48 protein-coding genes, 1 tRNA gene and 2 pseudogenes (1 of these 51 only partly in view) are annotated in these 56,952 nt (G+C 64.5%); 22 read left to right on the top strand and 29 right to left on the bottom strand.

Translation table 11 applies throughout. The features are described from left to right. Together XI03_RS13540 and putA are read right to left on the bottom strand one after the other, a co-directional pair. Positions 1-411, bottom strand: the beginning of a protein-coding gene (locus XI03_RS13540; protein ID WP_271592399.1) for a CaiB/BaiF CoA transferase family protein. 795 nt of this gene lie to the left of the window's left edge; only the first 411 of its 1,206 coding nucleotides appear in the window; it begins with the start codon at positions 409-411; the stop codon falls past the left edge of the window. 116 nt (positions 412-527) lie between these two features. Beyond that, complete coding sequence (gene putA / locus XI03_RS13535) at positions 528-3,539, bottom strand: bifunctional proline dehydrogenase/L-glutamate gamma-semialdehyde dehydrogenase PutA (RefSeq protein ID WP_271592398.1); 3,012 nt, start codon at positions 3,537-3,539, stop codon at positions 528-530. 114 nt (positions 3,540-3,653) lie between these two features. On the opposite strand from putA, the gene XI03_RS13530 reads away from it, so the two are divergent. Further along, on the top strand, positions 3,654-4,115 hold the full coding sequence (locus XI03_RS13530) for an Lrp/AsnC ligand binding domain-containing protein (protein ID WP_018317238.1): 462 nt from the start codon (positions 3,654-3,656) through the stop codon (positions 4,113-4,115). Between the two features lie 170 nt (positions 4,116-4,285). Here XI03_RS13530 and XI03_RS13525 read toward each other — a convergent pair whose 3' ends face one another. From XI03_RS13525 to XI03_RS13510, 4 genes are all read right to left on the bottom strand, one after another. Beyond that, a complete protein-coding gene (locus XI03_RS13525) occupies positions 4,286-4,486 on the bottom strand; it encodes a cold-shock protein (protein WP_008134691.1) in 201 nt (66 codons plus the stop codon). Between the two features lie 208 nt (positions 4,487-4,694). Continuing rightward, positions 4,695-5,003, bottom strand: coding sequence for a SorB family sulfite dehydrogenase c-type cytochrome subunit (sorB, locus tag XI03_RS13520; RefSeq protein WP_271592397.1), 309 nt, complete (start codon positions 5,001-5,003; stop codon positions 4,695-4,697). A gap of 13 nt (positions 5,004-5,016) precedes the next feature. Further along, positions 5,017-6,216: a SorA family sulfite dehydrogenase catalytic subunit gene (sorA, locus tag XI03_RS13515; protein WP_271592396.1), complete on the bottom strand. Its 1,200-nt coding sequence runs from the start codon at positions 6,214-6,216 to the stop codon at positions 5,017-5,019. Between the two features lie 323 nt (positions 6,217-6,539). Further along, the gene (locus XI03_RS13510) at positions 6,540-8,273 is read right to left on the bottom strand and encodes an adenylate/guanylate cyclase domain-containing protein (protein WP_152103527.1); all 1,734 of its coding nucleotides are present in this window, start codon (positions 8,271-8,273) and stop codon (positions 6,540-6,542) included. Between the two features lie 402 nt (positions 8,274-8,675). On the opposite strand from XI03_RS13510, the gene XI03_RS13505 reads away from it, so the two are divergent. Further along, the gene (locus XI03_RS13505) at positions 8,676-10,193 is read left to right on the top strand and encodes a glycosyltransferase family 39 protein (RefSeq protein ID WP_442869718.1); all 1,518 of its coding nucleotides are present in this window, start codon (positions 8,676-8,678) and stop codon (positions 10,191-10,193) included. Positions 10,194-10,307: 114 nt separating this feature from the next. On the opposite strand, the gene XI03_RS13500 is transcribed toward XI03_RS13505, so the two are convergent. Continuing rightward, positions 10,308-11,336 carry a YcjF family protein gene (locus XI03_RS13500; protein WP_028140408.1) on the bottom strand — a complete coding sequence of 343 codons (1,029 nt, stop codon included), beginning with the start codon at positions 11,334-11,336 and terminating at the stop codon, positions 10,308-10,310. Continuing rightward, the gene (locus XI03_RS13495) at positions 11,333-12,802 is read right to left on the bottom strand and encodes a YcjX family protein (protein ID WP_271592394.1); all 1,470 of its coding nucleotides are present in this window, start codon (positions 12,800-12,802) and stop codon (positions 11,333-11,335) included. The genes XI03_RS13500 and XI03_RS13495 overlap by 4 nt, the downstream gene beginning before the upstream one ends. Positions 12,803-12,980: 178 nt before the next feature. Here XI03_RS13495 and trhA point away from each other — a divergent pair, with 178 nt between their 5' ends. Together trhA and XI03_RS13485 are read left to right on the top strand one after the other, a co-directional pair. After that, positions 12,981-13,676 carry a PAQR family membrane homeostasis protein TrhA gene (gene trhA / locus XI03_RS13490; RefSeq protein WP_095426727.1) on the top strand — a complete coding sequence of 232 codons (696 nt, stop codon included), beginning with the start codon at positions 12,981-12,983 and terminating at the stop codon, positions 13,674-13,676. 53 nt (positions 13,677-13,729) lie between these two features. Continuing rightward, positions 13,730-14,524, top strand: a pseudogene (locus XI03_RS13485) (SDR family oxidoreductase). 190 nt (positions 14,525-14,714) lie between these two features. Here the strand turns inward: XI03_RS13485 and XI03_RS13480 are convergent. Next, positions 14,715-15,170, bottom strand: a complete 456-nt coding sequence (locus XI03_RS13480) for a MarR family winged helix-turn-helix transcriptional regulator (protein ID WP_271592393.1) — start codon at positions 15,168-15,170, stop codon at positions 14,715-14,717. A gap of 77 nt (positions 15,171-15,247) precedes the next feature. Here XI03_RS13480 and XI03_RS13475 point away from each other — a divergent pair, with 77 nt between their 5' ends. Further along, positions 15,248-16,024, top strand: coding sequence for an SDR family NAD(P)-dependent oxidoreductase (locus tag XI03_RS13475; RefSeq protein WP_028140404.1), 777 nt, complete (start codon positions 15,248-15,250; stop codon positions 16,022-16,024). 57 nt (positions 16,025-16,081) lie between these two features. Here the strand turns inward: XI03_RS13475 and mdlC are convergent, their stop codons facing one another. The 3 genes and pseudogenes from mdlC to XI03_RS13460 form a co-directional block, all read right to left on the bottom strand. Further along, a complete protein-coding gene (mdlC, locus tag XI03_RS13470) occupies positions 16,082-17,710 on the bottom strand; it encodes a benzoylformate decarboxylase (RefSeq protein ID WP_212474875.1) in 1,629 nt (542 codons plus the stop codon). Between the two features lie 153 nt (positions 17,711-17,863). Next, positions 17,864-19,085: pseudogene (locus XI03_RS13465) on the bottom strand (ABC transporter substrate-binding protein). Positions 19,086-19,121: 36 nt separating this feature from the next. Then, positions 19,122-20,033: an alpha/beta fold hydrolase gene (locus XI03_RS13460; protein WP_271592392.1), complete on the bottom strand. Its 912-nt coding sequence runs from the start codon at positions 20,031-20,033 to the stop codon at positions 19,122-19,124. A 125-nt stretch (positions 20,034-20,158) separates the two neighbouring features. On the opposite strand from XI03_RS13460, the gene XI03_RS13455 reads away from it, so the two are divergent. Further along, positions 20,159-20,677 carry a MarR family winged helix-turn-helix transcriptional regulator gene (locus XI03_RS13455; protein ID WP_240536470.1) on the top strand — a complete coding sequence of 173 codons (519 nt, stop codon included), beginning with the start codon at positions 20,159-20,161 and terminating at the stop codon, positions 20,675-20,677. A gap of 128 nt (positions 20,678-20,805) precedes the next feature. Here XI03_RS13455 and XI03_RS13450 read toward each other — a convergent pair whose 3' ends face one another. From XI03_RS13450 to XI03_RS13440, 3 genes are read right to left on the bottom strand one after another with little or no spacing between them, the layout of a single operon-like run. Beyond that, complete coding sequence (locus tag XI03_RS13450) at positions 20,806-21,657, bottom strand: FAS1-like dehydratase domain-containing protein (protein WP_271592391.1); 852 nt, start codon at positions 21,655-21,657, stop codon at positions 20,806-20,808. Between the two features lie 15 nt (positions 21,658-21,672). Then, complete coding sequence (locus tag XI03_RS13445; RefSeq protein ID WP_271592390.1) at positions 21,673-22,776, bottom strand: CaiB/BaiF CoA transferase family protein; 1,104 nt, start codon at positions 22,774-22,776, stop codon at positions 21,673-21,675. 10 nt (positions 22,777-22,786) lie between these two features. Further along, complete coding sequence (locus XI03_RS13440) at positions 22,787-23,956, bottom strand: acyl-CoA dehydrogenase family protein (RefSeq protein WP_018317224.1); 1,170 nt, start codon at positions 23,954-23,956, stop codon at positions 22,787-22,789. Positions 23,957-24,081: 125 nt separating this feature from the next. Between XI03_RS13440 and XI03_RS13435 the strand changes: the two genes are divergently transcribed. Continuing rightward, a complete protein-coding gene (locus tag XI03_RS13435) occupies positions 24,082-25,002 on the top strand; it encodes a LysR substrate-binding domain-containing protein (RefSeq protein ID WP_028140398.1) in 921 nt (306 codons plus the stop codon). Positions 25,003-25,301: 299 nt separating this feature from the next. Here the strand turns inward: XI03_RS13435 and XI03_RS13430 are convergent, their stop codons facing one another. Both XI03_RS13430 and XI03_RS13425 read right to left on the bottom strand, forming a co-directional pair. Next, positions 25,302-26,576: a cytochrome P450 gene (locus tag XI03_RS13430; RefSeq protein ID WP_271592389.1), complete on the bottom strand. Its 1,275-nt coding sequence runs from the start codon at positions 26,574-26,576 to the stop codon at positions 25,302-25,304. Positions 26,577-26,760: 184 nt separating this feature from the next. Further along, entirely contained in the window at positions 26,761-28,026 is a 1,266-nt protein-coding gene (locus tag XI03_RS13425) for a cytochrome P450 (RefSeq protein ID WP_212253594.1), read from the bottom strand. Between the two features lie 410 nt (positions 28,027-28,436). Between XI03_RS13425 and XI03_RS13420 the strand changes: the two genes are divergently transcribed. Continuing rightward, positions 28,437-29,582: a YjgN family protein gene (locus tag XI03_RS13420; RefSeq protein WP_038948237.1), complete on the top strand. Its 1,146-nt coding sequence runs from the start codon at positions 28,437-28,439 to the stop codon at positions 29,580-29,582. Positions 29,583-29,585: 3 nt separating this feature from the next. Further along, on the top strand, positions 29,586-30,698 hold the full coding sequence (locus tag XI03_RS13415; protein WP_271592388.1) for a M48 family metallopeptidase: 1,113 nt from the start codon (positions 29,586-29,588) through the stop codon (positions 30,696-30,698). A 7-nt stretch (positions 30,699-30,705) separates the two neighbouring features. Here the strand turns inward: XI03_RS13415 and upp are convergent, their stop codons facing one another. Genes upp through XI03_RS13400 form a run of 3 tightly spaced genes read right to left on the bottom strand, consistent with a single transcriptional unit; the run spans position 30,706 to position 33,889 of the window. Next, positions 30,706-31,335, bottom strand: coding sequence for a uracil phosphoribosyltransferase (upp, locus tag XI03_RS13410; protein WP_018317218.1), 630 nt, complete (start codon positions 31,333-31,335; stop codon positions 30,706-30,708). Positions 31,336-31,386: 51 nt separating this feature from the next. Beyond that, positions 31,387-32,625: a URC4/urg3 family protein gene (locus XI03_RS13405; RefSeq protein ID WP_271592387.1), complete on the bottom strand. Its 1,239-nt coding sequence runs from the start codon at positions 32,623-32,625 to the stop codon at positions 31,387-31,389. A 7-nt stretch (positions 32,626-32,632) separates the two neighbouring features. Beyond that, a complete protein-coding gene (locus XI03_RS13400; RefSeq protein ID WP_095426719.1) occupies positions 32,633-33,889 on the bottom strand; it encodes a GTP cyclohydrolase II in 1,257 nt (418 codons plus the stop codon). 328 nt (positions 33,890-34,217) lie between these two features. On the opposite strand from XI03_RS13400, the gene XI03_RS13395 reads away from it, so the two are divergent. Both XI03_RS13395 and XI03_RS13390 read left to right on the top strand, forming a co-directional pair. Beyond that, positions 34,218-35,342: a threonine synthase gene (locus tag XI03_RS13395; RefSeq protein ID WP_271592386.1), complete on the top strand. Its 1,125-nt coding sequence runs from the start codon at positions 34,218-34,220 to the stop codon at positions 35,340-35,342. 107 nt (positions 35,343-35,449) lie between these two features. Continuing rightward, positions 35,450-36,256, top strand: a complete 807-nt coding sequence (locus tag XI03_RS13390; RefSeq protein ID WP_271592385.1) for a class I SAM-dependent methyltransferase — start codon at positions 35,450-35,452, stop codon at positions 36,254-36,256. Positions 36,257-36,337: 81 nt separating this feature from the next. Here the strand turns inward: XI03_RS13390 and XI03_RS13385 are convergent, their stop codons facing one another. Next, positions 36,338-37,153: a DUF2927 domain-containing protein gene (locus tag XI03_RS13385; RefSeq protein ID WP_271592384.1), complete on the bottom strand. Its 816-nt coding sequence runs from the start codon at positions 37,151-37,153 to the stop codon at positions 36,338-36,340. Positions 37,154-37,368: 215 nt separating this feature from the next. Next, a complete protein-coding gene (locus XI03_RS13380; protein WP_028140388.1) occupies positions 37,369-37,947 on the bottom strand; it encodes a L,D-transpeptidase in 579 nt (192 codons plus the stop codon). A 361-nt stretch (positions 37,948-38,308) separates the two neighbouring features. Between XI03_RS13380 and XI03_RS13375 the strand changes: the two genes are divergently transcribed. Beyond that, positions 38,309-39,856 (top strand): acetolactate synthase large subunit, encoded by a 1,548-nt coding sequence (locus tag XI03_RS13375; RefSeq protein WP_271592383.1) that lies wholly within the window; start codon positions 38,309-38,311, stop codon positions 39,854-39,856. 192 nt (positions 39,857-40,048) lie between these two features. Further along, on the top strand, positions 40,049-40,579 hold the full coding sequence (locus XI03_RS13370; RefSeq protein ID WP_028140386.1) for a hypothetical protein: 531 nt from the start codon (positions 40,049-40,051) through the stop codon (positions 40,577-40,579). 68 nt (positions 40,580-40,647) lie between these two features. On the opposite strand, the gene XI03_RS13365 is transcribed toward XI03_RS13370, so the two are convergent. Beyond that, positions 40,648-40,881: a DUF3551 domain-containing protein gene (locus tag XI03_RS13365; protein ID WP_038948247.1), complete on the bottom strand. Its 234-nt coding sequence runs from the start codon at positions 40,879-40,881 to the stop codon at positions 40,648-40,650. 258 nt (positions 40,882-41,139) lie between these two features. On the opposite strand from XI03_RS13365, the gene XI03_RS13360 reads away from it, so the two are divergent. From XI03_RS13360 to XI03_RS13345, 4 genes are all read left to right on the top strand, one after another. Next, entirely contained in the window at positions 41,140-41,475 is a 336-nt protein-coding gene (locus XI03_RS13360) for a hypothetical protein (protein WP_038948248.1), read from the top strand. A gap of 144 nt (positions 41,476-41,619) precedes the next feature. Beyond that, positions 41,620-42,105, top strand: coding sequence for a hypothetical protein (locus XI03_RS13355; RefSeq protein WP_028140383.1), 486 nt, complete (start codon positions 41,620-41,622; stop codon positions 42,103-42,105). A gap of 101 nt (positions 42,106-42,206) precedes the next feature. Next, entirely contained in the window at positions 42,207-42,689 is a 483-nt protein-coding gene (gene greA, locus XI03_RS13350) for a transcription elongation factor GreA (RefSeq protein WP_028140382.1), read from the top strand. A gap of 130 nt (positions 42,690-42,819) precedes the next feature. Continuing rightward, a complete protein-coding gene (locus XI03_RS13345; RefSeq protein ID WP_271592382.1) occupies positions 42,820-43,497 on the top strand; it encodes a hypothetical protein in 678 nt (225 codons plus the stop codon). Between the two features lie 2,075 nt (positions 43,498-45,572). Here the strand turns inward: XI03_RS13345 and XI03_RS40525 are convergent. Next, a complete protein-coding gene (locus tag XI03_RS40525; protein WP_442869717.1) occupies positions 45,573-45,941 on the bottom strand; it encodes a DUF7662 domain-containing protein in 369 nt (122 codons plus the stop codon). Between the two features lie 157 nt (positions 45,942-46,098). Beyond that, positions 46,099-46,404, bottom strand: a complete 306-nt coding sequence (locus XI03_RS13340; protein ID WP_028140378.1) for a hypothetical protein — start codon at positions 46,402-46,404, stop codon at positions 46,099-46,101. Between the two features lie 358 nt (positions 46,405-46,762). On the opposite strand from XI03_RS13340, the gene XI03_RS13335 reads away from it, so the two are divergent. After that, positions 46,763-50,335, top strand: a complete 3,573-nt coding sequence (locus XI03_RS13335; protein ID WP_271592381.1) for a GAF domain-containing protein — start codon at positions 46,763-46,765, stop codon at positions 50,333-50,335. A 75-nt stretch (positions 50,336-50,410) separates the two neighbouring features. Further along, positions 50,411-51,247 (top strand): universal stress protein, encoded by an 837-nt coding sequence (locus XI03_RS13330; protein ID WP_095426713.1) that lies wholly within the window; start codon positions 50,411-50,413, stop codon positions 51,245-51,247. A gap of 205 nt (positions 51,248-51,452) precedes the next feature. Here XI03_RS13330 and XI03_RS13325 read toward each other — a convergent pair. The 3 genes from XI03_RS13325 to XI03_RS13315 form a co-directional block, all read right to left on the bottom strand. Continuing rightward, positions 51,453-51,527, bottom strand: a tRNA-Val gene (locus tag XI03_RS13325). Positions 51,528-51,688: 161 nt separating this feature from the next. Continuing rightward, a complete protein-coding gene (locus XI03_RS13320; RefSeq protein WP_271592380.1) occupies positions 51,689-52,981 on the bottom strand; it encodes a hypothetical protein in 1,293 nt (430 codons plus the stop codon). A gap of 121 nt (positions 52,982-53,102) precedes the next feature. After that, positions 53,103-53,708 carry a DUF1134 domain-containing protein gene (locus tag XI03_RS13315; RefSeq protein ID WP_018322430.1) on the bottom strand — a complete coding sequence of 202 codons (606 nt, stop codon included), beginning with the start codon at positions 53,706-53,708 and terminating at the stop codon, positions 53,103-53,105. Positions 53,709-53,847: 139 nt separating this feature from the next. Between XI03_RS13315 and XI03_RS13310 the strand changes: the two genes are divergently transcribed. Further along, positions 53,848-54,333, top strand: a complete 486-nt coding sequence (locus tag XI03_RS13310; RefSeq protein WP_271592379.1) for a YHS domain-containing (seleno)protein — start codon at positions 53,848-53,850, stop codon at positions 54,331-54,333. A 6-nt stretch (positions 54,334-54,339) separates the two neighbouring features. Here XI03_RS13310 and XI03_RS13305 read toward each other — a convergent pair whose 3' ends face one another. Continuing rightward, a complete protein-coding gene (locus XI03_RS13305) occupies positions 54,340-55,122 on the bottom strand; it encodes a 3'(2'),5'-bisphosphate nucleotidase CysQ family protein (RefSeq protein WP_271592435.1) in 783 nt (260 codons plus the stop codon). A gap of 227 nt (positions 55,123-55,349) precedes the next feature. On the opposite strand from XI03_RS13305, the gene chpT reads away from it, so the two are divergent. Both chpT and XI03_RS13295 read left to right on the top strand, forming a co-directional pair. Further along, positions 55,350-56,003, top strand: a complete 654-nt coding sequence (gene chpT, locus XI03_RS13300; protein ID WP_026202749.1) for a histidine phosphotransferase ChpT — start codon at positions 55,350-55,352, stop codon at positions 56,001-56,003. Between the two features lie 197 nt (positions 56,004-56,200). Next, positions 56,201-56,952: Hpt domain-containing protein (locus XI03_RS13295; protein WP_271592378.1), on the top strand; the 752-nt coding region annotated here is incomplete at its 3' end.

The following is a 56,952-nucleotide window of genomic DNA, read 5'->3' as shown; positions in this document are numbered from 1 at the left end:
CTCTTCGCCCTTCTCGCCATAGCCGGTGAAGGAGGCGTAGATCAGCCGGTCGTTGAGATGGGCGAGGTGATCATGGGTGATGCCGAGCTTGGCGCGCACCGGCGGCGGCATGTTGGTGATGAAGACGTCGGCCTCTTCCACGAGCTTGTAGAGCACGGCCTGCGCCTCGGGCTTGGCGAGGTCGAGCGCGATGCTCTTCTTGTTGCGGGCCTCCAGCAGCCAGGCGAAATTGTGCTCGCCGGTCGGATAGCCGGGCAAATTCGGCAGATTGCGATAGGGATCCCCGGCGCCGGGCGGCTCGATCTTGATGACGTCGGCGCCGAAATCCGACAGCACGGTCGCCGCCGCGGGCGCTGCGATGAAGCTCGCGCAGTCCAGAACCTTCAGGCCTGAAAAGATGCCTTTTTCCATCGCGGCGTTGCTCCCTCGCTCTTGTCGTTTCCCGCGCGCTGGAATTGGCGCGGGCCAGATCGTGAGAGCATTAGACCGATGTTTTGCCGGGATGCAACGGCATCAGGCGCAGGGCCTCACTCCTCCCCCGCAAGCAACGCCGCGTTGCCGCCGGCTGCGGCCGTGTTGATCGTCACGGTCTGCTCGGTCGCGAAGCGCGCGAGGTAGTGCGGGCCGCCGGCCTTGGGACCGGTTCCGGACAGGCCGTTGCCGCCGAACGGCTGCACGCCGACCACGGCGCCGATCATGTTGCGGTTGACGTAGATGTTGCCGACCTGCACGCGGTCGATGATGGCCTCGATGGTGTCGTCGATGCGGGAATGGACGCCGAGCGTGAGGCCGTAGCCGGTGCGCTCGATCGCCTGCAGCACGCGTTCGAGGTTTTCGGCACGGTAGCGCACGACGTGCAGGATCGGGCCGAACACCTCCTCGGTGAGCTGGCCGGCGTCGCCGAGCTCGAAGATGTGCGGCGCAACGAAGCAGCCTTGCGGCGCCGTCCCGGCAAAGTGCAGTTTCGCCTCGGTCTTCATCCGTGCGATATGCGCATCGAGGCGTTGCTTGGCCTCCATGTCGATCACCGGGCCGACATGGGTCGCGACGTCACGGGGATCGCCGATCTTCAACTCGCGTGCCGCGCCCGCGATCATCTCGATCATGCGGTCGGCGACGTCCTCCTGCACGAACAAGAGCCGCAGCGCCGAGCAGCGCTGGCCGGTGGAGCGGAACGCGGAGGTCACGACGTCGTCGGCGACCTGCTCGGGCAGCGCGGTGGCATCCGCGATCATGGCGTTGATGCCGCCGGTCTCCGCGATCAGCGGCACGATCGGCCCATCCTTGGCGGCGAGCGTCCGGTTGATGTTGCGGGCGACCTCGGTCGAGCCGGTGAAGACGACGCCCGCGATATCAGCGTGCGCGGTCAGGGCGGCACCGATACGGCCGTCGCCGACAACGAGATGCAGCGCATCGTTCGGGATGCCGGCCTCGTGCAGCAGGGCCACGGCCTCGCGCGCGATGCGCGGCGTCTGCTCGGCGGCCTTTGCCACCACGCTGTTGCCAGCCATCAGCGCCGCCGTGACCTGGCCGAGGAAAATCGCCAGCGGAAAATTCCACGGCGAGATCGCAACGAAGACGCCGCGGCCACGCATCGCGAGCGCGTTGCTTTCGCCGGTCGGGCCTGGCATTGCCGCATCAACGCCGAACAGCTTGCGGCCCTCTGCGGCATAATAGCGGCAGAAATCGGCGGCCTCGCGCAGCTCCGACAGCGAATCGTCGAGCGTCTTGCCGCCTTCGATTTGCAGCAGCGCGATGAAGCGGGCGCTGCGGCTCTCCAGGAGATGCGCGGCCTGCTCCAGCGCCGCCGCGCGCGTGGCCGCAGGTGTCCGGCTCCAGGCCGCAAAGCCGACACGCGCGGCAGTCACTGCCGCATTGGCTTGATCCGGCGTGGCATCCGCAATCGGCTCGAGCTCGGTCGCTGCGGCTTTGACGTCAGCGAGCAAATGATCGAGCGCGACGCGTGCGCCGAACTCGACGCCGCGCGAATTGCGCCGCTCCGGCGCGTAGAGATCACCGGGCAACGGGATTTTGGGATGCGCCGCCGCTTGCGGCCGGACGATGGCGTCCGCCGGTCGCTGCAACAGCGCCGGCACCGGAACGCGATAATCGGCGGCCTGCGCCACGAACGACGAGTTGGCGCCGTTCTCCAGCAAGCGACGCACAAGATACGCCAGCAAATCGCGGTGGCTACCGACCGGCGCATAGGTGCGGTAAGCGATATCAGGATGATCCTTGGCGAGCTGCTCGTAGAGCGCTTCGCCCATGCCGTGGAGGCGCTGGAATTCGAATCCGCCGCTCTTCCCGGCAAGCTCCAGCACGGTGGCGACGGTCAGCGCGTTGTGGGTGGCGAATTGCGGAAAGATGCGCGGCCGAAGACTCAAAAGCTTCGTCGCACAGGCGACGTAGTTCAGATCGGTCATCGCCTTGCGCGTGAACACGGGATAGCCGTCGAGCCCGCGTTCCTGCGCGCGCTTGATCTCGGTGTCCCAATAGGCCCCCTTGACGAGCCGCACCATCAGCCTGCGGTCATGCGCGCGGGCGAGCGCGTCGACGTAATCGACCACCGCGCTGGCGCGCTTCTGATAGGCCTGGATCGCGAGGCCAAATCCGTCCCAACCTCTCAGCGAGGGATCGGCGAGCGTTGCGGCGATCATTTCGAGCGACAGCTCGAGCCGGTCTGCCTCTTCGGCATCGACGGTGAAGTTGAGGTTATGCGCTTTGGCGCGCCGCGCGAGGTCGAGCAGCAGCGGCACCAACTCGGCCATCACGCGGTCGCGGCTGATCGCCTCGAAGCGCGGATGCAGCGCCGAGAGCTTGACCGAGATGCCGGGCCGGTCGGGCAGGGGATTGCTGCCCGCAGCCTTGCCGATCGTCTCGATCGCACTCGCATAGGCATCGAAATAACGCCTGGCATCGGCGGCCGTGCGCGCGCCTTCGCCGAGCATGTCGAAGGAATAGCGCGGCTTCTGGCCGGAGCGCGGCTTGCCCCGCTCCAGCGCCTGCTCGATGGTCTCGCCCAGCACGAAATGACTGCCCATCAGCCGCATCGCCTGACGCGTCGCGGTGCGCACCGCAGGTGCGCCCAGCCGCTTCACCAGACGGCCGATGGTGCCGTCGGGCGTCTCGCCGGGCTGGATCACCCGCGCCGACAGGCCGAGCGCCCAGGCCGAGGCGTTGACCAGGAAGGCCGTGGACTTGGTCTCGTGGTGGATGAAGTCGCCCTCGCCGAGCTTGTCCTCGATGAACTGGTCGGCGGTGCGCGCGTCCGGCACGCGCAGCAGGGCCTCCGCCAGCACCATCAGCGCCAGCCCCTCCTTGGTCGAGAGCGCGAACTCCCGCAGCATGTCCTCGACCCCGCCAAGACTACCTGCAAGCCGGTCGTCGCGCTTGCGGATCGCCTCGATCAGCCGGGTCGCGGTGCGGTCGATCCGGGCCTCCTGTAGCGCGGACAGATGCGATGCCGGCAACAGGCGCGCGGCGATCTCGGCATCATCGGGCGCGTAGGGGGCGGTGAAGGGCGGCGGGATGTTCGGCATGGCGTGTCCTGTGGCTAAAATCCAGGATAAGGCCCGCGTGACCGTAGTTCGATAGACAATCTAACCAATTTGCCTTAGAAAATGAAGACAAGAAGCAGCTTGGCCTGATTAAACATGGAACTCGATCGAATCGACCGGAAGATCCTCTCGATTTTGCAGGAGGATGGGCGCATCGCCAATGTCGAACTCGCCGAGCGCATCGGGTTGTCGCCAACCTCGATCGGCGAGCGGCTGAAGCGCTTGCAGCGGGAGGGCTTTGTCGAAGGCTATGGCGCGCGGCTCAACCCGCACCGGCTCGGCCTCGGTCTGTTGGTGTTCGTCGAGGTGCTGCTCGACAAGACCACGCCGGACAATTTCGAACGTTTTGCGCGCGCGGTGAAACTGGCGCCTGAAGTTCTGGAGTGTCACATGGTTGCCGGCGGCTTCGACTATCTTGTGAAGGCGCGGCTCGCGGACATGGCGGCGTATCGACGCTTCCTCGGCGAGACCCTGCTGTCGATGCCGGGCGTGCGCGAGACGCGGACCTATGCGGTGATGGAGGAGATCAAGCGCGACGCACCGTTACCGGTGGGCTGACGAAGTGCCGTCGCGATTGTCATTGCTGAGGCGTTGAACGAGCGGTCCTCGCGGGAAAATAGCTCTCCGTGTGCAGTCGCAACGCCTGTCGTCGAATGCACTGGCCGTCTTCTAAAATTTTCTTGGCCCGGCTCCCGGATCGATCCGGGAGGCAGCAAAAGCTGGCGGGCTTATACTTTGAGGTTCTCTGCGGAGGTCTTGCCCCGGTTTGCGATCTCTTCGTATTCCACCGTCTGTCCTTCGTTCAGGGACGACAGACCGGCTTTCTGCACTGCCGAGATATGCACGAACACATCCTTGCCGCCCGACGCAGGCTGGATAAATCCATAACCCTTCGTCGGGTTGAACCACTTGACCGTACCTTTAGCCATCACGACTTCTCCGCGGGTCTTCCTCCGAGATCTCGAACCGCCAGTCCCCGCCAACCGGCCGGTTCGGTCCTAACAGGATACGCGGAATGTGGCCGGCTTGGTAGCTCAAACCACATCGGCCTTTCGCCGAATTCCGCTCAACTTCGCGGCGTTTTTGCCGGTTTTGCCCGTTTCGCGGTCAAATGGCCGGCGTGCTGCGCGCTGTCCGTCAGTACGTCGCGGCCAGGTAATCGACGATCTTGCCGACATCCGCATCGTCGATCGGTGCGCCATAGACCTTGATCATCTTGGTCACCTCGGCCTGCCAGAAGCCCTTCTTGTCCTTCATCGGCGGCTGCGTCTTGACGTAGTCGGCCGAGTGGCAGGCGCTGCAATTGGCCTGGACGATTTCGAGATTGGGCCCCGCCTTGAAAACGGCGACCTCGTCCGGAAGCTGGTAGTTGACGGGCGCCGCGGTCACGGCCGTCAGGCCGGTGGCGAGGGCGAGCGTGACGGCGAGGAGAGCAGTGCGCTGCATGGTCATTCTCCTTTCAGGCCACGGTGACGCGGACGGTTTCGACGACGTTGCGCAAGTATCCCGCCGGGTTCCAGCGCGGCGTGTCCGGCTGCGTCTCGCCGCCATTGCCGGTGGCGCGCACCTTGAGCTCAACGCTTCCCGCCGCAAGCTTCACCGGCAGCTTCCATTCGCGGAACGAATATTTGCCGAGATCCTTGCCGAGCTTGGCGCTCACCCAGGTCTTGCCGCCGTCGGTGGAGACCTGGACCTCCTTGATGCCCTTGCCGCCGTCGAAGGCGATGCCGCGCAGGGTCACAGCTCCCGCCTTCAGCTTGGCGCCATCGGGGATGCTGGTGATGAAGGAGCGGATGGTGAAACGGTTGATCGGGATCGTCGCCTTCGGTGCGGTGCCGGGCTCGATCGCGTTATCAGGCGTATCGGGAATGCGATAGGCGGACTTCATCCAGAAGCCGTCATAGACGTTGTCGATGACGGTGATCTCGTTGAGGTGCTTGACCCAGTAGGTGCCGTAATAGCCGGGCACGATCAGGCGCAGCGGAAAGCCGTTGAGGAACGGCAAATCCTCGCCGTTCATGCCATAGGCCAGCATCACCTCGCCGTCACTGGCGTGAGCGATGTCGAGTGCCTTGACGAAGTCAGGCGTCTTGTCGCTGACCGGCCCGTCCATGCCGTTGAAGGTGACCTGCCTGGCGCCGCTCTGCACGCCGGCCATCTCCAGCACCGCCTTCAACGGCACGCCGCGCCAGCGCGCATTGCCCATGGCGCCGTTGGCGAGCTGGCCGCCGGCGACGCGCGGCTCGAAGAAGCCGCGGCTGTTGCCGGAGCACTGGTTGACGGCGACGATCTCGGTCGCCTTCATCTTCCTGATGTCCTTCAGTGAAAGTTTCAGCGGCTTGTCGACCTTGCCCTTGACCTCCAGCGTGAACTTGTCGGGGTCGAGATTGTAGGGCAGGTCCGAGAGGTGATAGCGGACGAAGAACGCATTGTTCGGCGTGATCGGGCCGTCGTTGAAGATCGCGAACGGCGTCTCGAGCTGCGGCGGCCGGCTGGTCAGGCCGATCATCGGCCGCTTCTGCGGGTATTTCACCAGCGGCCGTTCGCCATTGGCGAAGGGCAGGGTCACGGTGTCGAGTGCCGACGCCCTGGTGGCATTCAGTGTGGCCGCCATGGCGGCAAGCCCCGCTCCTTTGAGCAGGTCGCGGCGATCGAACATCTGGTCCCCTCCCGGAGCTTTTCGTTGGCCTGCGGTCATCACCGCGAGCCGCGCTCATCTGTCGCAACGATTTGAACGAAGTCAATTCGTGCTTTCGCAGCAGGCCCATGCCGCTGCGTTGCAGCAGGCCGGTGTTACGGAGACATGCATGTGGCCAAGTTCTCACCGCGGCGGCGGTGTGCTCCCTCGTCCCGCTTGCGGCGAGAGGGTTGGGGTGGGGGGGAGTCTCCGCGAGGGAAAAAGCAGTTGGACTCGCGGAGAGTCCCCCTCACCCGCCGCGCTGCCTGCGTCGGCCTCTCCCCGCAGGCGGGGAGAGGCGAACATCAGGCCGCGACGCGCTCGCTTCGATCGACCAGGGCTGCCAGCTCCCGCGCATCCGCGACGACGCGCACGGCCATCGGCTCGTCGCGGCCGCGGATCGCGACCTCCTGTTGCGGCAGCGTATCGTCGGCGAGGCCCGCGGTGCCGCGGATTTCGTCCGAGACGATCGCCTCGCAGGCCAGCGTCTTGGTCATGTCCTGCAGGCGGGCGGCAACGTTGACGGCATCGCCCAGCGCCGTGAAGACGATGTGATCGCGATAGCCGATGTCGCCGATGATGACCTCGCCGCCGTGAATGCCGATGCCGAAGCGGATCGGCTGGCGAAGATCGTGGCTCAGCAGCTCGTTCAGTTCGTCGATATGGGTGGCGATGCCGCTGGCAGCCTTCAGCGCCTGCCGGCAGGCGGTTTGCGGATCGGCCGTGAGTCCGAACAGCGCCAGCATGCCGTCGCCGACGAACTGGTTCGGCTGGCCGCCATTCTCGATCACGGCCTGCGACACAGCGCCGAGGAAGCGGTTGACGATGAAGACGGTATCGAACGGCAGCCGCTTCTCGGCGAGCTGGGTCGAGCCGCGCATGTCCACGAACAGGCTGACGAGATAGCGCTCCTGGCCGATTCTCGCCGGCGCCGAGGCCTGCGCGTTGGCCGACGACGTTTGCGGGGTGAAGAGCTGGAAGAAGGACAGATCCGACGTCGGCCGCAGCTGGCAGGCCAGCCTGATCGAGGGGTCGTTGGTGCCGACGCGGGTGAGCACGAAGGCCTCGCGCTGCGACGGCTCGGGCAGGACGCCATGATCGCCGATGACGCGGATGCGGCAGGTCGAGCAGCGGGCGCGGCCGCCGCAGACGCTGGCATGCGGCAGATTATGGCGCAGGCTCGCTTCCAGCACGGAGAGACCCTTGGGAACCCGCACCGTCTTGCCGTTGCCGTAGGACAACGCGATCATGCCGCCGCGCCGCTCGCGCCAGGCCCGCACGCCGCGTGCCGCCAGCGCCAGGCCCAGCAGCCCAAAATAGGTGACGGTGAAGGCGCCGGTGATGCGATCGAGCGTGTTGCCTTCCGCGACCGTGCCGACCTGGCGTCGCGTGAGATTGTGCGTGCGCCATTCCCCGTCATCGGCCTCGATCGCGACGCTGCGGCCGCCCTGGTAGATGCCGAGCAGCGACAATGTCGGGACCAGCACCGCGGCGGCGAGCAGATAGGGCGCGGCGCGCGTGAAGAACGGCTTGAGGCGGAGCCAGAAATAAATCCCGATGCAGCCGTGCACCCAGGCAATGAGAAGCAGGATCGTCATCTGCCAGAGCCGGCCCGGCGCCGCGACGAAGAACAGATAGAGCTCCTGCGGATAGAGCTTCTGGTGATCGTACAGCGTGTAGCCGAGCCGCACCCCGACCACGTGCCCCATGATCAGCGCGGGGATGCTGAGGCCCAGCACGAGCTGAAGCGGCTCGATCGTCCGCCAGCGGAACTGCCGGCGCTGATACAGCGCATAGATGCCGAGCCCCATATGCGTGAGCGCGGCGGTGTAGAACACGATCGAGACGGGGAGGAACTGCCAGAAGACGGTGTGGTAGTAGACCCCGGCCTCCATGGCCTCGACCGAAATATTGCCGAGCGCATGGTTGAGGAAATGGCTGATCACATAACAGAACAGGATCACGCCGCAGACGAGCCGCACCTGCCGCACGCTGGTCCCGCGGACGAGTTCGGAGATGGATGCAGCAGCGGTGGCCATGATTCGGTTGTATCAGTTCATGAAGGAGAACAGCCAGCGTAGCGGTTAATTCCCGATGTGGACAGGTTCGGGGATCACATGCCCGGGAAGGCGCCTCACACTCCGCCGTCGTCCCGGACAAGCGCGCCCTAAGCGCGCGCCGATCCGGGACCCATAACCACAGGGTCGGGTTTGGCGAAGACTCGTGGTTACCAGCTCGTGCCATAATCCCTCCCTGTGGTTATGGGTCCCGGGTCTGCGCTTCGCTTGCCCGGGACGACACCTATGTTGGGCCGACCCACATTGACTCCCCCTCCCAAGTTGGGGAAAAGCGCGGCCGTGACGATCGCTCCCGACATCTCTGTGAAGCCAGACGGCGCCGAACGCCGTCTCATCCGTGTTGCCGTGCTCGTCATCGCCGCGATGACGCTGCTGCGCATCGTCTACGCCGGCGCGATCGAGCTGCGCACCGACGAGGCCTATTACTGGACCTGGTCGAAGGAGGGCGCGCTCAGCTTCCTCGATCACCCCCCGGGCATCGCCTGGCTGATCCGTTTCGGAACCGCGATCTTCGGCGACACCACGCTCGGGGTCCGTTTCGGCGGCATCGTCGCGATGCTGGTGACGCAGCTCCTGCTTGCCGACGTCGTCCGCCGCCTCACCCATGATGTGCGCGCCGTATTGTTCGCGGTGCTGATGCCGGAAGCCGCGCTCTATTACGGCCTGTTGATGGCCAAGGTCGCGCCCGATGTCGCCATGATCCCGTTTGCGGTGGCAATGATATGGTCGCTGGTGCGGCTCGCGCAAAGCGGCGACGGACGCTGGTGGCTTGCGGCCGGGTTGTTCGCCGGCCTCTCGATGCTGTCGAAATTCACCGCCATCATGTTCGCGCCGGCGGTTGCCGCCTTTCTGCTGGTGCCGGATTGGCGTTGGCGCTGGCTGCGCAGTCCTTACCCTTATCTCGCGGTGCTGGTCGCAATAGCCGTGTTTTCGCCGGTGCTGGTCTGGAATGCGCAGCACGATTGGGCCTCGTTTCGTTTCCAGGGCGTACGCGCCACCGCCAATTACGGCATCTCGCTGCGGACCATCGGTGACTTTATCGGCCTGCAGTTCGGCCTGGTCGGCTTCGTCATGCTGCCGGTAGTGCTGACCGGGCTGGTGCTGACGGCATGGCGCGGCTATCGCGCGCGCGAGCCCGTTGGAATTCTCTTGTCGACGGCGGTGCTGGTGCCGTTTCTCTATTTCCTCGCGAAGTCGACCACGCTTCGGGTCGGCGACACCTGGCCGATGTTCATGTGGCCGGTCGGTTTCGCCGCGGCCGCCGTGAACCTCGCGGCGATGGCGAAGGAGGATTGGTCGGCCCGTATGCTGAGATCGTCGGTGTTCTGGGCCAAGACAGCCGTCGGCTCGGGCATCGCCTTCGTCGTCATCGTGTTCCTCTATTACGTCGCAGCGCCCTGGAATCTCCTCGGCAGGATCGATCCGATCGGCGCCGAGGCCGGCTATGAGCAGGTCGCCGCGCGGGCGCAGGCCGCGCTCGAGGAGACCGGCGCGACCTGGATCGCCACCACGGACTATCGCACCTACGCGATGATGCGCTGGCTGTTCAGGGGCCGCGTGCCCGTCATCGAGATCAACGAGCGCGGCCGCTTCCAGGATTTCCGCGATCCCGGCCTGGACCGGATCAAGGGCCATGCCGGCATCTATGTCGGCCGCGAGCCAGACGATCGTTCCTTGCTATGGGAGAATATCCCAGCCAAGCGCGAGCCGCTCGGCGAAGTCGAACGTCGCTGGCGCGGTGTTCTCGCGGACACCTATGTGATCGAAAAGCTCACCGGCTGGACCCCCGAGCTGTCGCCGTCGAAGGATTCGCCGCTGTTTTGGTGGAAGGTGCTGGCTTTCCTCTCCCTCTCCCCGCTTGCGGGGAGAGGGTTGGGGTGAGGGGGACTCTCCGCGGGGGAGGTGACAGTTGAACTCGCGGATAGTCCCCCTCACCCGGATCGCATCTGGCGATGCGCTCCGGCCTCTCCCCGCACGCGGGGAGAGGCGAAGAAGCTACGCCTCGTCGTCCTTCTTCCGCAAGAGATCCGTCGCGAGATCCGACAGTTTGGGCGGCGGCAGCGCGGCGAACGGCAGCGGACGCGTGACGTCGATCGCCGCCAGGCCCAGCCGTGCCGTCAGCAATCCGTTCAGCACGCCTTCGCCGAGCCGCTGTGACAGCTTTGCCGCGATGCCGTGGCCGAGCATCTGCTGCACCAGGCTGTCGCTCGCGGCCATGCCGCCGGTGATGGCGAGATGGGCAATGACGTGGCGGAGCAGTCGGATCATGCCGAGCGCGCCGGGGCGCCCGCCGTAGAGATAAGCGAGCTGGCGGATCAGGCGCAGCGCGGCGACGAACACGAACAGCACGTCGATCGCCGCGCGCGGGCTCACCGCGGTCACGATCGAAACCTTTTGCGCGGCTGACGACACTAGACGCCGCGCCTCCGCATCCAGCGGAGACATCAACTCGCGTTCGGCGAGCCGGATCATGTCGGCGCCGTCGATGATCTCGCCGGTGTGGCTCTCCAGCGTCGCGCGGGCGCGGGCGAGCTGCGGGTTCTGGTGCGCGATCTTGAGAAGATCCTGCACGATGACGCGGCTCTCCTTGCGGTCGTCGCTGGCGAGCACAGCGGCGGCGCGCGCATGCAACTGCTCGATCGTCGCCAGCCGCGCCAGACCGACTGCCTCGCGGCCGATCACCACCGCAAGCGCGAGCGCGGTGACGAGCGCGAAGGCGAGACCGACATAGCCGAGCGTTTCGCTGCGCGCGAACAGGTCCTCGATCAGATGCACCACGCCGAGCCCGGTGCCGAGCAGCGTCAGCCCGGCGAGGCCTGACCAGAACAGCGTACCCCAGGGAAAACCGCGGCGCGCCGGCAGCGCCGCTTGAACTGGGACCGGAAGCGCCAGGGGATCGGGCTCCGGCGTGATCTGGATGGTGGCGCGGCTGAGCCGGCTGGTCTCGTCGGCTTCGGTGACGACGACGCCGGGATCGTCGAGCCGGAACGTCGCCGGCCGCCGTGGCTTCGATCGGTCGTTCATGCGAGCTTGTCTCCGATCAGGAACTGCAAGGCACGGTCGAGGCGAATGTGAGGCAGCGTCGGCGGCTCGGAGCCTTCGCGGTCGAGCGTGGGCGGGCGGAAGCGCAGGAAACGAAAGTCGCTTGTCCCGGCGGACTCGGTCGCGAGGCCGCGGAACGCGGCATTGCCGTTGAACAATGGCTCGGGATCGAGGGGCAGGTCGCCCGGAAAGGTCGCAACCTCCGTATTGCCGTCGAAGAATTCACCGCCGGCGCTCTCGCCCGCGGCCGGTGTTCCCAGGATCGACGGTAATTTGTCGCGGCCGCGCGCGACTTGAGCCTCTCTCGTGGCGCGCACCGCGGCGAGCGCCACCACGTCGATCGCCGCGCCGGTATTTTCCGCGCGCGCAACGGCGCCCGAGACGGCGCGGCGCAATACGGCCTCGAGCCGGTCGTGGCTGGAATGGTGCAGATGGTCGGCCTTGGTCGCTGCAAACAGGATGCGATCGATGCGCGGACGGAACAGGCTGGAGAGGATCGTGCTGCGGCCGATGTTGAAGCAATCGAGAATGCCGGCGAGGGCTGCTTCGAGATCGTGCAGCGCCTCGGGTCCGGAGTTGAACGCGGACAGTGCATCGGCCAGCACGATCTGGCGATCGAGCCGGGCAAAATGATCCCTGAAGAACGGCCGCACCACGACGTCCTTGTAGGCCTCGAAACGGCGCACCATCATCGCCCACAGCGACCCATCCGGCGCCTGGCCGCCTGCGGGCACCTCGAGGGGCGCGAAGGTCAGTGCCGGGGAGCCTGCGAGATTGCCGGGCATCAGGAAGCGGCCGGGCGGCAACAGGCTCATCGCGAAGCGCTCGTCGCGGCAGGCGCGCAAATAATCGGTGAAGAGTTTTGCGGCCGTCAGCGTCGCTTGCTCGTCCTCTCGCGCGTCGGGCTTGAGCGTTGCCAGATGCGCGTGCCATTCGCCCGCAAGATGCGCGCGCGGCGCCTCGCGCGACAAGACCAGGCTCTCCGCCGACCATTGCTCGAAACTCTTCTGCAGCAGCGGCAGGTCGAGCAGCCACTCGCCGGGATAGTCCACGATGTCGAGTGTCAGCGTGCGGTCGGCGCCGTTCGGGCGCTGATAGTCGATGACGAGCCGGAGCTCGCTGATGTCGACGGTCGAGTTCGGCCAGCGTCGCTCCTCGATCAGCGCGCGCAGATGGCTCTCATAGGCAAACCGCGGCACGGCATCGTCGGGCTGCGGCGCCAGATGCGCCCGCGCGATCCGGCCCGAGGCGTAAGCGTCGAACACCGGAAACCGGCCGCCGCGGGTGAGGCCGTGGATCAGCGCGGTGATGAACACGGTCTTGCCGGCCCGCGACAGGCCGGTAACGCCTAACCGCACCGTCGGGTTGAAGAAGTGCTCGCCATAGTCGATCAGCGCCTGCGCGGACAAGCGCGCTTCTTCGACCATATCCTGGAAACTGAATGCCATATGAACGTTAGTGGATCGGGGGCGGCGGGACTGTGTGACCGATCACAAAAGTGGCAATTGCGTGAAGAAAATCAAGCTCCATACTTCCACCGTCTTTGTCGGAAAATCAGCCGTTTGAACGACGCGCCGATCCCGAAAGACCCATACAAGAGGACATTGCCTCATCTTGCGGATTGCCATGACCGTCTTCCAACTGAAAGAGTTCGCCTCCAGCTCCGTCCACGCCGCAGCCGATGTGATGGGCTGGAATTACGACCGCGCCGAGCTGATCGCCGACGGAATCATCCACGCGATCGGCGTCCTCTCCGGCCTCATCGCCGCGACCGTGCTGGTGGTGCTGACGGCGATCTATGCCGATGCGACCGACATCGTCGGCGTCTCGATCTATGTCGCCGGCCTGCTCTCGATGCTGGTGCTGTCGGCGACCTATAATCTCTGGCCGGTGTCGCCGGCCAAATGGCTGCTGCGGCGGTTCGACCACTCCGCGATCTATCTGCTGATCGCGGCGACCTATACGCCGTTCATCCTCGAGGTGAAGGACAGCGGATTCGCGCTGGTGCTGCTCGCCGGCGTCTGGTGCGTCGCCATCCTCGGCATCGTGCTGAAGCTCTTCTATCCCGGCCGGTTCGACCGCGTCTCGGTCGGCATCTATCTCGCGATGGGCTGGAGCGGCGTGATGCTCTACGACGCCGTGGTCCGGGCGCTGCCCGCGCTGGTGCTGGGCTTCATCCTTGCGGGCGGGCTGCTCTACAGCTTTGGCGTGATCTTCCATGCCTGGCGGCGGCTGCGTTTCCAGAATGCGATCTGGCACGGCTTTGTGTTGGCCGGCGCGGCGTGCCATTATACCGCGGTGCTCGACCTCATGTTGAGCTGAGCAAGACCCAGGGGGTCTTCCAAGAAGCGGTATAAGACAAGAGGAGACGTCGCATGCAGGTGACCGGCAAGGTCGTGGTCGTCACGGGCGGCGCAAACGGCATCGGCAATGCGCTGTGCGAGGCGTTTTACAATGCGGGCGCAGCCAAGGTCGTCGTCGCGGACATGGACGCCGCCAATGCGCGGGCGGTCGCGGCCATGGTGGATGGCGCGGCCTTCAAATGCGATGTCGCGCAGGAGAAAGACATCTCGCACGTCATCGAGGAGACCGAGCGGCAGTTCGGCCCCATCGCCCTGTTCTGCTCCAATGCCGGCATCGGCGGCGGCTTCGATCCGATGTCGGTCAATGCCGGCGGAGCCTCCGACGAGCCGTGGCAGCGCAGCTGGGCGATCCACGTCATGGCCCATGTCTATGCGGCGCGGCATCTGATCCCGCGCATGAAGGCGCGCGGCGGCGGCTATTTCCTCAACACGATCTCGGCCGCGGGCCTGCTGTCGCAGGTCGGCAGCCCCGCTTATTCCACCACCAAGCACGCCGCGGTCGGCTTTGCCGAGAATCTCGCGATCTCGCACAAGGCTGACAACATCAAGGTCTCGATCCTCTGCCCGCAGGGTGTCGACACCAACATGCTGCGCTCGATCCCGAAAGGCCCGCAATCCGGCGACGGCGATCTCACGCCCGAGTAGGTCGCGAAAGACGTGCTCGCCGGCCTCGAGCAGGAGACGTTCCTGATCCTGCCGCATCCGCAAGTGCTCGGCTATATGCGCAAGAAGACCGAGAATTATGATCGCTGGATCGGCGGCATGGCCAAGATCCAGGCCAGGATGCGGGAGGATTTCGGGAAGTGACCTTCAGGTCGGTGAGCCGACCTACACTCGCGCCAAAAGCTCGCTGTCGTCCCTGCGAAAGCAGGGACCCATAACCACAGGGAGAAGTTTGGCGAACACTGGTAGATGTTCTTGCGCGCGGTACTGACACCTGCGCTTTACGGATAAATCACGCGGTATGGCCCTGCGTTCGCAGGGACGACACCGGTGGTTACCGAGGCAACGTCTCCTCCCCCCGGCTCTGCCTGAGCGCCCGCGCATAGAGCATCATGCCCTCGCGCACCGTGCGCTGTTCCGCCGCCGTCAGCGCCGCCAGCGCGCCGCGCACCTGCTGCCGGCCGAACGCGTGCAGCCCCTCCAGCGTGCGCCGCCCCTTCGCGGTCAGCGACAATAGCTTGCTGCGTGCATCGGCCTCATCCGGCGTCTCCCTGAGCTCGCCGCAATCGATCAGCTTGCGCACCAGGCGGCTGACGCTGGATTTCTCCAGCCGCAGGAAATCGCCGAGCTCGCCTGATGTCATCGGGCCGCGGATGCCGATCTCCAGGATCGTGTGCACGGCCGAGGGCGGATAGTCCGAGGCCGCCACCGTCGCATCCATGAAGCCGAGCTCGCGCACCATCAACCGCGAGGCGGCGCGAATGTCGTCGATGAGCGCAAGCTCGGCCATCCCTTGACTCCTCGCCTATAGTTGTATCATACAACTATAGGCGCAACGCGGCGCACGCAAGCGTTTTGGAGTGAGCCATGGGCGGAGCTTTGCCGACGGCGATGCGGATGAATGGCAAGGTCTGCCTCGTCACGGGCGGCGGCACCGGCATCGGCCGCGCCACAGCGTTGCGGATGGCATCCGAGGGCGCCGAGGCGATCATCGTGGCGGGCCGGCGCGAGGCCGAGATCGAGGCGACCGCCGCTTCATGCCGCGAGCTCGGTGCGGAGGCGATCGCGCTCAAGACCGACATCACGCGCGAGGACGACGTCGCGCGCCTCGTCCGCACCGCCATCGAACGTTGCGGCCGGCTCGACGTCGCCTTCAACAATGCCGGCTTCCAGGAGCGCCGCGCGCCGCTGGAACAGCAGGGCACTGACATCTACGACAGCGTGTTCGACACCAATGTCCGCGCGCTGTTCCTGTGCCTGCGCCACCAACTGCCGGCGATGCTGGCGCAAGGGCGCGGCAGCATCGTCGTCAACGCTTCCGTCAGCGGCGTGCGCAATCCCAATCCCGGCTTCTCGCTCTATTCGGCCTCGAAGGCCGCCGCGATCTCGCTAACGCGCTCGGCCGCGCTGGAGAATGCCCCGCGCGGCATCCGCATCAATGCCATCGCGCCGGGCCGCGTCGTCACCGACATGATGCTGCGCGCCGGCGTCGGCGACATCGCAACGGTGAGTGCTGGCCTGCCGCTGCGGCGGATGGGGAGCCCGGAGGAGGTGGCGGAGGCCGTGGTGTGGCTGTCGTCGGATGCGTCGTCGTATGTCGTCGGGCACGTGCTGGCGGCGGACGGGGGATTTCTGGCGTCGTAGTTGGCAGCGGTGGTGCGGCAAACTCGATGTCGTCCCGGCCTTCGCCGGGACGACAACTCAATGCTTCTGCCCGTAGAGCACCGGCACCGCCGAATCCACGACGACCTCGACCAGGCTCGTCCCCTCAAACGCCATCCCGCGCTTCAGCGCCTTGCCGAGCTCAGCCGCCTTCGTCACCCGCACCGCGTGACATCCCATGCCTTCGGCGAGCCGGACGAAATCGATCCCCGGCAGCTCCAGCCCCGGCACATTGCGCACCTGCATGACCTGGCTGAATGAGCGCATCGCGCCGTAGCCGGAATTGTTGATGACGACGATGGTCAGCGGCAGCTTGCGCTGCGCGGCGGTCCACAGCGCCTGGATCGAGTACATCGCCGAGCCGTCGCCGATCAGGCAGACCGTGCGGCTGTTCGGCTTGCCGAGCGCCATGCCGACGGCGGCGGGCAGGGAATAGCCGAGGCCGCCGCTCGCCATGGTGTAAAAACTGTCCTGGCCGCGCATCGGCATGAACTTCTGCATCGCCGGCCGGTGCGAGGGCACTTCCTCGACGACTGACGCACCATCCGGCATCGCCTGCGACAGCGAATGCAGCAGGAACTCGACCGGCAGCGGATCGGCAGCTTGCGGCGCCGGCGGCAGTGTGCGGCCGTTCGGCGTGGCGCGCTTGCTCTCCGGCAGCAGGTCGAGCAGCGTGCTCAGTGCCGGCTTCATGGTGGCGATGATGCTGGTGCCGACGGGCGTCACAGCCGCCGCATCCGGGTCATCCGTGATCTGAAAGATCGTCGCGCTACCATCGAAGATCGCGGCATGGCCCTCGACATGGAAGGTGAACACGGGCGCACCGATCACGACGATGAGATCATGCTCACGCAGTGCGTCGGAGAGTTGCGCCGGCGAGGCATGCAGGAAGCCGGCGAATTGCGGATGCCGCTCGGGGAACGAGCAGCGTGCCGAGAACGGGCTGACCCAGACGCTGGCCTTCGCCTTCTCGGCGACGCCCACCATCAGGTCTACCGCGCCGGCGCGGTCGACGCCGGGGCCGACGACGAGGGCAGGGTGCCTTGCGGAGCCGAGCGCGGCGACCAGTGCCTTCATCGGCTCAAGCTCGGGGCCGATTTCCCGGCTGACCTTGCGCGCCTCGGACGGCGCGCAGGCATGCGCCCAGTCGTCGATCGGGATCGACACGAAGGTCGGCCCGCACGGCGGCTGCATCGCGGTGTAATAAGCGCGCGCGATCGCAGCCGGCACGTCCTCGGGCCGCGCCGGCTCGACGCTGTATTTCACGTAAGGCCGCGGAAACTCCGACGCGCGCTCGGCATAGAGGAAGGCCTGCAAGGGCAGGATCGAGCGCGCCTGCTGGCCCGCGGTGATCACCAGCGGGGTCTGGTTGCGATGCGCGGTGTAGATGTTGCCGAGCGCGTTGCCGACGCCGGCGGCCGAATGCAGATTGACGAAGCCGGCATTGCGGGTCGCTTGCGCGTAACCGTCGGCCATGCCGACGGCGGAGGCTTCCTGCAGCGCCAGCACGTAGTCGATGTCATCGGGCCAGTCGCTCAGGAACGGCAGCTCGGTTGAACCAGGATTGCCGAACACTTTTGTGATGCCGAACGAGCGCAGCAGGTCGAGCGTCGCCTGCTTGACGGTGACGGACTTGCTTTTTGTCGCGGCGGGCTTGCGGGACGACATCGGACGGCTCCCCTGATCTTCTTGTGTTCCGTCGCCGTGCCGAGCATGAGCGACGATTTGTCCGCCTTGGCCTTTGAGCACAGGCAAAAGCAACCTACCTCTCGGTGGATTGCTTGGCGAAGTCAAGATGAGGCTGCGTGTGATGCTGGGGCGCTAGCGCGTGGCGCCCTTGACCAGTGGGCACTTGCTCTCCGAGAGCGGCCACGCGGTCTGTTCCGATGGAATCGGACGCACGATCTCCAGATAGTCCCAGGGATATTTCGACTCCGAAGGCTTCTTGACGCGGGCCAGATACATCGTGCGTGTCACGCGGCCGTCTTCGCGCAGCGTCGCGCCCTGCGAAAAGATGTCGTCGATCGGGATCGCGCGCATGGCGGCGGCGACCCGCTCGGCGTCGTCGGTGCCGGCCTGGGTGACAGCCTTCAGATAGTGCCGCACCGCGCCGTACACGCCGGCATGCAGCATCGACGGCGGCGCGCCGGTCTTCACCATGAACTCCCTCGACCAGGCGCGCGTCGCCTCGTTCATGTCCCAGTACGATGCCGTCGTCAGATACGTGCCCTGTGCGGCTTCCAGGCCCAGGGTGTGGATGTCCTGCAAGAACAGGATCATCGCCGCAAGACTTTGCCCGCCCTTCACGATCCCGTACTCGTTGGCCTGCTTCATCGCATTGATGGTGTCGTTACCGGCATTGGCAATGCCGATGACCTTGGCGCCGGAAGACTGCGCGGTGAGCAGGAACGAGGAGAAATCCGGCGTGTTGAGCGGATGGCGGATGGCGGACGGCGCCCAGCACTTTGCCGCCGGCCGCCGCGATCACGTCGCTGGCGTCTTTCTGCAACTGCTGGCCGAAGGCATAATCGGCGGCGAGGAAGAACCACGTCGTACCGCCGGCCTCGACGACTGCCGAGGCCGTTCCGTGCGAGACCGCGTAGGTGTCGTAGGTCCAGTGCACGCCGAACGGCGAGCACTGCTCGTTGGTTAGTGCCGTCGTGCCCGCGCCGGAATAGAGCGCGATCTTCTTCTTTTCGCGCGCGAGGCCCTGGATCGCGAGCGCGACACCGGAATTCGGTACGTCGACGATCGCATCCACGCCCTCGACATCGAACCACTGGCGGGCAATTCCGGTGCCGATGTCGGGCTTGTGCTGATGATCGGCTGAGATCACCTGAACCGGCTTGCCGAGCACGGTGCCGCTGAACTCGCGAACCGCCATCTCGGCGGCGACAAGCGAACCCTTGCCGGTGACATCAGCGGTTACACCAGCCATATCGGTCAGGACGCCGATCTTGACGACGCCACCCGAGACTTCCGCCTGTGCCGCAATCGGAACGATCAGCGCGATCAGGGCCGCGCCGAGCAGGTTCGATCTCATCTTCATCTCCTCCAGATCTTCTCGTGTCTTGTCGGGTCAGCAGCCCGCCGCAGCGAGCCAATCGAGGACCAGCGCGGCGAGATCATCGCTGTTGTCCTCGATCATCATCATGTGGCCGTTGCCGGTGATGCCGCGATCCGGCAGCCAGATGAAGTCGGCATCGAGATAGGCCGCGGTCGCAGCGTCCACCTCGCGTGGATGACGCGGATCCAGCTCGCCGGTGACGATCAGGATGCGATGGTTGCCGAGTCTGTTGAGATCGCCGACGCGGAGGCCGCGTCCGCCGATGTTGAAGCGCTCGTTCAGGATACGCGGGCTTTCGGGCACGATGGACGCGAAATAGTGCTTGAACGCATGTTGCGGAAATCGCGATGTGTTCGCCCAGGAAGAAGCGGCGAATTCGGCGTTCAGCCAGACGGGCCGATCCTCGGCGGCATGCACCGGCCGACCGACGCTGGCGTCGTCGCGTAGCGCTGCAAGCGCGGCCGGATCGTCGGGCAGATCCTTCAGCAAATCGGCGGGCGGGCCCGGCGCGATGCCGACGACGGCGCGGACCAGATCGGGCCGTCGCTCGGTCATCCACCATGCCATCGGCCCGCTCGCGGAATGCACCAGCAATACGGCGGGGCCGATCTCCTCCAGCAGTGCGAGCAACGAGTTGGCGACGTCGGCGCTGCCAAGCGTCGGAAAATCCGCCCGCTGTGGCGAGCGGCCATGGCCGGGCCAATCAGGCACGAACACATGGCGGCCGGTACCTGCGAATCGTGGCGCCCAGCCCGGCCGCAGATCAGGCGTCGCCATGTAGCAGGCGCCGGTGTGCGCAGCGCCATGTACCATCACGACGGGCGTCCGCTCGGTTCCGCCCTCGGGCGGTCGGACGTGATCGACATAGATCGGATGCACCTCAGTCCCTGCGTAGAAGCACGATGGCCCCTGCGCGCGCAGCAAATGCCTCCGTCGCGCGGACGCGACAGGTCCCGCCTTGTTCACAGCCGGCGATCTCCCAGAGTTCTGTTCTATTCCGCTGCGATGTTAGGATGAGATCAATCCGAAAGGCAATGAGAAAGTCACATATGAGACGATCTAGCAAAGACGCGACCCGGCCCAATTCAGGGGAAAGCGCCGACCGCGCCAGGGACGTGCTCGGCGGCACCGAAGTCAGGATCGCCTACAAGATGGGTTACGTCCTGAATTTCTACCGTGAGCCGTCGTTTCGGAAGATCGAGATGGAGCTCGGCATCACACGTCCGGAGATCGTCACGCTCATCTTCCTGAGTTTTCGCGAGGGCGTGACCGCCAGCGAGATCTGCGAGTTTTCCGGTCATCTCAAGGCCAATATCAGCCGCGGGATCATTGCGCTGGAAAAGAAGAAGCTGTTGCGTCGCGACGTCGACAAGAACGACAATCGCCGCCAGCGTCTGTATCTGACGCCAGCCGGACGCACGCTCTATGCCAGATACATCCCCACCTTGCGCGAGCGCGAACGGGCGATGCTGTCATGCCTCAGCGTGTCCGAACGCAAGGTGTTCGAAGGTCTGCTCGATAAGCTGGCCGAGCATGTCCCGCAGTGGACGGCGCTCGATGAATTGTGAAGGGCGCGCTCCTGGCGGCGTCATGCCGGGGGGCGCGAGGCGAACCCGGAATCTCGCGATTCCCCGGTGCGCAATTTGCGCACCTGAGGTCCGATCCTGCGGACCGCCCCGGAACGACGGGACGTCCCTCACCAAACCGCCGTGCCCTTCATCGTCGGCTGCCCTTCCGCATTCGCGGTCCACAGCTCCATGCCATCAGTGGTCTCGTTGGCGTTGACCGAGAACTCCGTGCCCTCGAACAGCGGCTGCAGGCCGCGATAGGTGAACTTCTTCGGCGCCTCGCCGCCGTGCAGCTTCGCGGCCAGCTCGATGATCAGCGCCGCCTGCAGCGGGCCGTGGAAGATCAGGCCCGGATAGCCCTCGACCTTGGTGACGTAGTCGCGGTCGTAATGGATGCGGTGACCGTTGAAGGTCAGCGCGGAATAGCGAAACAGCAGCACGGGGTCGGAGACATGGGTCTCGCGGTGCTGCGCCTTCGGCGGCGGAGGCGGGGCCTTGGCGCCAGCCGGCGCGCTGCTCGTCATCTCGCGATAGACGATGTCCTGCCGCTCGCGAATGGCGACGCCGCGCGGCGAGGAGATGCTGTGCTCGACCGAGACGAAGCACAGCGTGCCGGTCGAGCCTGTTTTCACCTGCACGTCGGCGATGCGCGAGGTCCGAGTCGATTCATCGCCGACCTGCAGCGGCTGCAGGAACTCGATCTCGCCGCCGGCCCACATCCGGCGCGGCAGCGGCACCGGCGGCAGGAAGCCGCCGCGGGTGGGGTGGCCGTCAGGCCCGAGCATCGACATCGGAAACACCGGCTGCGCCAGGCACCAATGCACCGTGAACGGCGCGGTGTCGCCTTTCCTGGGCTCGCCGACCTCCTGGAACAGCGTCGCGCGCAGGCCCATCACGAGCTGCGCGGTGACGATGTCGGTGGCCTCCGTGCTGCGGCCGATCCATTGCCGCAAGTAATCGATGTCGAGCTTCTCGGTCATGACGCCTCGCTCTTCTTACGTCTTGGACTTTGGGTTTTCGCCGATGGCGGGCACAGCGCCGTAAGCGCGCGTTTCGCCGACGACGATCGGCGCCGGCGCGGGATAGCTGACGCGTCCCTGCGGCGTGTCGACCTCGATGCGGCGCAGATGCGGGTGGTTGGTGAGGTCGGCCATGGTGTTGACCTCGGCAAAGGCGATATCGGCATCCGACAGCCGCTTGAGCAGCTCGTCGCGCGTCATCTTGCCGAAGATATCCGCCACCGTCGTATCGGTGAAGTCGCGGTTGCGTACGCGCTCGACCATATTGGCGACGCGCGGATCGGCGGGCAGGTCCGGCTGATCCAGCACCTTCACGCAGAGCGTCTTCCACTCGCGCTCGCTCTGGATCGAGATCAGGATGTCCTTGCCGTCCTTCGACGTGAACACGCCATAGGGCGCGATCGAGGGATGCCGCAGCCCCATGCGCTTGGGTGGATTGCCGGCTTCGGAGTTGAGCAGCGGCACGGTGCACCAGTCCGCCATCACGTCGAACATGGAGATGCGGATGTCACAGCCCTTGCCGGTACGCCCGCGCCCGATCAGCGCCTCCAGGATCGCCGCATGCGCGGTCGCGCCGGTCGCGACGTCCACGATCGACATGCCGACGCGCGAGGCGCCATCAGGGTTGCCGGTGATCGAGGCCAGGCCGCTCTCGGCCTGGATCAACAGATCATAGGCCTTGCGATGCGCGTAGGGACCTTCGTCGCCATAGCCGGTGATCGTGCAGGAAATCAGCTTCGGATAGTCCTTCAGCAGCCGCTCGCGCGAAAAACCGAGCTTGTCCATCGAGCCCGGCTTGAGGTTCTGGATCAGCACGTCGGCGCTGGCGATCAGCTTCTCCAGCTCGGCGCAGCCTTCTTTCGTTGCGAGATCCACCACCGCCGATTGCTTGCCGCGGTTGAGCCAGACGAAATAGCTGCTCTGGCCCTTGGCCGCCGCGTCATAGCCGCGGGCGAAGTCGCCTTCGGGCCGCTCGATCTTGATCACCTCCGCGCCGGCATCCGCCAGGCGCGAGGAGCAGAACGGCGCCGCCACCGCCTGCTCGACCGCAATCACCCTGATCCCGTCCAATGCTCCCATGATGATGGCCTCAGTACGAGCGCGGCATGCCGAGCACATGCTCGGCAACGAAGGAGAGCACGAGGTTGGTCGAGATCGGCGCCACCTGATAGAGCCGCGTCTCGCGGAATTTGCGCTCGACGTCGTATTCCTCGGCGAAGCCGAAGCCGCCATGGGTCTGGATGCAGGCGTTCGCCGCCTCCCAGGACGCATCCGCCGCCAGCATCTTGGCCATGTTGGCCTCCGCGCCGCAGTCGAGCCCGGCCTCGTATTTGCGCGTGGCTTCCTTCACCATCAGTTCGGCCGCGCGCATCGAGGCATAGGCCTTGGCGATCGGGAACTGGATGCCCTGGTTCTGGCCGATCGGCCGGCCGAACACGCTGCGCTCCTTGGCGTAGTTCGTCGCCTTGGCGATGAACCACTTTGCGTCGCCGACGCATTCGGCCGCGATCAGGATACGCTCGGCGTTCATGCCGGAGAGGATGTAGCGAAAGCCCTTGCCTTCCTCGCCGATCAGATTCTCCGCCGGCACCTTCATGTCGGTAAAGAACACTTCGGTGGTGGCGTGGTTCATCATGGTGCGGATCGGGCGGATCTCGAGGCCGTTGTTCTTGGCCTCGCGCATGTCGACGATGAACACCGACAGGCCGTCCGTGCGCTTCTTGGCCTGCTCCTTCGGCGTGGTGCGCGCCAGCAGAACCATCAAATCGGAATGCTCGGCGCGGCTGGTCCAGATCTTCTGGCCGTTGACGATGTAGCTGTCGTTGCCGTCCTTGCGCGCGAAGGTTTTCAGCGAGGAGGTGTCGGTGCCGCTGGTCGGCTCGGTGACGCCGAAGGCCTGCAGGCGCAATTCGCCGCTGGCGATCTTCGGCAGATATTTTGCTTTTTGCTCGGCGTTGCCGTGTCGCAGCACGGTGCCCATCGTGTACATCTGGGCGTGGCAGCCGCCGCCGTTGCAGCCCGCGCGCTGGATTTCTTCGAGGATCGCGGCCGCCGCGGACAGCTTCAGCCCCGCACCGCCATATTCCTCGGGGATCAGCACCGAGAGATAGCCGGCCGCTGTCAGCGCGTCGACGAACGCCTTGGGATAGGCCATCTCGCGATCGAGCTTGCGCCAATATTCGCCGGGGAACTGGGCGCAGAGCTTTGCGACGGCTTCACGGATGTCGGCGTAATCTTCGGTGTGGTGTTCTTCACTCATGGCGTTTCCAGTTCTTAGCGGCAGTTAAGATAACGCCGGCCGATCCTCAGGCGTTGTGAAAACAACGCCAACCCCCTATGCTCATTTGTTATAGCGTATGGAGTAGCCTTCCAGGATTGGCAAGCATGGATTTCCGGCAGCTCAGGACCTTCAGTTGCGTGGCGGAGCTCGGCAGTCTGAGCAAGGCCTCCGACACGCTGCGCGTGGCGCAGCCGGCGCTTTCCAGGCAAATCAAGCTGCTGGAACACGAGCTGCGCACGGAGCTTTTCACGCGCAACGGCCGCGGCATGGTGCTCACAGAGGCCGGGCGCCTGCTGCTGGCGCGCACCTCCGGCATCGTGCGTCAGATCGACCAGATCCGCGACGATATCCAGTCGTCCCAGGGGCCGCCGTCCGGCCAGGTCGTGCTTGGCCTGGTTCCAACCGTGAGCTGCGTGCTGTCGGCGCGCTTTGCGCGGCGCTGCGTCGAAAAATTTCCCGGCATTTCGCTGCGCATCGTCGAGAGCTACAGCGGCCATCTGGTCGAATGGCTGCATCGCGGCGAGATGGATCTCGCCATCCTCTATGGCCGCTCGGCCGATCTGCATCTCAACGTGGAGAGCCTGGGGCGCGACAACATCGTCGCGGTCGGCCCGCGCGGCTGCGGCCTCGCGCGCAAGAAGAGCGTCGACATCGGCTGGCTGCTGCGGCAACGGCTGGTGCTGCCCTCTCACTCGCACGGCCTCCGTGCGCTGATCGAGCACGCGGCCGCCCAGCGCAAGATCAAGCTCGACGTCCAGCTCGAGGCGGATTCGTTCCGCGTGCTGACCAGCCTGGTCGAGGAGGGGCTCGGCTTCGCACTGCTGCCGCCGTCGTCGGTCCACGGCGAGGTCGCGGACGGGCGGCTGGAAACCGCTGTCGTCTCCAAGCCGATGACGCGCGAGCTCATTTTCGCTTCTCCGATCGACCGCCCGGTCTCGACGGCCTCGCTCGCCGTCACGGCGCTTCTGCGCGAGGAAGTCGCCGCCTGCCGCAAGGAAGGCGTGTGGGATATCAAATTGAGTTAGATGCGGCTCGTGTCGTAGAACAGCCGCGCGCCGCCCGGCCATCGCATCTGGCGCGAGCTGTCATGCCGAAATTTTATAGCTGGGCTGGAACGCCAACATACCGCTCTCGTGCCCCGGACGCAGCGCAGCACGCCCGGCGATGCGAAGCATCGTCCGGTGTGTGATGCGCTGCAGAGCCGGGGCCCATGTTGCAGCGGGGCCGTTGCTTGCTGGGTCCCGGCTCTGCGCCGCACCGCTACGCGCTGCGTCCGGGACACGAGCGAAGAAGACGCTTCGCTCGCAATGACGGAGGTTAGAGCCTACCCCGGAATCCTCACCGGCAACGTCTCGTACCCCTTGATGAAGCTCGAATAGATCCGCTTGGGCTCGCCGACCACCTCGATGCGGTCGAAGCGCTTCAGCATCTCTTCCCAGACGATGCGCAGCTGCAGCTCGGCGAGGCGCATGCCGACGCAGCGGTGGATACCGAAGCCGAAGGAGAGGTGGGTGCGCGGGCGCGGACGGTCGATGATGAAGTCGTTCGGCCTGTCGAACATCTCCTCGTCGCGGTTGCCGGAGACGTACCACATCACCACGCGGTCGCCCTTCCTGATGTGCTTGCCGCCGATCTCGGTGTCTTGCAAGGCGGTGCGGCGCATATGCGCCAGCGGCGTCTGCCAGCGGATCACCTCGGGCACCATGGAGTCGATCAGCTCCGGATTGGCGCGCAGCTTGTCGTATTGCTCCAGGTTCTCGCTCAGCGCCAGCACCGAGCCGGTCATGGTGTTGCGCGTGGTGTCGTTGCCCCCGACGATGAGCAGGATGATGTTGCCCATGAGGTTGTCGGGGTCCATGTGGCGCGTGGCATCGTTGTGCGCCATCAGCGACAGCAGATCGTTGCGCGGTGCGGAGTTGACGCGCTCGTTCCACAGCTTTGACATGTAGGCGTAGCACTCGTCCATCTCGCGGCGGCGCTCTTCGGCGGAGGCGACGATGCCGCTCTTGGGCAGCGCGGTCGAAACGTCCGACCAGCGCGTCAGCTTGCGCCGCTCCTCCCAGGGGAAGTCGAACAGGGTCGCGAGCATCTGCGTCGTCAGCTCGATCGAGACGCGCTCGACGAAGTTGAAGGTCTCGTTGCGCGGCAGATTGTCGAGCACGGTCTGCGAGCGCTGCCGGATCAGCTTTGCCAGCTCGTCCAGATGTGTCGGCGTGAACATCGGCGACACCGTCTTGCGCTGCGACGAATGCCTGGGCTGGTCCATCGCGATGAAGCTCGGATAGTCGTAGCCTTCCGGCACGTCGCGGATCGAGATGCCGCCGAGCGTGGAGTCCGAGGAAAAGATGCCGTGATTGGTGTCGACATGCATGATGTCGTTGTATTTCACCACCGACCAGTACGGCTCGATCGGCGCGTTGGTGCAGTAATGCACCGGCTCTTCCTTGCGCAGCCGCTCGAACCACGGCCACAGCGTGTCGTCCTGGAACAGCCTGGGCGCGCCGGGGTGGAATTGCGCCAACGGCGTCGCATAGGCCTCCTCGCGGGCCCTGCGCATGCGTTCGGCCTTGTCCACTTTAACCGGCGCTTGGATGTTCATCGTCGTGGCTCCAGTTGGTTCTTCCTTCACCTCGCCCCGCTTGCGGAGAGAGGTCGGATCGCATCGTTAGATGCGATCCGGGTGAGGGGGACTCTCTGCGATTCGGCTGTCGCCGTCTTCGGGGAGAGAGCCCCTCACCCCGACCCTCTCCCCGTAAGAACGGGGAGAGGGAGGGTTTTTCGTCTCACGCCGCAATCTTCACCGGCAGTTCTTCCAGACCTTTCACGAAACTCGAATAGACCCGCTTGGGTTCGCCGACCACGTCGATATGATCGAACCGCTTCAGGATCTCTTCCCAGATGATCTTGAGCTGGAGTTCGGCAAGCCTGAGGCCGACGCAGCGGTGGATGCCGAAGCCGAACGACAGATGCGTGCGCGGGCGGGCGCGGTCAATGATGAATTCGTAGGGCTTCTCGATCGCCTCCTCGTCGCGGTTGCCCGAGACGTACCACATCACGACCTTGTCACCTTTCTTGATCTCTTTGCCCCGGAACTCGAAGTCGGCGAGCGCCGTGCGCCGCATATGCGCCAGCGGCGTCTGCCAGCGGATCACTTCGGGCACGAAGCTGTCGAGCAGAGCGGGATTTTCGCGCAGCTTGCGATACTGCTCGGGATGCTGGCTCAGCGCGTGGAGCGAGCCCGACATGGTGTTGCGCGTGGTGTCGTTGCCGCCGACGATCAAAAGCACGAGATTGCCGAGGAAGTTCTTGGCGTCCATGTCGCGGGTCGCGGCGCCATGCGCCATCATCGACAACAGGTCGCTCTTCGGCGGCTGCGCGATGCGCTCCTTCCACAGCCGCGCGAAATAGCCGGCGCATTCGGTCAGCTCGGCCTGCCGCTCGTCCTCGGTGGCGACGAGTCCGTCAGGCCCGGGAATGGTGGTGGCGATGTCGGACCAGCGCGTCAGCTTGCGGCGGTCCTCCCAGGGGAAATCGAACAGCACCGCCAGCATCTGCGTCGTCAGCTCGATCGAGACCCGGTCGACCCAGTCGAACACCTCGCCGCGGGGCAGATTGTCCAGGCACTCGGCCGAGCGCTTGCGGATGTTGAGGGCGAGATTGTCCAGATGCGTCGGCGTGAACATCGGCGCCACGGTCTTGCGCTGCGCGGCGTGGCGCGGCGGGTCCATCGAGATGAAGCTCTCGCGGCGCAGGTCCGGATCGATGTCGCGGATGGTGATGCCGCCGAGGGAGGAGGCCGAGGAGAACACCGAATGGTTGGTCTCGATCTCCATGATGTCGTTGTAGCGCGTCACCGACCAGTACGGGCCGAACATCGAGTCCTTGCAGTAGTGCACGGGATCTTCGCGGCGCAGCCGATCGAAATACGGCCAGAACGTATCGGTCCTGAACAATTCCGGATCGCCCGGATCGAATTGCTCCAGCGGCAGTGTCGTGGCGCGCTCGCGAAGGGCGTCGAGCTTGGCCGCGCTCTCGATGGTCCCATGCATGACCGTTCTCCCTGGCATGTACCGCGCGTTCTCGTTGAATTCTGCGCTGCGGTATTTGATGTGCAATTACAGCCGGTTATCTGCGCCGGAGCAAGGGAGAGTTTTGTCACATCCAACCTTTGCGAGAGGGTGGATGTGAAGCCCGAATGGAGCCACCGGGTCGGCGCAAAGCGCCGCCCGATGACAGGCTCCGCGTCATCCGGGGCCGGCGTCGCTTGGGGCACGATCCCGGATTACGCTGACGGGATCTCGATCAGCGTGACCCTCCGCACACCGTTTGTCGTGAAAACGTGCCAGAAACCGACTGGAATCAAGGTAAATCGAACCCCGCCATCTTGGGGGCCGACCAACCTCTGATCTATAGTTTGACCCGATCAAGACCGCATCCCGAGGTTGCCGCCGTGAACGACATGCAATGGACCCCCATCGGCTCCGAGCCCTTACCGCCGCCGCTGCCGCCCACGCGGGTCGATTTCAGCGGTGACCGCTCCGAGTTCCGCAAAATGGTCACCAAGGGTGCCATGCTGGAGCTGGTCACCTTCGGCTTCTACCGGTTCTGGCTCGTCACCGACATCCGTCGTCATCTGTGGGCGAACACCGCGATCGACGGCGATGCCGCCGAATATACCGGCCGCGCCAAGGAGCTGCTGGTCGGCTTCCTGTTCGCGCTCGCGATCCTGGTGCCGATCTACCTCGCCTACTTCCTGATCGGCATCGAGTTCGAGCGCTGGCAGGGGTTTGCCTCGACGCCGCTGTTCATCGGCTTCTACGCCTTCGGCCAGTTCGCGATTTTTCGCGCGCGACGTTACCGGTTGACGCGCACCGTTTGGCGCGGCGTCCGCTTCTGGATGGACGGCTCGGGCTGGGCCTATTCGTTCCGCGCCATGGCGTGGGGCTTGCTCGTGTTCCTGACGCTCGGCCTGGCGCTGCCCTGGCGCGAGGCCGCGCTCGAACGCTACAAGATGCAGCACACCCATTACGGCGATCTCCGCGGCGATTTTGAGGGCAACGGCTGGACCTTCTTCAAGCGCGGTTGGTGGCTGTGGCTGCTCAGCCCGATCGCGCTGGTGATCTTCCCGCTTGCGCCGTTCTTCTATGCGGAATTCAAGGCGCGCGAGTGGCGCTGGTGGCTCGACGGCATCCGCATCGGCGGCGTCAGCCTGTCCTCGGACCTGCCGCACGATGCCTTCTACGGCCTGTACTGGAAGGTGATCGGCTGGTGGACGCTGCTCTCGATGGTGTTCTCCGCCTATCTCGGCGGCAGCGCCTTAGCGGTCGTCCAGCTGAGCGGCGTTCCGGCCGATCAGGTGTTCGGCTCCGACAATGCCGCCAGGAGCATCCCGATGGTGGTGATGATGGTGATCGGCTATCTCGCGCTGGCGCTTGCGATCAACATCGTCATGCGGGTCTATCTTCAGCGTGATCTCTGGGCCAAGGTGCTGGAGACCGTCAAGGTGCACGACATCGGCGCGGCGTCGGATGTGCAGGGGCGCGGCGTACTTGCCAGCGCGCTAGGCGAAGGTTTTGCCGACGGGCTCGATGTCGCGGGATTCTGAGCTGTGACTGACGTATTTGCCGAGGCGCCGGCGCAGGCCGCCAAGCCGACCATCTTCTTCGACGGCACGTCGAGCCGCCGGCGGCAGGTGACGCTGACGTTCGCCGATGCGCTCGAGATCCTTGAGGAGGGCGGAACGCCGGTTCGCTGGTCCTATGCCGACATTCGCCGCGCCGACAGTCCGCCCGGGATATTGCGTCTGGCTTGCACCACGGCGCCGCCGCTGGCGCGGCTCGAGATCCGCGATGCCGTACTCGCGGCAGACGTGACCGTCCGCTGCCCTCATCTCGACGAGCACCGGACCTCGCGCCGCGGCGTCGCAAAAATCGTCGGCTGGTCGGTGGCCGCCACCGTCTCCATCGTCTGCGTCGTGCTGTTCGGCGTGCCGCTCGCCGCCGACCGCCTCGCGCCGCTGGTGCCGAAACCGATCGAGCGGCGCATCGGCGATGCCTCCGAAGTCCAGGTGAAGACCATCTTCGGCCGCAGCGTGTGCGAAGACCCCGCGGGCAAGGCCGCGTTCACAAAGCTGGTCAACCGCCTGCGCGATGCCGCCGGCCTCGACGACGATTCCATGACGGCGGGCGTGCTGCCGACCGCGGTGCCGAACGCGTTCGCGCTGCCCGGCGGCAAGGTCTACGTGCTGAGGGGCCTGCTCGACAAGGCGCAAAACCCCGACGAGCTCGCCGGCATCCTCGCCCACGAGCTCGGCCATCTCAAGCATTACGACAACATGCGCGGCCTGATCTACAACGGCGGCACCTCATTCCTGATCGGCCTGTTGTTCGGCGACGTCACCGGCTCATCCGCCGTGATCTTTGCCTCGCGCACCGTCGTCGAAGCCTCCTATTCGCGCGAGGCCGAGACCGCCGCCGATACGTTCGCGATCGAGATCATGCACAAGCTCGGCCGTTCGCCGAAGCCCGCGGCCGAGCTGATGTTCCGCATTACCGGCAAGGAGGGCGGCTCCACGCTCACGTCGATCCTCGCCAGCCACCCGCTGACCGAGGACCGCCTCGCCCGCATGACCAGGGAAGATCGCCCGGCCAGCGGCCCGCCGCTGCTGACGGACAAGGAATGGCAGTCACTGAAGGGGATTTGCGGCAGCGGGAAGGTGTGAACTTCTCTTACCGCGTCCCGTAAGCGCGGTCGCCGGCGTCGCCGAGGCCCGGCAGGATGAACCCGTTCTCGTCGAGGCCCTCGTCCACCGCCGCGGTCCAGATCGGCACGTCCGGATGCAAGCCGCGCAGCCGTTCGAGGCCTTCCGGGGCGGCGATCAGGCAGGCGAGGCGGATGTCCCTGGCGCCGCGCTCCTTCAGGCGGTCGATGGCGGCGACAGCCGTGTTGGCGGTGGCGACCACCGGAGTCACCACGATCGCGAGGCGCTCGCCGAGGTCGGACGGCGATTTGAAGAAATACTCGACCGCCGCAAAGCTGTGCGGCTCGCGGTAGAGTCCGATATGGGCGACGCGCGCGGTCGGCACCAAATCCATCATGCCGTCGACGAAGGTGGTGCCGGCGCGCAGCATCGGCACGAACACCAGCTTCTTGCCGGCGATCTTGGCCGAATGCATCGTCGCCAGCGGCGTCTCGATGACGGTGTCAGCGAGCGGCAGGTCGCGCGTCACCTCATAGCACAAGAGCATGCCGATCTCCTTGATCAGCTCGCGGAACGACTTTGTTGAAATCGATTTGTCCCGCACCAGCGTCAGCTTGTGCTGCACCAGCGGATGATCGACGATCGTGACGCCTTCCATGATGGGATGCTCCTGAAATTCATCAAGTGAATGTGTGAGCGGCAGCGAGGATTAGAAAACCGTGCCGTCGCTGATGACCTTGAGCGGGGGCGATCCATCGGGCCGGCGCGCAAACGCAATGGCGCGGCCCGCGGCCCAGGTGCCGCCTTCCAGGATGCTGGCGAGCGGCAGCGACTCCGGCGAGCGACCGAGCTTGGCGCGGATGCGCTCCGCAAGCCGATCGAGCAGCGCGACGGTGAGCGCGCGCCATTCCACGACGAGCAGCGAATCCACCGCATGTGCGCGCTCGGCATCGGCGGCATCGCGCAGGCGCAGCACCTCGTGATCGACGAACAGGCCGCCGTTGCGGTATTCGGCAAGCCCGGTCAGGCCGTCGATGTCGGTGACCTCGAAGCCGGCGCGCTGCAACGGCTCGATCAGCGAATAGCTCAGCCATTGCGACAGCTTGTGAAGGGGCACGAGGCCCTCCGTTGAGTCGTTCGCCTTGATCGCCGGGTGGCGCCAGCAATCGCCGAGCGGGACGCCTGCAAGCTCCAGCCGCGATGGCCAGATCGGTCCGAGCTCGTTCAGCACGGCGGTCAGGATGGCGGGCGCGGCAATGGTGCCGCTCACAGCGCGAGCTGCGATATGATCGAACAGCCCGCCCGGCCGCGGCGTGTCGATCCGTGCAAAAATCTCCGGGTAGTTCGCAACATGCTCGCCCAGGCGCCGCAGCAGATCCGCACGCCCTTCGAGGCCGAGCAGAGGGTTGGCATCGCTGACCTGAAACGCTGAGGTGAGGGAGGCGAGGGGCAGCAGTGCGAGCACATCCGCATCAGCCCTGAACGGGGCACGCGCATCGCCGGAAAAGAGCCCGCTCGCGAACATGTCGAGGCTCGCAATCGCAAGGCCCTCGGAGCGGCCGATGGCTTCGCCCGTCACCGCGTCGCGATAGCGCCACGCAGCGCCGGCACCGGCATCGAGCAGGACGGAGACGATCGCGAGGTCGAACTCGGCCCGCGCCCGCGCCGCGCGATCCGGCCATAATGCAGCGTCGGCAAGCCGCGCCCAGCGGTAGACGCCGCCGAGCACGAAGTGACGCCAGCGCGCGTGGAAGGGCACGTCCAGCGTCGGATAGGCTTTTCGGGTGACCGCGATCACGGCGTCGGCAACGCCGTCCATGCGGTCGAGATCGATCGTGAAGTGGCTCAAGCCGCCGGCAAGGCCGATCTCAAGCATCTCGCCGGCACGCGCGCGAACCGCTGCTGCGCTGAGCAGCGAGCGGGCTTCTCGTTCCAAAGAGTCCGACATCGCGCGATCAGTATTTTTCCAGCGAGCGCCCGACCACGCCGTCCACGTCCTTCTCGGGCGCGATGTCGGTCGAGTAATAGCCGGCGGCCTTCTTCGCGGCGATCTCGACATGGGCATCGGCCGGAATCAGCTCCAGCGGGATCGGCACGCGCTCGACGATGTCGATGCCTTGGGAGGTCAGCGCGTCGTGCTTCATGTCGCTCATCGACAGGAAGCGGTCGATGCGCTTCAGGCCCAGCCAGTGGATCGTGTCCGGCATCAGCTGCTGGAAGCGTGCGTCCTGCACGCCGGCGACGCATTCGGTGCGCTCGAAATAGGCGGCGGCCGCATCGCCGTCCTCCTGGCGCTTGCGCGCGTTGTAGACCAGGAATTTGGTGACCTCACCGAGCGCGCGGCCTTCCTTGCGGTTGTAGACGACGAGCCCGAGCCCGCCTTCCTGCGCGCCGCGTGCGGATTCCTCGATGCCGTGGATGAGATAGGGCCGGCAGGTGCAGATGTCGGAGCCGAACACATCGGACCCGTTGCACTCGTCATGCACGCGGCAGGTGATCTTGGTGCGATGGTCCGGCAGTTTCGTCACATCGCCGAACATGTAGACCGTGGTACCGCCGATCGGCGGCAGGAACACCTTCATGTCCGGCCGCGTGACGAGCTCGGGGAACATGCCGGCGGTCTGCTCGAACAGCGTGCGCCGCAGCTCGGTCTCGCCGGTGCCGAAGCGCGCCGCAAGGCCGGGCAGGTGCCAGACCGGATCGATCGCGATCTTCACCACGGAGACGCTGCCATTGGCATGCACGACCTCGCCGTCGGCGCGTAAGCGTTTTGCAGCCAGCGCCTCGCGGATCTCCGGCAGGTCCAGGCGCGCCCGCGTCACCGCGATGCTCGGGCGGATGTCGGAGCCTTCTGCGATCTCCTTGCCGAAATTCTCCGCGACCAGATGCCCCCAGGGATCGAGCGCGACGATCTTGGCGGGATCGCGCCATTGCTCGAACGGACCGATGGTTGCCGCCGGAAAGGTGTTGGTGAGGTCGGGCCTCCGAATCGGATCGAGCGCACCGGCGGACACTGCGAGCGCGCGGTACATCGCATAGGACCCGCCATGGCTGCCGATCACGTTGCGATCCCCGGCGCGCGAGACCGTGCCGATGATCGGTCCGCGGGCGCGCGCGTCAGGGGCGCCCCAGTGGATCGGGAAGGCGGACTTCCGGCCCGGCTCCGGATGGGAGGTCAGGCGGATGTGATCGGTACGGTTCGCGCGGCTCATGACCAAACTCCCAAAAAGCCAACGGCCCGCCGCTCGGACGGGCCTGGCTCGGTCGCGTTGCCGACGCGGAACATCGGCGACGCAAGCTCAATCCAACATATTGTAGCGGCAAGACGCGACAGACAAGTTAATCGTGCTGCGCGCCCCGGAAGGATCATTCCCGCGCCCGTCCGGATCGGCGGTCGACGCCGAAATGCTCCCTACATCTATGTAATCGTTTGAATTTTTGAAAGGGGCGGGCGGCGCCTCGGCCTCCAAACGCGTGACTGGATAAAGCCCGTATATTCAGACATATCGACTGGATCGGCTGCCCGCCCCGGAGACCCCCATGCCCGCCAGCTACATCGACCCCCGCAACGCAAAGCTCTACCCGCTCGACCAGCCGCGCTGGTGCTCGGACGAGCGCACGCCGCTACTGGTGACGCCGGGGGCGGGGATCACGCGCGAGGACATCGATGGCCGCACGCGCTCGCTCTGGCGCTACCGGGCGGCGCTGCCAGTCGAGATCAAGGCTCCGATTTCGCTCGGCGAGGGCTGCACGCCGCTGGTGCAGCAGGACTGGGGCGATTTGCGGCCGTTGTTCAAGCTCGAATGGTTCAACCCGACCGGCAGCTTCAAGGATCGCGGCTCCGCCGTGATGCTGTCGTTCCTGCGCCAGATCGGCGTCGACGCAATTCTCGAAGATTCTTCCGGCAATGGCGGCTCGTCGATGGCCGGGCTCGGTGCCGCCGGCGGCATGCGCGTGAAGATTTTGGCGCCGGCCTCGACGTCGCCGGCCAAGATCGCGCAGGTGCGCGCCTACGGCGCTGCGGTGCAGCTCGTCGAGGGCCCGCGCGAGGAATCGGAGGCCGAGGCGATCCGCCAGTCGAGCCAGACCTTCTATGCCAGCCACAATTGGCAGCCGCTCTTCCTGGAAGGCACCAAATCGCTCGCCTATGAGATCTGGGAGGATCTCGGTTTCCGCGCGCCCGACAACGTCATCGTTCCCGTCGGCGCCGGCAGCTCTCTGCTCGGATGCGCCTTCGGCTACCGCGAGCTGTTGAAGGCCGGCCAGATCGCGAAGCTACCGCGGCTGTTCGCGGCGCAGCCGCTCAATTGCTCGCCGATCGATGCGAGCTTCAAGGCGGGCGTCGATACGCCAGTCGCGCGCGAGGTCAACAAGACCATCGCCGAAGGCACCGCCATCAAGCACCCGCTGCGCCTGCGCGAGATCGTCGCAGCTCTGCGCGAGAGCGGCGGCGCCACCGTCGCGCTCACCGAGGACGAGATCGTCGCCGCCCTGCGGCGCCTCGCGCGCCAAGGCCTGTTCGCCGAGCCGACCAGCGCAAGTGCTGCCGCCGCGCTGGAAAAACTATCTGCCATCGGCGCCATCAAGGCGAACGAGACCACGGTTGCCGTCCTCACCGGCACCGGCCTGAAGGCCGCGACCACGGTTGCCGATCTCGTGCAATAGGGCCGCGACGATGAAAGACCGTGCCGTCGCCGTCATGAGGCCGCGTTGAACCTTCGGTGACCTTCGCCAGCCTCATGGAGATCGACCTCGAGCAAAGGGAGAGTTCCATGACTGCGCAGGACCCGTTTGCAGCTTTCAAGGCAGTCCAGAAGGAAGCCTGGTCGCTGTTCACGCCGATGGAAGTTTTCACGACACCGACCGCCGCCAGGCTCGTCGGTTTTGCCGGCGTTGCCGCCGGCCAAAGGCTGCTCGACGTCGGCTGCGGCACCGGCGTGGTCGCGATCACGGCGGCGCGCCGCGGTGCGAAGGTCAGGGGTCTCGATCTGTCGCCGGTCCTGATCGAACGCGCCCGCGAGCATGCGCAACTGTTGAACCTTGATGTCGACTTCAAGGACGGCGACGCCGAAAGCCTGCCCTATGGCGACAACGAGTTCGACGTGGTGCTCAGCCAGTTCGGCCACATGTTCGCGCCGCGTCCGGACGTCGCGATCGGCGAGATGCTGCGCGTGCTGAAGCCCGGCGGCACCATCGCCTTCTCCACCTGGCCGCCGCATCTGTATGTCGGGCGGATGTTCGCGCTGATCGGCCGCCATCTGCCGCCGCCCGAGGGCGTGGCATCGCCGGTGTTGTGGGGCGATCCGAAGATCGTCGCGGAGCGTCTCGCGGGGAAAACGAAGGATCTCTCCTTCGAGATGGACATGATGACGCCGTCCGCCCTCAGCCCGCAGCATTTCCGCCGCACCATGGAAGCGACGATCGGGCCTTTGATCAAGCTCGTCGCCCAGTACAAGGACGAACCGGACAAGCTCAAGAGCTTCCGAGCCGAGTTCGAGGCGCTGATCTCGGAATATATCGACGCCGGCCACAATGTGATGCGCCAGCAGTTCCTGATGTCGAAGGCAAGGAAGGTGTGAGGCGCGTTTGACCGTGAGATTCTGCCTCATGTGAGAGCCCGCCAAAGCAGGCGTCTCGAACCATGGGGAGGGTCGCGCGGCTCACTCCTTCAGATCATTCACCTGCCTGACCCAGGTGCGCACGTCGGCGAGCACGGCGGGCAGCACCGCCTTGACCTCGGCCACGGTCATGCCGGGCTTGATGCGGGGATCGTACAGCAGATTGAGGATGTACTGGTCGTAGACGTCGAAATAGCCCATCGAGACGTTGTCGTTGAACATGGTCCAGGGCACGCTCGCGGTGTCGTTGATGGGCCCGAGCGATTGCAGCAGCTCTTCATAGGCGCAGTCGAGGAAGACGAAATCGCCGTTGTCGACGGTGAGGATGACGTCGGAATGCTCGATCTCGAAATTGTCGTTCTTGCGGAAGCCGGACAGGCATTGCGGGTCGAGCGAGGTGCGGATCTCGCGCGCCTTCTCGGCGCCGTAGAAGCTGGAGATGGTGCGGAAGAGGTCGCGGTCGCGCACCAGCTTCACCCGCACATTGGCCGCTTCGGCGGTCGCGATCATGGCGATGTCGAGATGCTGCACGCGATGGGCGATGTCGGCCACGACCTTGGCGAGCTGCGTCTTGCGGTCGGCGCGGTCGCTCTCGGCGTACACGCGCACCGGCCCGTCGAATTTGCGGATGCGGTCGACGCGGCCGGCGAGATGATATTCGGCGCCGAACGCCGTCTTCAGGAAGCCCTCGACGATCTCGCCGTCGGTGAAATTCTTCTTCTCGGAGCGCTGGCGCGAGGAGATCGCGGGTAATTCGCCCGCGGCGGCCGTGGTAGCGGTATCAGGAAGCAAGGTGAGCGCGGCGAGCGCCAGCAGGGCGATGCGAAGGCCAGGCGCGGGCGGATTGAGTGCGCTCATTGTCCTGCGACGCTGCCGTATTAGGCTCGCGCGCACAAGGCCGCAGATTCACGCGGCCTGCGGGTTCCCGGCGTTGTCTGTAACAAGAGAGTTACAGTGTCGTAGGGTGGACAAAGGCGCGAAAGCGCCGTGCCCACCATCTCAAACCCGTGGGCACGCCGGCAGACCGCGCGTTCGCGCGATCCTCCGGCTTTGCCCACCCTACGAGAGTTGCGTCAGTTGTTCAGCACCACCACCGTGGTACCGACCGAGACGCGGCCGTAGAGATCGCTGACGTCGTCATTGGTCATGCGGAAGCAGCCCGAGGAGACCGCCTGGCCGATCGTCTCCGGCTCGTTGGAGCCGTGGATGCGGTAGAGCGTCGAGCCCAGATACATTGCGCGCGCGCCGAGCGGATTCTCGACGCCGCCCTTCATGTGGCGCGGCAGGTCCGGCCGACGCGCCAGCATCTGCGACGGCGGCGTCCAGTCCGGCCATTCCTTCTTGGCGGTGATCCTGTGGACCCCGCCCCAGCGGAAGCCGTCGCGGCCGACGCCGATGCCGTAGCGCAGCGCCTGGCCGTTCTGCAGCACCAGATACAGCCGCCGCTCGCTGGTGTTCACCACGATCGTGCCGGGGGCGTAATTGCCGTTATACATGACGGTGGTGCGGGGGATCGGATTGGCGCCGGAACGGAAGAAGTTCGGGCCGCCGCCCATGATGTCGCGCGAGTCGAACTCTTCGGCGAACGCGCCGCCCGCCATGGCCGACAGCAGTGCGACGGCGGCAATCGGCGCGGCAAAAAACCGGATCATTGTTTCCCCCAGCAAAAAATCGATTCAACACAGGCCACAGGCCATATTTGCGGGCTTTTCGCAAGCCACGGCCCCGTGAGGGACATCATCCAGCACGGACGTTATCAAATCGGCAACCATGCCATTTGCAGAAAAGCACCAGAGCGTTTTCAAGCGAAGTGGATACCGGTTCGCATCAAGAAAACGCGTCAAAACATGAGGCCAATACCCCGTTCCGAGTCTATCGGAACGGGGTATTAGCCAAGCCGGCGCATCGTCGCGCGGGGCAGGGCCGCGATGCCGCCTATTGCTTTGACGGGACGAGCGAACAATGATTGATCGAACGGGTCTTTGGATATTGCCGGTTGCGGGAGCAGAACGAATGAACGGTGCGGAAAGCCTGGTGCGGACGATGGTCAAGGGTGGGGTGGATGTCTGCTTCACCAACCCAGGCACCTCCGAGATGCATTTTGTCGCAGCTCTCGACCGCGTGCCCGGCATGCGCTGCGTGCTCGGCCTGTTCGAGGGCGTCGTGACCGGTGCAGCGGACGGCTATTTCCGCATGAAGGGCACGCCGGCCTCGACGCTGCTGCATCTCGGCCCAGGCCTCGCCAACGGCCTTGCCAATCTGCACAACGCCAAGAAGGCCAATTCCGGCATCGTCAACATCGTCGGCCAGCATGCGGTCTACCACATCGGCTTCAACGCGCCGCTGACCTCCGACATCGAGGGCCTGGCCCGGCCGATGTCGTCCTGGGTCCGCACCTCGCCGGATGCCAAATCGGTCGCCGCCGACGGCGCCGCGGCGATTGCCGCCGCCAAGAGCGCCCCGCCGCAGATCGCGACCCTGATCCTGCCCGCCGACACCGCCTGGAACGAGGCCGACGGCGTTGCCGAGGTTCCAGCCGAGCAGCAGCGCGCGAGCTATTCGCCGCAGGCGGTCGAGCAGGCCGCAAAAATCCTGCATGGCGACGGCGAGGGTACGCTGCTGCTGATGACCGGCAGCGCCCTGAGCGAGCAGGGCCTGGCGCTGGCCGAGCGCATCGCCGCCAAGACCGGCTGCACCGTGATGGGCCCGACCTTCCGCCCCAAGATGGCGCGCGGCCGCGGCCGCTACTCGATCGACCGCATCCATTACGTGATCGAGAACGCGCTGCCGATGCTGGCCAAGTTCCGTCACATCGTGCTGGTCGAGTCCGACGATCCCGTTGCGTTCTTCGCCTATCCGAACAAGCCGAGCATGCTCAAGCCCGAGGGCTGCGAGGTGCATCGCATGACTGCGTGGGGCGAGAATTCGGTCGCAGCGCTCGAAGCGCTCGCCGGCGCCGTCAAGGCCAGCGCCAAGGACGTCAAGCCGCATGCGGTGCAGGAGCTGATCAAGCCGACCGGCGAGCTCACCTTCGCCTCGATCGCGCAGGCGATCGCCTGTGCGATCCCCGAGAACGCGATCATGGTCGACGAATCCCTCACCACAGGCCGCGGCTTCTTCCCGCCGACGGCGGCTGCAGCGCCGCATGACTGGCTGCAGAACATGGGCGGCTCGATCGGCTTCTCGACGCCGCTGTCGATCGGCGCCGCGATCGCCTGCCCCGACCGCAAGGTGATCTGCATGGTCGGTGACGGCAGCGCGATGTACACGATCCAGTCGCTGTGGACCCAGGCGCGCGAGAACCTCAATATCGTCACCATCGTGTTCGCCAACCGCATCTACCAGATCCTGCGCGGCGAGTTCGACAATGTCGGTGCCGGCGAGCCCGGCCAGCGCGCCAACGACATGCTCAGGCTCGACCGCCCGACGCTGGATTTCGTCGCGCTGGCCAAGGGCATGGGCGTGCCCGGCCGCGCCGTCACCAATGCCGACGAGTTCAACAAGGCGCTGGCCGAAGCCGTGGCCGAGCCGGGGCCGCGGCTGATCGAAGTCCAGATGTAGGGGGTTGATTGAACAAGCTCTCTCCCCACGTCGTCCCGGCGAACGCCTGGACCCATAACCCCAGGGAGAGGTTTGGCGAAGACTCGGAGTTCGGTACGTGCGCCGTGTACACTCGATAGACCTCGCGGTATGGGTCCCGGCGTTCGCCGGGACGACACCGAACCAGGTGCGCGAGATGGGCCCGGAGGCACGATGCAGACCGAGCTGAACAAGGTGATCGCGGCACTGCGGGACTTCTACGCCCACGAGGGCTTCCTGTTCGAGAAGGACATCGGCGAGCGCGCGGTCACCCACCGCTTCGCCGTGCATCTGGAGAAGCAGTTCGCCGGCTGGTCGGTCGACTGCAATTACGATCGGCTCGGCGAGCGCACGCTGCATCTGCCGCACGGCACCATCATCTCGACCGACGACCATCTCGGCAAGTCGATCTACCCCGATGTCGTCGTGCATCAGCGCGAGATCCCGAACAATCTGCTCACGGTGGAGATCCGCAAGGCGAGCAATCACACCCCGCTTGAGCACGACCAGCACAAGCTGCGGGCGCTGACCGACGTGCATGTCTGGTTTCCCTACTGGATCGGCGTGCTGCTCGTGCTGGACAAGCATCATGTGACGATGTCGGAGGTGTATGTCAGCGCCGCAATCGATCAGCCGCTCTCGCTCTGGTTCGCGACGCGGCTCGAGGAAAGCGGATTGGGAGCCAGCGCGCAGAGGCCGGGCTAATCACTTCCGGCACAACAGGTGCTCTCCCTCTCCCGCTTGCGGGAGAGGGAGTCTCACCACCTGCGTCATCAGTAATGATACGGCTGCGAATAGGCGTAGCGCGGGTTGATGCCGCAATAGGCCGACGTTCCGGAGGCCGTGGCGGCACATTGCTGGTAGCTCGCGAACTGGCAGTTGCCGGGATAGCCCCAGCTGCGGCCCTGCAGGCAGTATCTGTCGCTTCCGGCCTGGGCCGGGGCCGCCGACAACGATGCGGCGATCAGCGTTGCGAACGATGCAAGCGTGAGGATGGTGCGACGCATTTCGATCTCCTTCAATGGTAGGTGGAACGACCGAGCCTTGGCGTTCCCGTGGCCTGTCTGACGCGGGGGCATGCTGTGTTGGTGTCTGCGACGCCGGATGCGTTCGAAGCGAGGTACATCGTGACGCAGCCAGCGGCTTGCACTGTGATCTCCGCCACAGTTCGCGCACGGGTTCCGACCTATCCTCGGCGAACTTGCACGCCTCGATCCCGTGGGACTAGGCTTGCCTCATACGGATCAAGGCATTTGGAGGTTCTGATGCAGAAATCATATTTGCTGGCTGCAGTGGCAGCGCTGGCGCTCATGACGCAAACGCCGCATGCCCTGGCCCAAAGCACGCCGGCTGCCGGCGGAACCGCGGCGCCTGCGGCGACAACCACTGCGCCGGCCACGACGGCGGCGCCGAGCGCAACCACCGACACGTCCAGCCAGCCGACCGACTCCAAGAAGAGCGCGTCGAAGAAGCCGGCGAAGAAGAAGATGACACGGCAGCAGGAAATCGACCACTCCGTCGACAGCGGCACCGTGCCCGCGCGCTATCGCAGCTCGGTGCCCAAGCAGTACCAGCAATATATCCCGTTCGATAAGCAGTGACGGATCGCACGGCGGCGCGACGTGATCAGCCGTCGCGCCGCCGGTGCCTGCCCAGATGGGCGCTGGCCGGGCGGCTGCCGACCTCATATCCCGGTGGCGGTCTGCGAGCGCAGTGCTAGAGTAGGCCGAAGCCTGGGGGGAGTGATGAGTGACGACGTGAAGGATGCTGGCCTTGTGGCCATGATCAGCAGCATCCTTGGAGGCAACAAGCGCGCAGACAGTGTTGCACCGCCGCCGCTCACCGAGGGGCCGCCGACCGTGCCGTCGAACGGAGCGGACGCGGTCGCGACGCCCGTCCCTGAGGCGACGTCGACCGGGCAGGAGGATGCGGCCAGCGCCGCGCCGGCCACCGTGGAACCGGTCGAGCCGCCTGCGAAAATCGTCACGACGCGGGATGGCAAGCAGCTGTTGCCGGCAGAAGCGATCGCCGATCTGGTGCTTGGCGAGCTGCGCAAGCTGGAGAATTTCCCGGCGACCGGCGCCTCGGTCACGGTCTATGGCTACCGGCACTGGAACGCCATGATCACCTTCGCGCCGTTCTCGACCAATTTCCAGAACGCGACGCGGTTCCGCCAGGCCATGCCGGATCTCGTCTTCAAGCTCCGTCGTTTCGTCGAACTTGAGATATAGTCCAGGGCAATCGTCAGCGGCGCCTCTGCGCGATTGCCCTCGGTGAATCGCAGCATGATGGTGCGCGCCGTTACCCGAAACAGTTCGACAGGATCTTTGAATTGAGCGTCGCCTTTACCAAGGAAGAAAGCGCCGAAACCGCGTCCGAGACGCTGTTGCCGGATCGCCCGATCTCGCCGCATCCCAACCTCGTGACGGAAGCAGGGCTGCAGGCGTTGCAGACGCAGCTTCAGCAGGCCCGCGAGGCTTATGAGGCCGCGCAGGCCATCGAGGACGTCAACGAAAAGCGCCGGCAGTCGGCGGTGCCGTTGCGCGACGCCCGCTATCTGACCGAACGGCTGCGCACGGCGCAGCTCATTCCCGATCCGACCTCGACCGAAACGGTCGCCTTCGGCAGCACCGTGACCTTCAGCCGCACCGACGGCCGCGTGCAGACCTACCGCATCGTCGGCGAGGACGAAGCCGACCCGAAGGCGGGGACGATCTCGTTCGTCGCGCCGGTCGCGCGGTCGCTGATGGGGAAGGCGGTGGGTGACGTCGTAGGGACGGGCGCGCAAGAGATCGAGATTCTGTCGATTGCGTAGCAGCGTGCAGGGCGAGGCGAGGATTGCAGGAGCAATCCCATTCGCCTAATGCATGAGCCATGCGTCTTTGTTGTCCTGTCCTGATATCGATGGTCCCCGCCGTGCCCGCGCAACAAATCCCGATGGTCGGATGAGACGGTTTCTGTCGGGGGCCTTGCCGTTCTACGCGCTGGCTGTACTGGCCATGTGCATGTATCTCGTCCTGTACAGGACAAACCTTTTCGATCTGAACGCCATCGTCCAGGGTGCGACCGGTTCGTCGTGGTTTCTGGTGTTCATGTTCGTCTGCGTGCTCCTGGAGTCGGTCTTCCCGTATTTCGGCTATTTTCCCGGAACCGCCCTCATCCTGATGTCCGTGGCGCTCAATCCAAAGTCGGCGGATGCTTCCGTCTTTGTGGTGGCGTGGCTCGCCATCATCCTGGGCGCCGTCTTGAGTTACGGACAGGCTCGTTTCTTCAGGCCGTTCCTGCAGCGGGTGGCCTCGAAGGCGGCCCTGCGCCGATGTGAGTCCCTGTTCGACGCCTATGGCGCTTACGCCCGCATCGCCTTGTTCGTTCATCCCAACGCCTGCGCGATGTATTTCACGGCGCTCGGACTTCTCGGCCGCAGCCTGACGCGAGAGCTCGCCTATCTCTGTGTGGGTGCAGCGGCCGCCGTGGGCATTCTGTTCGTCATCGTGACCAAGTTGGTATCGTCCGTCGGCCCTACTGATGACGGCGAATTGCAGGTGCTGTTGGCGGCAGCGCTGGCCGCCATGGGGACGCTTGTTGGCCTCTACGCGGCCTGGCGGCCGGAGCGGGTCGCCTGAAGCCTGCTCCGTCTTACACCTCCGGCAGCTCAACGCCCGTCAACTTGTGTGCATGGGGTTGTTTTCGACATTTTGAGGCAGCTCGAAGGACCGCTGGCGGGCGCCGTGATCGCCTGCGATCGACAGCTTCAGGGCGACGGCGCTGATCTAGCCACACCTAAATAATGCGCCTCTACCCGCCAAGCTTAGTGCAATACGCGAGCGGCTTCTGCTAGCCGGACTTTCTCTCTGAGGCCCTCGAGATCCTGTATCGCCTTAAGCAATCTCACCAAATCGGAAGCTATGTGTGCCAGAGTAGGCTTTTGCGGCTTTGAGGTTCGAGATTTCTGTTTCATCGCGAAACGGCTCCCTGCCAGGACCGGTAAAGATAGGCCGGGATTGGCAAGGACCGTGCCAGGGAAGCGCAACCGGCATTTCAGGCCAGAGAGCGCGCAGGAGGCAAGCGAAAGGGTTATCTGGCCGGTGCCGCTTTCCATCCATACGACTGGCGTGCGATCTGGCCAGTGATATCGGTGTCCTTTTCGTCAGAGAGGCGCCACGCCGCCACCCCGAAGCAGACGGTTAAAACCACGGCTGTTGTTAGCAGCAGCATCGATAGAAACTGGCTCACACCTACACCCCCGAATACGGCGCATGCGCCAGCGACCATGGAACGTCGATTCGGAAAATGCAGATGCGTTGACCTATTAGCAGGTATCCCCAAGCTACGCACAATGCGCAATTATCCTTGGTCGCAATTGCTATTCGTTCAAGCCGTTGAGATTGAATCAGGTTCTGATCGACCAGCGAAGTGCCGATCCATGGTTCGGAAAATAGCCGCTCAAGAACGCACGCTCAAACCCGCCCGCGGCCTGGGGGCGAAAGTGCAGCTGGGAGCATTTGGTGCTGGCGCGAACCGCGTTGAGATCGTTGCGGACTTCGCATCCCGCGTTGCCGAAAGAGCGGCCGAAACAAACGATGAAGATCCGATCGTTGCTAGCGCTACGAGCACTACCCCGAAAATTAGGCTGCGCATTTAATCCTCCCTCACTCCATCTCAGCATCGGACGGCGTTGTTTCAGCGCCGCTTCGTTTGGCCGCCAAAACGGTTTCGTGCACGCGACCGTGAAGTGTGGATTGCTGTTTTGCTCTGGCCCAAAGGCTCTCTAAGCCGAAGCAGAGCCCAGCCGGCCTCAGCCGCCCAGACTGCTTCAAGAACGCGCGCGGCCACGGCTGCTCTTTGAGGACAATTCGATGAGCACTATTGCCTTCCCGCATCAGGAAGGGACAAACCCATGAGGTGGACCGATAGCGCTTACAAGTCCGATGACTATGGGGACGAGCTCCGATAGGACAGGTGAGCTGAATGAATGGTCGGAAATGCAGCGACCCCGGCACCCGTTCGCTGAGGCCGCTTTTATTTGCTCGGTAAGCGGAACGACTTTCCCAATTCCGAGTCGAATCCAAGCTTCCGACAAGTCCCCAAATCAAAAGCCCCCGTCGGGAGCAAACCTTCCCCAAGGTTGGCGATCTCGGCCCCAAACCGAGGTCGCTTGTCATAAATGTGGAAAAAGGCGTCGGCAAGGCCTGTGCGAGCAACGCAAATCGCGCGCTTCTTGCTTTGAATGCGCCGGTCGCAGTCGCGTGAGAGCGGAATTAAATCAGACCTAATCTCCATGGCAAAGTGCATTTAATTTAGCCATTTAAAGCTGGAGTGTCGCGGCAGAGACTCGGCTGCCGTGCCATGATTGCCGCAGCAGGAAGCTTAAAGGTACTATCAACCGTTTCCAGTAAGCTTTGGGCTTGACCGGCGCATAATGCGAGTTCCCATTTAAATCTCCAGTTCGAGATGAGTCGGGATTTGCCGTGGGTATTTACTTGCTCTCGCTCGCGGCGTGCGTTGTCGGGGTTCTTCTATTCATGGCATTCCATCGATAGGGCCGACAACGGACGCAACAGTTACATTGAATCCTCAACCCAAGCCGAAATTAATAGTTTTGGCCGGTTGTTTTTGACTGTGCACAGTTGCTCGCGTTCAATTCCAAAGGTGGAGGCGAACGTGTTTTTGAACTGGGTCCTCGTTATCCTTATCGGCGTCAGCGTTGCGGTCCTGATAGCCCACGCGATTGACGCGATGCGTTCCTGAGGTGCCCTCTTGGCGATGTCTCTGATGGACCTTGCCGGTACGGGCGGGGCGCTAGCCCGGCGCGGTGGAATTCGTCGAGGTCGATGAACTCCACGGCTCGCTGTCTTAGTGAAACCCTGGCTACAAAGCCGGCATGCAGCCAAGCCATAGATTGCGTGTGACCGGCTTTGCGCAAATTGTTTCCCCACCAGGCATTGAACTTGTACGCTGACGGCGGCAACGGTTTGCCGAGAATTGCTTCAATTTCCGAGAATGTGAGCCGAATCGTTTGCGGCCCTGTGCGCTGTAGCTCTTCCCGTAATGGATCGTAAACGGACATAACATTCGGCTCGTCACGTTGGCCCGTAGGCGTCCCTGCCATGCTCCAGGTATCTGGTGCAGCTGATTGATCGCTCCGCTTCGCCCCAGCATGAGTTGGCTCGCATCACCAGATTCAATTGCTCCTGGATCAGCGACGATAGCGCAGCGAGTATCGATTAGTGCACTTTTTGCTCAAGGTCTCTCAGTAGCGCGTGCAGAAAGTCGCTGGCATGGTCATATTGAGCGTTGCCGTTCGTGATTTGACGGACGCGCGGGCTCACCAAGCGACCAACAGTTTCAGAGCGGAGCAGCTCAGCTCTGTCCGAACACTGCAGCAGTAAAGCATCGGGTAAATCTTCCGCAGATCCGAACAGCTTCAAGAGACAATGTTCGCCCTCGGCCTTACGGTCGTGATGCGCCTTCGCAGCATATAAAGCAAACAGCCCACGGAAAGCATCGCGGGAAACGGCAGGTTTTCCCATCGCAGCGCCCTGAAAAATTAAATCCACAATAAAGGCAAGTCTGAAGCATTGGTGCGGAAAAAGCTAGCGCAAAATTAAATCAACCCGTATCTCCCATTGAGAGATTAGAGGCGGTCCGAAATCAGCCGCCGCAATAGCCGCACTTGGATCCGGCGATCTGCCACCATGTGGACCAAAGCGGCGCGACTTGTGGAGCTCGCTGCTTCGGTAGATCGAGGAGGCGAATTGACGCGTGGTCGATTGAAAATCAACTAGCGATACGTCTGGTCGGAGGCACCTGATGGTGGAATAATTCCGACGCTTTCTTGATTGGATTTTGACGTCGGCCGCGAACCGGCTGGCGACCTGGATTTTCATCATGGCCGCGCTTCCTCAGGGCGTTGTGGCGGAATTGCAGCACGAGAACGCGCGGCTCCTGGCCGAATTGCGCGCTGCACAAGATCGCGAGACCGCCACCGCGGACATCCTCAAAATCATTGCCAGTTCGCCATCGGAGGTGAAGCCGGTATTCGATGCGATCGCGAGGCGCGCCAATGCCTTGCTCGGCGGCTTTTCGACGACGGTATTCCGCTTCATTGACGGCACTGCCCATTTGGCGGCCTTCACGCCGACGAATTCTGCGGCCGATCGAGCTTTGCAGCAGATGTTTCCGCGGCCGATTGCCGATTTCGAGAGTTTTGAAAGTGCGCGGGCCGGTAAGGTGGTGCCGACCCCCGATACCGAAGCGCTGACAAACGACATCAAATTCATCGCGCGCGCCCGCGGCTTTCGCAGCATGTTGTTCGTTCCGCTCGCGACCGGAGGCGTGGTGATCGGCATGATCAGCGTCACGCGGGTCGCGCCGGGTGCCTTCGCTCCGCATCATGTGCAACTTCTGCAGACTTTCGCCGATCAGGCCGTTATCGCCATTGAGAATGCGCGGCTGTTCGATGAGGTGCAGGCGCGCACTGACGACTTGCGGGAATCGCTGCAGCAGCAGACGGCGACTGCCGATGTGTTGAAGGTCATCAGCCGCTCCGCGTTTGATTTGCAAACGGTGCTCGACACGCTCACGGAATCGGCGGCGTGGCTGTGTGGTGCCGACATGGCGGCAATCGTCCGGCAGGACACCGACGGCGCATACTATCATGCAACTCGGTACAATTTCTCGCCCGAGTGGGCCGAGGTCTCGGCTGGCATTCGACTCAATGCTGGACGCGGCAGCGTCGTTGGGCGTGTCCTGCTGTCCGGCAAGGCTGTCCAGATCCAGGATGTCCTGGTCGATCCCGAATACGCTTATCCCGAGCAGCAGAGGGCCGGCGGCTACCGGACCCTCCTGGGCGTACCCTTGCTTCGATCCGGAGAAACGATCGGCGTGCTGTTCCTGGGCCGCAAGGCCGTGAACTCGTTCACGGACAAGCAGATCGACTTGGTCTCCACTTTCGCCGATCAGGCCGTGATCGCGATTGAGAATGTCCGGCTGTTCGATGAGGTCCAGGCGAAGACGCGCGATCTCGCCGAATCGCTCCAGCAGCAAACCGCGACTGCCGATGTGCTGAAGGTGATCAGCCGCTCGACCTTCGATCTGCAAACCGTGCTCAACACGCTGGTCGATTCGGCGGCACGGCTGTGCGAAGCGGAGATGGCATTCATCATGCGCCGCGAAGGCGATGAATATCAGGCCGGAGCAGCGGTGGGGTTTTCCGAGGAATACATCGAGTTTCTGCAGGGTCACCCGATTACGCCCGGCCGGAGCACGGTAACAGGTCGGGCCGTACTTGAGCGCCGCCCAGTGCAGATCCTCGACGTCGCTGCCGATGCCGAATACGGCCTGCACGAGTCCATCACCATGGCTGGTCAGCGCACGGCGCTCGGTGTTCCCCTCATGCGCGAAAATGAGCCGATCGGCGCGCTCGTAATCGCTCGCAAGCGCGTGCAGCCCTTCACGGAAAAACAGATCGAGCTGGTCGCCACATTTGCCGACCAGGCCGTGATCGCCATCGAGAATGTACGGCTGTTCGAACAATTGCAGACCAGAACGCGAGATCTGTCTGAGGCGCTGACGTACCAGACCGGCAGCGCCAATATCTTGCGGGTTATCGCTTCCTCGCCGACCGAGGTCGGTCCGGTGCTCAAGGCGATCGTGGAAAGCGCATGCGGACTTTGCGAGGCATATGATGCACTGGTGGTTCTGAGGGACGGCGACGACATCGTCATCCAGGCCCATCATGGACAAGTTCCCGTGGTGTGGAGCCGGCGGGCGATCAGTGTCAAATCGCCCACCGGCCGGGCGATTATCGACCGTCGCACCGTTCAGGTGCACGACCTGCTCGGGCCCGAAGGCGAGGAGTTCCCGACCGGACGCGAATATGCGCTTCGCTCAAACGCTCGGACCGTTCTGAGCGTGCCGCTGTTGCGCGATGACGAGAGCATGGGTGCGATCGTGCTTCGTCGCACGGAGATTCGTCCATTTGGCGAGAAGCAGATCAACCTGCTTCAGACTTTCGCGGATCAAGCTGTCATCGCCATCGGTAACGTGCGTCTGTTCGAACAATTGAATGAATCGTTGGAGCGGCAGACGGCAACGTCGGAGGTGCTGGAAATCATAAGCGCCTCATCGGGCGCATTGACCCCGGTCTTCCACAAGATGCTGGAGAACGCGACGCGAATTTGCGGGGCCGGCTTCGGCACCATGAATCTCTACGAGGATGGCGGCTTTCGCACGGTTGCGTTACACAACGCGCCACAGGCTTATGTTGATACCCGGCTGTACCAGAGCATTCGCCCACATCCGGCGAGCGGGCTAGGCACCGTCGAGAAAACTCATCAGACGGTTCATATCGACGATATCAGGACTCAGCCGCCCTACGTCGAAGGCAACCCGAACGTTCGCGCGCTTGCCGACCTTGCCGGCGCACGGACCCTCGTCATCGTGCCCATGCTGAAGGAAGATGAGCTGATTGGCACCATCACGATCTTTCGCCAGGAAGTTAGATCCTTCACTGACAAGCAGATCGAGCTCGTGTCCAATTTCGCACACCAGGGCGTGATCGCGATCGAGAATGCACGCCTGCTGAACGAGCTGCGCGAGCGCACCATGGAACTGTCCCAATCGCTCGAGGAATTGCGAAATGCGCAGGATCGGTTGATCCAGACCGAGAAGCTTGCCTCGCTCGGGCAACTCACCGCCGGCATTGCGCATGAGATCAAGAATCCGCTCAATTTCGTCAACAATTTTGCTGCGCTTTCCTCCGAACTGATCGAAGAACTCGGCGACGCGCTGCGCTCAGCCGGACTCGGCGAGGCAGCAAGGCTGGACATCGACGTGCTGATACACATGCTACAAGGCAACCTGGAAAAGATCGTGCAGCACGGAACGCGCGCCGATTCCATTGTCAAGAATATGCTTCTGCACTCTCGCGAAGGGTCTGGCGAACGCCGCGCGGCCGATATCAACGCCATCCTCGAGGAAAGCCTCAACCTTGCTTATCACGGAGCGCGCGCCGAGAAAGCAGGCTTCAACATCACGCTCGAAAGGAACCTCGATCCGTCTGCGGGGGCGCTCGATCTGTATCCGCAGGAAATCACGCGGGTGTTCCTCAATCTCGTTTCAAATGGCTTCTACGCGGCGAGCAAACAAAAGGACGCCGCCGGCGACGGCTTCGAGCCAAGGCTGCGCGCGACGACGACAAACCTCGGCGGCGCCGTCGAGATCCGGATTCGCGACAATGGCGCCGGCATCCCGGCCGACGTGAGAGGGAAAATATTCAACCCATTCTTCACAACCAAGCCCGCAGGCGAAGGAACCGGCCTTGGCCTTTCAATCTGCCACGACATCATCGTGAAACAGCACGGCGGCAGCATCGAGGTCGATACCGAGCCCGGCGACTATACGGAGTTCATCATCAGGCTGCCGCGTAGGCTAGCGGCGCACCGGAACGACGCGAAGTGAAATTATCGTAGGCATCAATTCAAGCGAAACTAGGAATCCTGCGTCGAACTTCACTGCAAACACCGGAGGTCGAAAATGAAGACGCTCTTGGTCCCGCTTCAGAATATTCCGATGATGACACCCACGCTCGATGCCGCCGTACGCCTCGCGCATCGTACCGGCGCCTATATCGAAGGCTTTCCGCTCCGGTTCGGCATCCCTCAATATCTGGCCGCGGAGTTGGCCACCGGCATTCTGTTAGATTCGTATGAAGTGAAGAGCGCAGCCGAATTGAACGACATGCGCGACTTTTTCGAAGCATTCATGCTGAAGCACGATGTTCCTCGATCCGCTGGATTGGGTCGACCATGTTTCGGCTGGCTGGAGACCGCCCCTGAGGGCGAAGATTTTGTCGGAAGCTATGGGCGCGCTTTCGATCTGATCGTGATGGCACGGTCTGACATTGATGCTGCGGGCCCTCACCGTCGCGCGATTGAGTCCGCGCTGTTCGAGAGCGGCAGGCCCGTTCTACTTGTGCCATCGAATGCACCAAGAAGCATCGCAACAAACATCATGATCCATTGGAACGGTAGTACCGAGCAAGCTCGGGCAAACGCATTTGCCATGCCGTTGCTTCGTCTGGCCGAGAAGGTATCGGTCCTAACCGTCGTTGGCGGCCAAGCGGTACCAGGACCGTCTGCCGATCAGATCGTCCAGCAACTGCGGTACAATGACATTGCAGCGCAGGCGAGAACGGTTGAACTGGAGGATCGCGACACCGGAGAGGCAGTCCTCGATGCCGTTAGAGCTGAGGGCTGCGACCTCTTGATCAAGGGAGCCTTCACCCGCGCCCGGTTGCGGCAAATGATATTCGGCGGGGCGACCAGCTATATCATGGAGCATGCGGATCTGCCTGTCCTGATGGCTCATTAGCGCCGCACGATTCTCTTCAGATCATGCAACCCTGCTCCTGTCTTGCCCCGGGTCAAACCAGCGTTCGGAAAAGGCGCAGCCCCTTGATCCGACTGAGGCCGGCTACCGTGCATGGGGTTGTTTTCGATGTTCTTGATATGGGCGGTCCCGAACAGCCGTGAGGCCAGGGCGATCGTCGGCAACCGGCAGCGGTCAGGAAAATGAATGGTGGGCGCACAAGGGATCGAACCTTGGACCTCTCCCGTGTGAAGGGAACGCTCTCCCGCTGAGCTATGCGCCCGGGACCATCATGCAGACGGCCGGACCTGTTCGGCCGGCCGGCGCATCGGAGCCCGCGATTTAGAAGTGCGGGCTTAAGGTGTCAAGTTTCCAGGCGCCGCGGGGGGCGGAAAACCTTGGCCCGATCGCGCAATTCGCTGGCCCGGCCGGATTTCGGGCTGCTTACGCGCCCTGCTGGCGGGCCCGGGAGGCGTGGGCCTGCAGCGCCCGGATGCGCTCGGCCAGCGTTCCGCCGCCTTCGGGCAGGCTCGGCGCGCCATTGGTCGCGGCGTCGTTGGCCGGGCGCGGCGCCGGCTTCGGCGGCTGGCCGGCCTCGGCCGCCAGCAACGCCTCGATCGGCGAGTTCGGGCCTTCGAGCTGCATCGCGAGTTTTGCCACCTCGGCGGCGATGTCGTTGATGCGCTCGCGGAGCAGCGCGTTCTCCATGCGCTCGGTCGCCCAGGAGCTTTCCGCCTGCTGCTGGATCGCGTTGATATCGCGCTGGAGTTTGGCGCGCTCGTCGCGGGCGGTGCGCAGCTGTTCCTCCAGCGCGGTCTTTTCCGCGCGCAGCGCTTCCATGGCGGCCGACGACTTGCCGCCGCTCAAGGCCGCGATCTCGACCCGCAGCTCCTTGAGGGTGCGTTCGGCGCCTTCATTGGCCTGGCGGAGCTGGTTGTTCTCATAGTCGCGCTCGGCGAGCAGCTTGCCCTGCGTGGCGAGCCGTCCCTCGAGGTCGGCGACGCGGCCCGACAGCATCTCGGCTTCCTTCACCTGTCCGATCAGCTGGCGATCGAGCTCGGTGACGCGCTGGCTCAGATTCTCGACCCGGCCGCGGGCATCGCCGAGCTCGCGCGAGGCGGTCTCGGATTCGGTGCGCTCCTGGGCGAGGCGGGCTTGGGTGGCGGCAAATTCCTTCTCGGCATCGCCGACGCGGTTCTTCAATTCCTCGATCTGCGCGCGCACCGCGACCAGCTCGACCTGGCGGCTCTCCGCCATCATCGAGCGGTCGGACAGTTCGGAGTTGATCTTGGCGAGCTCGTTCTGCTTGTCGGTCAGCGCGTTCTCGGCGGCGCGCAGGGCTTCGGTCTTGGCGTTGAATTCCTCTTCGGTGGCGCGGAGCTGCTCCTTCACCGCCTTTTCGCGCGCCTCGAGCGCGAAGATCGTGGCGTTCTTCTCGCCAAGCTCGATCTTCATGCGGTTGATGGCGTCGCTCTTCTTGCCGAGCTCGGCGAGCTGGCTGGTGGTCTTGTTCTTGAGCTGATCGACGCTCATCTCGAGCCGCCGCGCCGACATGGCGAATTCGGCGCGGAGCTGGTCCTTGTCGGCCTGGATCTCGGCCATCGACAGCGGCGTTGCGGCCTCCAGCCGGCGCGTGGTCAGGCGCACGGCGCGGTTATGCACCAGCGGCACGATCGCGAGCCCGCACAGCATCGAAAGCAGGAAACCGATCGCCAGGTACATGATCGGTTCGACCATGGGGCAGAACTCCCAAGCTTAAGGAAAAATTCACCAACGACCATGCCATGGCGACCCGGCAAAAAGCCAGCCCCGGCCTGTCGTTAACCTTGATCCGTAAGCCCGATGGGAGAGGAAAACCCTAGAATGGGTTCCAGGTCGCACGCGGCGTGTATTTGAGATAGCCGATATTGGCGCCGAGCCGCAGGCCGAGCCCGGAGCGGATCGGCACCAGCACGATGTTGTTGGCGGTGAGCGCCGTCATGCCGAAGCCGCCGATGATGTAGGCCGAGCCGTCGAGGCCGGCGAAGCGCTGGTAGATCGCGTTGGTGGCGGGCAGGTTATAGACCAGCGTCATGGTGCGCGCGCCGTCGCCGCCCCAGTCGAAGCCGAGCGAGGGGCCCTGCCAGTAGACGCGCAGATCCCCGGCATTCTTGGTGTAGAGCGTGCCTTCGCCGTAGCGCAGGCCGGCGACGAACGCGCCGGAACCTTCCTCACCCAGGATATAGCCGTTGGGCAGACCCCATTGGCTGATCGCTTTCTCGATGATCGAGGCGAGCCCGCGCGAGACGTTGCCGAAGAAGCGGTGTCCGGCGCCGACGAGCTCGTCCGGCCCATAGGTGCTGGGCGTCGGGGTCCGCTGCGGCGGCGGCAGATTGGGCGGCGGCGCCTGCTGGGCGGAGGCCGGCACGATCCAGCCGACCATCGCGGCAAGCGCGAGCGCAGCAAGGCGTGATGCGAAAGTCATAAAAGAACCCCTGGTACCGAAACCGGTCGCTTCCTTAACCTGACGCCAACAGGCGAGGCTCTAGGTTGCGCCGGATGTCCCCTCGACTCGGATGTTATCCGCAGCAACTATGACGGCACAACGGCAGGAAGATAGCCCTTTGCGCCCCGGAATTGCCTTGATCGGCCTCCTCGTCTGCCTGCTGTCGGGCGTATGGCTCACCGGCCCGGTCATGCCGGCCGGGGCTGCCACCACCGAGCGGGTCGTCGTCAACCGCTTCACCGGCGTCGCCATCGAAGGGTTCGATCCCGTCGCCTATTTCGTCGCGGGGGCGGCCATGCAGGGCACGGCGGAGTTCGAGGCGAACCTCTGGGGCGCGGTCTGGCGCTTCCGCAACGAGGGCAACCGCGCCTCCTTCCTGGCCCATCCCGAAATCTATGGACCGCAATTCGGCGGCTACGACCCCGCCGACATCGCCCGCGGGGTGACCGTCGCCGGCAATCCCCGTTTCTTCGCGATCGTGGCGCAGCGGCTCTATCTGTTCAGCCGGGAAGCCAACCGCGACGCCTTCGCCGCCAATCCCGAGCGGTTCCTCTATGAGGTGGGCAAGCGCTGGCCGGCCCTTCAGGACAAGCTCGGTCAGTAGCAGCCTTCAGAGTCTTGCCGCCTGCGGGTCGCCCCAGGCGATGAACTCCGGGATGATGAAGCCGCTGGCGTGCCGTTCGCCGAAGCGGAGCTCGCCGCCCTTGCCGTCGGTCACCTTGCCGCCGGCCGCGGTTACGACCGCAGAGCCGGCCCCGACGTCCCATTCGCAGGTGGGCCCGAACCGGGGGTAGATGTCGGCGCTGCCTTCCGCGATCCGGCCGAATTTCACGGCCGAGCCGACGGTCCGTCTGACGGCGTTGGGCCTGCTGTCGATGAAGGCTTCGCTCCTGGGATCGCCGTGCGAGCGGCTCACCGCCGCGATCCAGGGCTCGCCTTGTGCAGGCAGCTTGCGGGTGTGGATCGGCTCGGCCACGCCGATGGTAGCGCCGTCAAAGCTCACGCGCTCGGCGCCGCGGCCGACGATGCCGCGCCAGAGCAGGCCGAGCGCAGGCGCGCTGACGATGCCCAGCAGCGGCACGCCTGATGTCACCAAAGCGAGGTTGACGGTGAACTCGTCGCGACCGGCGACGAACTCCTTGGTGCCGTCGAGCGGGTCGATCAGGAAGAAGCTGCCATCAAACGAGGGCGAGGCGAGCTGGGTCCGCTCTTCCGAAAGGGTCGGAACGTCGCCCGCAAGCTGGGCCAGGCCGTCCGCGATGATGTGGTCGGCGGCGAGATCCGCCTCGGTTACCGGCGAGCCGTCCTGCTTGCCGTCAATCCGCATCGCCGCCCGGTTGACGCTGAGGATCGCCTCGCCCGCCTTCACCACCAGCGCGGTGAGCGGCTCCATCAACCGGGATGCGGCCTCGGCGTCGATGATCCTCACCTGTGTGCCTCATTCGTCAGCAAGTCTCGCCCCCTCAGTTGATTCGCCCGCAGCCCCTTTATGGCCGCTTCGAACCTATCGCAAGCTAGCTGCCACGGGCTGGCGAATGTTAGAACCCGAAGCATCCGTCAAGCATGCGTGATTCGCGGCGTCCGCCGTGCAATTTCAGGAACCCTCCAGGACCCCTTTATATGTCTGACGCCTCGTCGCCCGCGACCGCTACTGCTCCCGATATGCTCGAACTCGCAGCGCTGCTGTGCTCGCGGGTCTGTCACGATCTCATCAGCCCTGTCGGCGCCATCGTCAACGGGCTCGAAGTGCTCGACGACGATCCCAAGCCGGAAGACCGCGAATTCGCGCTCGACCTGATTCGCAAGAGCGCCAAGACCGCCTCCGCCCGGCTGCAGTTCTGCCGTCTCGCCTTCGGCGCCGCCGGCTCCTCCGGGGCGCAAATCGATCTCGGCGATGCCCAGACCATGGCGCGCGGCCACATCGAGGATGGCAAGTGCTCGATCACCTGGAATCTGCCGCGGCTCCTGCTGCCGAAGAATCGCGTCAAGCTGCTGCTCAACATGCTGGTCGTGTCCCAGCACACGATCCCGCGCGGCGGCATGCTGACGATCGACCCGATCGGCGAGGGCGAAACGATGAGCTTTCGCATCACCGCGACCGGACATAATGCGCGCCTGCCGCAGAACATCTCCGAGCTCTTGAGCGGCGAGCGCGGCCCTGCCGCGGATGCGCATGCGATCCAGCCTTATTATACGCGGCTGCTGGCGCAGGCCTGCGGGCTCACCGTGACGCTCAAGCCGGAAGGCGAAGCCATCATCATTACCGCTTCGTAAACGCGCGCAGCGCGCTCGGCATCTTAATCAAAACTTTACGAGGCGCTTCGGCTTGTCCGGAGCGCCTTATCTCTTTGTTGGTTCCGTTCTTTTGCACATACTCAACCAATATTAAACGCTTTGCGGTGAAGCTGGCCCCATTCCGAATAGGCGCATCACAATTCGTGCGTGCCCGCCCTGTATGAAGGCCTGTTTTCATGGATGATCTGTTGCGGGAGTTTTTGACGGAGACCAGCGAGAGCCTGGACACCGTCGACAACCAGTTGGTGAAGTTCGAGCAGGAGCCGAACAACGCCAAGATCCTGGATAACATCTTCCGCCTGGTCCACACCATCAAGGGCACCTGCGGCTTCCTCGGATTGCCGCGGCTGGAAGCGCTGGCGCATGCCGGCGAGACGTTGATGGGCAAATTCCGTGACGGCATGCCGGTGACCGGGCAGGCGGTGACGGTGATCCTGTCCTCGATCGACCGCATCAAGGAAATCCTCGCCGGCCTCGAGGCGACCGAAGCCGAGCCCGAGGGGACCGACCGCGATCTCATCGACAAGCTGGAAGCGATGGTCGAGCAGGGCATGGCCGCTATGGCCGCGGGCGCTGCCGCAGCTCCCGTTGCCGAAGCCCCGCCGCTGGTGCCGGAAGCCCCGGTTGCCGCTGCTGCGCCGGCAAACCTGACCACGGGTTCGCTGATCGACCAGACCCTGGAGCGCCCGCTGCGTCCGGGCGAAGTCTCGCTCGACGAGCTCGAGCGCGCCTTCCGCGAGACCGCGATCGAGGCGCCGACGCCCGCGCCCGTCGCCAAGGCTGAAGCCAAGGCCGAGCCCGCGCCGGCCGCTGAAGCGCCCGCGCCTGTTGTTAAGGAAGTGGCCAAGGAAGCAAAGCCCGCCAAGGAGAAGGCCGCGCCGAAGAAGTCGATGGCCGACGAGGGCGCCAGCGAAGGCGACCGCATCGC

It is taken from the genome of Bradyrhizobium sp. CCBAU 65884 (assembly GCF_028128835.1).
GTDB lineage: Bacteria > Pseudomonadota > Alphaproteobacteria > Rhizobiales > Xanthobacteraceae > Bradyrhizobium > Bradyrhizobium ottawaense.
This window is presented reverse-complemented; position numbering and strand designations above follow the sequence as displayed.

Excerpts from the sequence above, each read along its gene's own strand:
- putA (WP_271592398.1), bottom strand. The coding sequence starts at position 3,539 with ATGCCGAACATCCCGCCGCCCTTCACCGCCCCCTACGCGCCCGATGAT.
- XI03_RS13530 (WP_018317238.1), top strand. The coding sequence starts at position 3,654 with ATGGAACTCGATCGAATCGACCGGAAGATCCTCTCGATTTTGCAGGAG.
- XI03_RS13525 (WP_008134691.1), bottom strand. The coding sequence starts at position 4,486 with ATGGCTAAAGGTACGGTCAAGTGGTTCAACCCGACGAAGGGTTATGGA.
- sorB (WP_271592397.1), bottom strand. The coding sequence starts at position 5,003 with ATGCAGCGCACTGCTCTCCTCGCCGTCACGCTCGCCCTCGCCACCGGC.
- sorA (WP_271592396.1), bottom strand. The coding sequence starts at position 6,216 with ATGTTCGATCGCCGCGACCTGCTCAAAGGAGCGGGGCTTGCCGCCATG.
- XI03_RS13510 (WP_152103527.1), bottom strand. The coding sequence starts at position 8,273 with ATGGCCACCGCTGCTGCATCCATCTCCGAACTCGTCCGCGGGACCAGC.
- XI03_RS13505 (WP_442869718.1), top strand. The coding sequence starts at position 8,676 with ATGACGCTGCTGCGCATCGTCTACGCCGGCGCGATCGAGCTGCGCACC.
- XI03_RS13500 (WP_028140408.1), bottom strand. The coding sequence starts at position 11,336 with ATGAACGACCGATCGAAGCCACGGCGGCCGGCGACGTTCCGGCTCGAC.
- XI03_RS13495 (WP_271592394.1), bottom strand. The coding sequence starts at position 12,802 with ATGGCATTCAGTTTCCAGGATATGGTCGAAGAAGCGCGCTTGTCCGCG.
- trhA (WP_095426727.1), top strand. The coding sequence starts at position 12,981 with ATGACCGTCTTCCAACTGAAAGAGTTCGCCTCCAGCTCCGTCCACGCC.
- XI03_RS13480 (WP_271592393.1), bottom strand. The coding sequence starts at position 15,170 with ATGGCCGAGCTTGCGCTCATCGACGACATTCGCGCCGCCTCGCGGTTG.
- XI03_RS13475 (WP_028140404.1), top strand. The coding sequence starts at position 15,248 with ATGGGCGGAGCTTTGCCGACGGCGATGCGGATGAATGGCAAGGTCTGC.
- mdlC (WP_212474875.1), bottom strand. The coding sequence starts at position 17,710 with ATGTCGTCCCGCAAGCCCGCCGCGACAAAAAGCAAGTCCGTCACCGTC.
- XI03_RS13455 (WP_240536470.1), top strand. The coding sequence starts at position 20,159 with ATGAGACGATCTAGCAAAGACGCGACCCGGCCCAATTCAGGGGAAAGC.
- XI03_RS13450 (WP_271592391.1), bottom strand. The coding sequence starts at position 21,657 with ATGACCGAGAAGCTCGACATCGATTACTTGCGGCAATGGATCGGCCGC.
- XI03_RS13445 (WP_271592390.1), bottom strand. The coding sequence starts at position 22,776 with ATGGGAGCATTGGACGGGATCAGGGTGATTGCGGTCGAGCAGGCGGTG.
- XI03_RS13440 (WP_018317224.1), bottom strand. The coding sequence starts at position 23,956 with ATGAGTGAAGAACACCACACCGAAGATTACGCCGACATCCGTGAAGCC.
- XI03_RS13435 (WP_028140398.1), top strand. The coding sequence starts at position 24,082 with ATGGATTTCCGGCAGCTCAGGACCTTCAGTTGCGTGGCGGAGCTCGGC.
- XI03_RS13430 (WP_271592389.1), bottom strand. The coding sequence starts at position 26,576 with ATGAACATCCAAGCGCCGGTTAAAGTGGACAAGGCCGAACGCATGCGC.
- XI03_RS13425 (WP_212253594.1), bottom strand. The coding sequence starts at position 28,026 with ATGCATGGGACCATCGAGAGCGCGGCCAAGCTCGACGCCCTTCGCGAG.
- XI03_RS13420 (WP_038948237.1), top strand. The coding sequence starts at position 28,437 with ATGCAATGGACCCCCATCGGCTCCGAGCCCTTACCGCCGCCGCTGCCG.
- upp (WP_018317218.1), bottom strand. The coding sequence starts at position 31,335 with ATGGAAGGCGTCACGATCGTCGATCATCCGCTGGTGCAGCACAAGCTG.
- XI03_RS13405 (WP_271592387.1), bottom strand. The coding sequence starts at position 32,625 with ATGTCGGACTCTTTGGAACGAGAAGCCCGCTCGCTGCTCAGCGCAGCA.
- XI03_RS13400 (WP_095426719.1), bottom strand. The coding sequence starts at position 33,889 with ATGAGCCGCGCGAACCGTACCGATCACATCCGCCTGACCTCCCATCCG.
- XI03_RS13395 (WP_271592386.1), top strand. The coding sequence starts at position 34,218 with ATGCCCGCCAGCTACATCGACCCCCGCAACGCAAAGCTCTACCCGCTC.
- XI03_RS13390 (WP_271592385.1), top strand. The coding sequence starts at position 35,450 with ATGACTGCGCAGGACCCGTTTGCAGCTTTCAAGGCAGTCCAGAAGGAA.
- XI03_RS13385 (WP_271592384.1), bottom strand. The coding sequence starts at position 37,153 with ATGAGCGCACTCAATCCGCCCGCGCCTGGCCTTCGCATCGCCCTGCTG.
- XI03_RS13380 (WP_028140388.1), bottom strand. The coding sequence starts at position 37,947 with ATGATCCGGTTTTTTGCCGCGCCGATTGCCGCCGTCGCACTGCTGTCG.
- XI03_RS13375 (WP_271592383.1), top strand. The coding sequence starts at position 38,309 with ATGAACGGTGCGGAAAGCCTGGTGCGGACGATGGTCAAGGGTGGGGTG.
- XI03_RS13370 (WP_028140386.1), top strand. The coding sequence starts at position 40,049 with ATGCAGACCGAGCTGAACAAGGTGATCGCGGCACTGCGGGACTTCTAC.
- XI03_RS13365 (WP_038948247.1), bottom strand. The coding sequence starts at position 40,881 with ATGCGTCGCACCATCCTCACGCTTGCATCGTTCGCAACGCTGATCGCC.
- XI03_RS13360 (WP_038948248.1), top strand. The coding sequence starts at position 41,140 with ATGCAGAAATCATATTTGCTGGCTGCAGTGGCAGCGCTGGCGCTCATG.
- XI03_RS13355 (WP_028140383.1), top strand. The coding sequence starts at position 41,620 with ATGAGTGACGACGTGAAGGATGCTGGCCTTGTGGCCATGATCAGCAGC.
- XI03_RS13345 (WP_271592382.1), top strand. The coding sequence starts at position 42,820 with ATGAGACGGTTTCTGTCGGGGGCCTTGCCGTTCTACGCGCTGGCTGTA.
- XI03_RS40525 (WP_442869717.1), bottom strand. The coding sequence starts at position 45,941 with ATGTCCGTTTACGATCCATTACGGGAAGAGCTACAGCGCACAGGGCCG.
- XI03_RS13340 (WP_028140378.1), bottom strand. The coding sequence starts at position 46,404 with ATGGGAAAACCTGCCGTTTCCCGCGATGCTTTCCGTGGGCTGTTTGCT.
- XI03_RS13335 (WP_271592381.1), top strand. The coding sequence starts at position 46,763 with ATGGCCGCGCTTCCTCAGGGCGTTGTGGCGGAATTGCAGCACGAGAAC.
- XI03_RS13330 (WP_095426713.1), top strand. The coding sequence starts at position 50,411 with ATGAAGACGCTCTTGGTCCCGCTTCAGAATATTCCGATGATGACACCC.
- XI03_RS13320 (WP_271592380.1), bottom strand. The coding sequence starts at position 52,981 with ATGGTCGAACCGATCATGTACCTGGCGATCGGTTTCCTGCTTTCGATG.
- XI03_RS13315 (WP_018322430.1), bottom strand. The coding sequence starts at position 53,708 with ATGACTTTCGCATCACGCCTTGCTGCGCTCGCGCTTGCCGCGATGGTC.
- XI03_RS13305 (WP_271592435.1), bottom strand. The coding sequence starts at position 55,122 with ATGGAGCCGCTCACCGCGCTGGTGGTGAAGGCGGGCGAGGCGATCCTC.
- chpT (WP_026202749.1), top strand. The coding sequence starts at position 55,350 with ATGTCTGACGCCTCGTCGCCCGCGACCGCTACTGCTCCCGATATGCTC.